The sequence below is a fragment of the Aerosakkonema sp. BLCC-F183 genome (genome assembly GCF_041929145.1).
Taxonomy (GTDB): Bacteria; Cyanobacteriota; Cyanobacteriia; order Cyanobacteriales; family Aerosakkonemataceae; genus Aerosakkonema.
Map to the genome: position 1 here is coordinate 55320 of NZ_JBHFNU010000115.1, position 56460 is coordinate 111779.

A 56460-nucleotide genomic window follows, 5' to 3' on the forward strand; every position below is an offset into this window, starting at 1 on the left:
GGAAAAACCTGGTAACTAATCTTTGGTTAAACAACGCTGTCAATATATTCACAACACGCCACCAGTTTTCCGGAAAGATGAGCTCGCTGTCAATCGAATTCCCATTTGGGCAAATTAATTAGGTTTGCTTATATCAGTATCCCCCTTAGATCCAGCTTTATAAATAGCATCCAGCCGCTCTTTTACAGCCGGAGGAATAGCCGTAAAATAGATATGAAAACTGCCATCCCCCGCCGATTTATCTAAAACCTTCGCATAAATATCTTCGCTAACTTCCTCGCTGTCCGGTGTTAATAAATTCATCTTAATATTAGTTAATGCTGGTGGCACAAAGCCCGATTCTTCCTCAGAACGTACTTCCGCACCTTTGGCCGAAAGCTTGACGAAACTTCCCTTAAACGCGGTATCGCCGATATTCTTACCATCCAAAACGGCGTATTGCATGGAAATTTCTTCAGTAAGGCGAACAAATACTTCTTCTTCTTTAGGCAAGAAAAGATTGTATTCCCCAGCAATACCCCCCACTTCATAGATAGTGATGGGCTGTTTAACTCCTTTCGGCGTTACCTGCTTTTCTCCATCGATTTTCACGATATTTTCTACATCTTTAAAAGTCGATTCGGAAATTAGAATTTGACCGACTGTTGTATAAGATTCGATGCGATAAGTTAAGTTTACCTGACTGCCAACTACACCGTACTTAGTGCGTTTGTAAGAACCGATATTTCCCACCACAACTTCCCCCGTGTTAATGCCAATACCCATTTGCAGGGGAGGTAAATCCAACTCGTTCATCTTTTTGTTAACAGCGCCCATTGCCAACTGCATATCTACCGCGCAAGCAACCGCCCTTTTCGGATCGTCTTCTCTGGTAATAGGCGCACCGAAAAGAACCAAAATTCCATCGCCCATGAACTCATCAATAGTTCCTTTGTACTTGGTAATTACATCTGCCATAGATTCCAGATAGATGTTGAGTATTTTCACCACTTCTTCTGGAGATAAACGTTCTGATAAAGCTGTAAATCCTCTTAAATCGGAAGTCAGTATAGTAATTTTTCGCCTTTCGCCACCGAGTTTCATTCCTTCCGGATTTTCTAACAAATTAGCTACGATCGCATCAGTTAAATAACGCCCAAAAGTTTCGCGAATTTCTCCAGCGGTGCGAGCGATATAAGCAGTAATAACAATAGAAGCACCAGTTAACGATAAAAACGGTGGCACCACAGGCAACCACCACGCTCCCAAAAAAGCCGCATAGGTGCTAGCCAGCAAAGCAATTACTGCGACGATATAAGCAGCAAATCCTCTCAAAAATGAGGAGGCAGACTTGGATTCACCTGCATATCGCAAACTCCAATTCAGAGTAGCACCTACTCCTGCCCAAAACAAAATCCACAGCCATTCTACAGGTTGCGGCCAACTTTTGAAAAGCGGACGCCCTTCGAGGGCAGCACTGAGAATTTGACTGATAAAATGGGCATCAATTTCTACTCCTGGCATATGATGGGGAGTGTAGTGCAAACCGCCGCTGTAAGGAGTTAAAACTAAATCTTCAAAAGCCTCGCTAACAGAACCGATTAAAACGATCCGATCCCTTCCCCATTCTGGCGGTACGCGGTTTTGTAGAACATCTGCCATCGAAACCATATTGAAATTTTTGAAATTTTTACTGATCTTTCGATAGTTCAATATAGTCTGGTATCCCATAATATCATCGGCGTCTTCATAGCCGCCGTCATTTTTATCAAATGGTGCAAATACCGCCTTACCCAAGCGAAATCTCATCTCGTCAACTTTCTGGAGATAAATACCTTCCATTTCCAAATAACGAACAGCCAAATCTAAGCTCAAACTGGGGAGAATTTCCCCAGTTTTCATAGTTACGGAGAGAAAGCCGCGCCGCACTCTCATATCCGCATCAAAGATGTGCTTACTCGCGCTCATTTGTGCTTTCGCTCTTAATTGGTCTGGCGGCACAACAGTGGGTTCCATTTCCCGCACTGACATTTTCTTGACAGCAACCATGTTGGGGGTAGATGCGATCGTCTGCCGTAATTCCTCGTTACCTTCCGCTTCGATTAAATGACGGTGAATATTCAAACCAATAGCTCGCGGCTGATGTTCTTTCAGCTTTTCTATCAACTGGAGTAAGTCGCGACTTTCTACATAACAGCAATCTTCCACATCTGTTTCATCAATAGTGACGATCGCAATCCTGTCGTCAGCAGATTCCTCCGGACGCAGACGCATATATTGATCGAAAGCTGACAGTTCGGAAGGCTGCAACAAACACAACCAGCGCATTAGCAACACCAGTCCCGTCATCGAAGGTGTAGTAACTAAAACCGCCCGCCATTCCCAAACAAACCGTTTTAAATTTGCCCACATATAAAAACCACTTCTTAGACTTTTATCTGGGTTTAATCTTGATACCGGGACTGGCAAAAGTATCGCTCAACAACCCAATCCCCGTCAGGGTAGTATTGGGACGTACTGCTGGCTGTACGGAAGGGTTGAGAGGATAACTTCTGCCATTAAATCGCATCAGCCTGTATCCCGGTGTAACACCGCCGCCACCTACCATAAACACCAAATTTTTCCAGCCAGACGTGCGTTGAGGTGTGACTAAAATTGGCGGGTTAACCAGGGTATGCTTGGATAATAACTGATAATCTTGTCCAACGGTAGTATAAATCAGTGCGTTGCAGCCTCCCGAACCGCAGACGTAAGAACCAACCAGATACACCACTACTTCTGGTTGATTGTCACCGTTAAGGTCGATTCGGTTATAGTAATAGCGCAAGTAGTTTTCCGGATCTGTCGGTGTGTAGTCTGTAAGAAAATCTCGCAAAATGGCGCGTTCCAGTTTTGCATCTGGGGCTGTTTCGGAAGTGCGATACTCGATATTGCCCACCCTCACGCCGCCGATCGAATTTAGCCGCAAAGATGGTTCGCCTGAGTTTGCCGAAATGGTAAACTGTACTAAAGCAGCAGTACATAAGGCGATCGCACCTATTCTAATTTGTCTGATTTTGTACCAATTCATCTTTGCTATCTTGTTTGCCTGTAAGAGTAGAAATCGATTGAGATTTGGCTAAATCGATCGCATCCATGACAATTGGTGACTGGCTTATGGTAACCTGGGATTCAGGCAGCTTATGTGCGAAAGGCCAACCCGATCGCTTATCGTAGTTAGATGCGATCGCCAAACACAATCCACCCACAATAAACACCGGTAATGGCAGCGATAACTGTTTCATCCATTGAAACAGTTGCGCCAACACAAACAAAAGTATAAAACTGGCCAACCATATCCTCATTTTTACACCTCAATGCTCCCACAATTCTAACAGCAGCTTAATCACAATTAATGACGCCAAATAATTTGTAACTCGACAATATGCCTTACAGTCAATTCACTACGATATCTGCGGTTAAATTTTCACCACAGATGAAAACAGATAAACACAGATAAACACAGATGTGAGCGCAATTTTTTTCGCTACCGATGCAACCGGACTTGATATTACACTCAAACGTGCTGATTTCAATCGCTATCGCTGTAGGGGTAATTCACGAATTACCCCACAGCTAAAGTCTTATGGAAGTTAAACTAGGAGTCTAAGCTTCGTCTGATTTTTTGAGGGAGATAGATTCTGTGGCAGAGGTAACGCCTGAAATCAAGCAGCGAGTTCAGCAATTGCGGCAAAAAGTCCAGGAAGCAAGTTATGCGTACTACGTCCTGGATAACCCAATTATGGAGGATGCCGTATACGATCGCCTCTACCGCGAACTGCAAGAACTGGAAAACCAGTATCCAGAAGTGATAACGGCAGATAGCCCGACTCAGCGCGTGGGAGAACGGGCTGCTACACATTTTACTGCCGTAAAACACAACGTTCCCCTCTACAGTTTGGAAAATGCCTTTAATATTCAGGAATTTGCCACTTGGCAAGAACGTTGGCGGCGTGGAATCACAGGCGGGACGCCTGCGCCACAAACCAACAATGTTGAATACGTTTGCGAACTCAAAATAGACGGTTCTGCACTCGCCCTAACCTACGAAAATGGCATACTCTTAAGAGGCGCAACCAGAGGCGACGGCATTACAGGCGAAGAAATTACCCAAAATATCAAGACAATTCGCTCAATTCCCCTGAAACTGAACTTAGAAAACTCACCACCCCGCGTGGAAGTGCGCGGCGAGGCGTTTTTGGGCTTACAAGTATTTGAACAAATCAATCGGGAACGCGAAAAAGCTGGCGAACAGTTATTTGCCAATCCCCGCAACGCCGCAGCTGGAACTTTGCGCCAATTAGATTCTCGCATTGTGGCAAAGCGGCGATTGGATTTCTTTGCCTACACCCTGCATATTCCCGGTAGAGATGATACTAAGGACGGGCAAGATGCCCATCCCACAAGAGATGATACTAAGGACGGGCAAGATGCCCATCCCACAAGAGATGATACCAAGGACGGGCAAGATGCCCATCCCACAAGAGATTTTCAAACTCAGTGGGAATCTTTGGAAAAGTTAGAAAAAATGGGTTTCCGCGTCAATCCCAATCGCAAAATCTGTCGTTCGTTAGATGAAGTTCGGCAATATTACGAGTATTGGGATACGGAACGAGTGAATTTACCCTACATGACAGATGGCGTAGTGGTAAAGCTAAATTCGCTCAAACTTCAGGAACAACTCGGTTTTACTCAGAAATTTCCCCGTTGGGCGGTGGCGTTGAAATACGCAGCAGAAGAAGCGCCGACGCGGGTGGAATATATCAGCGTGAATGTGGGAAGGACGGGGGCGCTGACACCATTGGCGGAACTTACGCCCGTACAATTGGCGGGGACGACAGTTTCGCGGGCTACCCTACACAATATTGATTATGTGCGATCGCTCGATATCCGCATTGGCGATACCGTAATTGTCCACAAAGCCGGCGAAATCATCCCAGAAGTAGTACGAGTTCTCGCGGAACTTCGCCCATCCGGTACAAAACCATTTGAAATGCCCACCCATTGCCCCGTCTGCAACCAGCCCGTGGTAAAGTTGCAAACTGAGGCAGTCACGCGCTGCGTCAATACTTCTTGTCCGGCAATTCTCAAAGGTTCCCTAGTTCATTGGGCGAGTCGCGATGCTTTGGATATCAACGGTTTAGGTGAAAAATTAGTGCAGCAGATGGTAGATAGAAACGTCGTGCAATCTGTTGCAGATTTGTACGATTTAACCACACCAAAATTGATGTCTTTAGAAAGAATGGGCAACAAATTAGCTGAAAAATTGGTGAATGCAATTGCCCAATCCAAAACCCAACCTTGGTCTAGAGTACTATACGGTTTGGGTATTCGTCACGTTGGCAGCGTCAACGCCCAAACTTTAACGCAAAAATTCACAAACGTTGACCAATTAGCGGAAGCTTCCGCAGCTTCTATTGAATCAGTTTACGGCATCGGCCCGGAAATTGCCCAATCAGTTTTTCAGTGGTTCCGAGTTCCTGCAAATCAAACATTAATTAACAGATTAAAAGCTGCTGGTTTGCAACTGGCAAATTTAATACCAAAGGACGGGCAAGATGCCCATCCCACAAGAAAATTGTCTTTAGCAGGCAAAACTTTTGTGATTACCGGAACATTGCCCACCCTAAAACGAGATGAAGCGAAAGAACTGATTCAAAATGCTGGTGGGAAAGTCACAGGTTCTGTCAGTTCCAAAACCGACTACTTAGTTGTGGGCGAAGATGCCGGTTCCAAACTACAAAAAGCTGAAGAATTAGGCATCACCCAATTGTCGGAAGCCGAACTTTTGCAAATGTTGGAAAATTAACTGTAGGGTGGGCATTGCCCACCACTTTTGGAAATTTTGAAAGATTAAACCACGAAGACGCGAAGGGCGCGAAGGAAAGATAATTTATGAGTTCCAATGTTATAGAACAATCACCCATCGCATTGATGGCAGAACAGCGGGTAGTTTTATATGGTGTCAAATTTTAGATTTACGATTCCCATAAATCCAAAATCTAAACTCTAAAATCTAAAATCTAAAATCACATAATGCGACTTCATCAAAGTTCTGGTAACTGGCGTTTAGGCTTAGCGCTATCGCTTTTAACGGTTTTTCTCTGGGGAATTCTACCCATTGCGCTTGCGGTAACGGTGCAAGCGCTTGATGCTTATACCCTCACCTGGTTTCGCTTTTTGGTGGCTTTTGCACTGCTGGGTGCGTATTTAGCTGCACGTCAGCAATTACCGCCTCTGGAAAAATTGCGAAGATTACCTCTGCAATTGCTAGGTATTGCCGTTGTTTATTTGGCAATTAATTACTTGCTTTTCTTGCAAGGTTTGGCATACACTTCGCCATCTCACGCAGAAGTTTTGATTCAACTTGCCCCTGTTTTAATGGGTTTAGGTGGCATATTTGTTTTCAAGGAACGTTACACCCCGCGTCAATGGATAGGCTTGAGTGTTTTGACTTTAGGATTGGTTCTTTTCTTCAACGAACAATTGCGAGTTTTCATCGCCGAACCGACTAAATATCTGTTGGGCAGCGGCATGGTTGTAGTTGGGGCAATAACTTGGGCTGTTTATGCTATGGCACAAAAACAATTGCTGCAAAAATTGCCTTCTTCTCACATCATGCTGCTGATTTATGGGTGCTGTGCTTTAGTGTTTACCCCTGCAACTTCGCCACCGCAGTTGTTAACTCTCAGCCCATTACATTGGGGAATGCTGATTTTTTGTGCGTTGAATACTGTTTTTGCTTACGGTGCTTTTGCTGAGTCTTTGGAACACTGGGAAGCATCAAAAGTAAGTGCGGTTTTGGCTTTAGCACCCCTGGTTACTTTAGTCTCGATGTCGGCTGTGTCGTTATTTTTTCCTAACTTAGTTGCACCGGAAAAGCTGACAGGTTTGGCGGTTTTCGGAGCGATTTTGGTAGTAGGTGGATCGATCGCGATCGCACTTGGCAAAAGTCGTAAGTAAAAGGGCAAATTAGATTCGGGGATCGACCCGAATCTTCCCTTTGCATGGCATCGCATATTATGGCTTAATCAAATATCGTTCCGATTTGCGATAGTTATCAATTACAGTTTTATTATGCAAATTGAGACGTGCGATCGCCGCAACTAACGGTAAACCCGTTCCAGCCAAAGCCAGCAGCACAAATGGATTAAATAACCCATCTATAAATTCCGTTCCAAAACTCATACCTAATCCTGCTGTGAGAATAGAAATTATGGCAGCCAATTTCATCGGGAATTTTCTCTCCAGATGATTTTTGACCACAACTCCCCCCAAACCACCCACTATTAACCCCAGAAAAAATCCACCAATCACATCAACTTCAGACCCCATTACAGGCAGGAAGCCAACTATACTTGCCAGACCGCCTATCATGCCTATTATCCTTTTTAACAGATCTGTATAAGAAAACGCCGCCGCTACTCCGCCACTGCTTCCAACTCCTAACCCAAGGATTAGTATTAACCAATTAGTTATGCCATTATGTCCTATTAAAGCCGCCGCAGCCAAACCGCCAAAGCCAGCAATTACAAACAGCATAGCTAGAGAAAGTAGGGGCAGTTTGAGAGTTCTCAGAGGAGCAGTTTGAACTTTAATGACTAAAGAGTGGGTTTCTGGTGAAGAATTCGTGTGCAATAAAAGCTGGCGTTCGTAAACTTTATCTGCAATTAATTTGCCAGTATCAACGGTAATTTTGCAATCCGATCGATTCCCATTAAAACTGGGTGGAGCGAAACTTATCCAAGGATGAGAATCTGTGCGGCGACGCGGCTCGCGACTGGAGGGTGCAACTGACCATTTACCTTGCAGAATTGTATCTAAATTCGAGTTAGTAACGGTGATTGTTTGAGTCAATTTTTCGCCTGGGTTAGCTGCTTTAAATTCCACGGTAGATGCGCTAAAGCTCACTTCTGCTATAGCTATAGCATTAATTGGCTTGAGCGCTTTTAATGCAACTGCCGCTTTCGAGTAACGGTTTTCCGGGGATGCTTCCACCATTTTTTCTAGCCACTCGATCCACCGCAGGCTAATTCCGGAAAGTAGATGCTGAAAATTAATTTGCTTCTTGTTATCGATTAAAGTATGAATTTCCGTTGATTTTCTGTTAGTCAGCAAGCAAATCAGGGTGGCTCCCAGTCCATAAATATCCCTAGCTTCTGCTCGCTTGCGATCGTCTGACTGTTCCGGAGGCAGAAACCCAGATTTACTGGCACCTATTTTAGTTAAGTTAAAATCTACTAAATAAACATTAAACCCCTCGTCAATTAAAATATTTTCTGGCTTGATGTTATCATGAATTACTGGGGGATTCTGTTGGTGCAAATATACCAAAATTTCTAAAACTGCAACGCCTATCCGCTTGATTTTATCGGGTGACAAATTGGGCGATTCAGCTAAGGATTTTGCCTGTTTATATGACTGCACCAGGCAAAACCCGTCGCCTGTCGGAAAGGAATCTAAATAACGCGGGATACTGGGATGATTGAGGCCGCGCAGCAGTTGAATTTGTGGCTGACAAGTCTGGTAATCAAAAGTTATAACCTCAGCTTTTCTTAACAAAAATCGCTTTAATATAACTAGCTGATTAGTGGCGTTATCCTTGCCCAAATACGTGATTTTAGTATTTTCTCGATTTCGTCCTAGCTCTCGGATTGGCTGATAGCGGTTGCGGGACGGACGCGGGCTAGAAGAATCTGGCGAATTATTCATGGGATTTGGTGTAGAGGTTGTTAGTGCTGAGTGTTAAATTTTATAATTCCCATCAAAGCGTTTAGAGCGATCGCCCTCTCTATCTAAATATAGGTAAAACGATATAGACCTCGACGTTTAGCCTATTTTAAGTCACTATGGAGATAGGTTGCTATTAAGATATTGCGATCGCGCAGTCCCCAGCGCTGTGCGGTGTAGCTATTCTTTTCTTTTACCCTTTCTGACAGATCATCCGGCTTTTTATGGCTGAAAATTCCGTCGTCAAACGCCCCAGTCTGCATCAGGTGATAGATTCTACCAAAAAACCGCTCAACTGGGTGGGCATCTTATTAGGATTTTGGCTGCTTCCCACTGTTGCGGCGACTCCGAGTGCTGACGCAGCAGAGCGAGTTTATCTTTCCTACGACATCTTGGAACGATCGATTTCAGTTAATTCTTTGGAAGCTTATGCCATTCAAGGCAGAATTGAGGACGATTTAGCACCATACGTTCAGTATGCCAAACCGGAACAGCAGCAGCAGTTACGCAATCTTCTGTTGAGGCGATTGGATGTTGGCCCAGTGCCTGTTTCTCAGTTTCTCTATACGCCGCAAGCAGAAGTTTTACTGCAACGTCTCGGACAAGTAATCAAAACCGATTCCGGTCAGCCAGGATACCGTGCCATTCGCGCCTCGCTGATTTTAGCATCAGCCGATCGACGCGGTTTGACTCTGCTGAATGTGCTACGCAAATTTCCTACTCCCGGCGTGAGGATCGACTTGGCACGCGGTCTAGAAATTGCCAACGAACTCTCAACAATATTCGATCGAACTGAAAGAGCGATCGCATTTGTTTCGCATAAATCTGCCGCCGCTGCTTCCTCCGATCGGGTGAATTTCTCTGCACTTCCTCCTTTAGATAGACCGGGCTCTTTAACCTGGCGAAAAGAAACTCTCAGGCTGAACGATCGCAGTCGCGGTCGCCAATTTAATGCAGATATTTACATCCCTCTTTCTCCTCAAAGAACGCCTTTAAATACTCCCGCTAAGCTAATTGTAATTTCTCACGGTGTCGGTTCCGATCGCCAAACTTTTGCCTATTTAGCCCAGCATTTAGCTTCCTATGGATTCGCCGTAGCCGTACCGGAACATCCCGGTAGCAATGCCCAACAATTGCAGGATTTACTCAGGGGTAGAGCGAATGAAGTATCCGAACCGATCGAATTTATTAATCGACCCTTGGATATCAAGTTTATGCTCGATGAATTGGAGGGTTTATCTCAAAAAGATCCGGCTTTCCAAGGTCTGATAAATATGCGAGAAGTTGGTATAATCGGTCAATCTTTTGGCGGTTATACTGCGCTAGTTTTATCAGGCGCTACGCTTAACTTTCCCAAACTGCAAAAAGATTGCGCTGCTATTAATAACTCCTGGAATACATCCCTTTTACTCCAGTGTCGCGCACTGCAATTAGGAACATCCCTGCATAATTTGCAGGATGACAGAATCAAAGCTGCGATCGCGATCAACCCAGTAACTAGCAGCATCTTGGGGCCAACCGGTCTTAGCCAGATCAAAACTCCAGTAATGATTATTTCCGGTAGCGCCGATACCGTCGCACCCGCTTTGTCAGAACAAATTCAACCTTTCACCTGGCTAACTACCCCAAACAAGTATCTCGTCGTCATGAAAAATGGCACACATTTTTCCACTCTCGCACCCACAGAGTCAGACCTACCACTTCCCGAATCTGTGCTTGGCCCAGACCTGGCTTTAGCACGTCGTTATACCAAGGTTTTGAGTTTGGCTTTTTTTCAATCTTATGTTTCCAATCTGTCAGAATATCAACCCTATTTGAGTGCATCTTATGTGGAAAAGCTGGGGCGGGAACCTCTCCCTCTCAGTTTTTTGCGATCTCTTTCTTCCGATGAGTTAACAGCGGCGCTTCAGCGTCCTACAACACAAGCAACTGGTTCGCCTAAACGTTAGTTAATCTGCTGCGAAGAGAGGTAATTGTTTTAACGCAAAGGAACGCAGAGGTAATCGCAAAGAAACGCAGAGAAAGAACTGAATTTTTCTTTCAATTCTCAAACTATAAAGAGCAAGTGGCTTTCTTATGGCAGTGCTGATATTAAAAAATATTAGGATTAAATTGTGCAAGGTTTTCTCAACTTAAACAAACCATTTGGTATTACTTCCCACGACTGCGTAGCGCGAGTGCGACGCCTTTTGCGCCTCAAGCGCGTGGGACACGGCGGCACTTTAGACCCCGCAGCTACGGGCGTTTTACCCATCGCCTTGGGTAAGGCAACTCGCCTGTTACAATATTTGCAGCCAGATAAAGCATATCAAGCAACAATTAGATTGGGATTGACTACCAATACTGATGATTTGCAGGGAGAAATTCTCACTTCTCAAGCGGTAACAGGATTGAGTTTGGCGGAAGTCAAAGCAGCACTCCAGCAATTTGAAGGAAAAATTCAACAAGTACCTCCCAATTACAGTGCAATTCAAGTTCAAGGTAAACGTTTGTACGACTTAGCGCGTGCGGGAGAAACTATTGAAGTTTCCGCTAGACCTGTGGAGGTTTATAAAATAGAAATATTGGCATGGCGAAGTGGGGAATTTCCAGAATTGGATGTGGCGATCGCTTGTGGCCCAGGTACTTATATTAGATCGATCGCACGCGATTTAGGTGCAGTTTTACAAACTGGCGGAACACTTGCTGCTTTAATTCGCACTGAAAGTTGCGGTTTAAGCTTATCCGATAGTTTGACTTTTGAACAATTGGAGAAACAGCTACAGGAAGGAACCTTTAATCCCATTCCCCCAGCAGCAGCTTTGTCACATTTAAAACCTATTATGCTATCGACAACAGATGCAAAAGCTTGGTGTCAAGGCAAACGCATTCCTTTAACAGAAGTTCCACCGGAATATTCAAAAGAGGAAGTTTTGCGGATCGATCGCGAAGACAAACACTTTTTGGGAATTGGTCGTTTGGTTTACTCAGATCCAGATCTGTTACTGATTCCCCAGATGGTATTCGAGGCGATGTAGACAAATATCAATGCAAAAAATCGTACTTTTTCTGGATATTGACGGGGTAATTAATGTGCCAGAAGTTTACTCGTCAGAATTTATTAGTTGCTATCAGAGATTCGATTTATACGGTTCTCCGGTTCCACTAGCGAGACAATTTCTGCAAGCAGTCGATCGATCTGAGTCGATTAAACCTTTCTGGATGTCTAAGGGTTGGCGCAAACACGCTACCGTCTGGAATCAGTGGGCGCAAACTCGCCCTTGGCGCGTCGCATATCCAATCTCTTTCGTGCAAATGAGAGAAGTTATGGCAAAGCATCCAGGAATTCCTCTAGATGAGGTAGAAGATGGCAAAACTCTAGCTGCCATTTGGCATAGTGGAAATGTCGATCGAGTAGTATGGATTGAAGACGGTTTCCCAGAATCCGCTATACTTTGGGCTAAGCTAGATAATCGGGTGATGCTGATTAGTACCCTGCATGAATGCGATCGAACCCAAATCGGAATTAATGCCGGAAACATCAATCAAATTTTGGCAGCGCTGAACCTAAAACTTGACTAAACTAGAACATACCACTAAATTTGCTAGCCTAGAAACATATAAAAATAGCTAACTTAGAGGCAAAAAATGAGCAGAGAAGACGCCAAAGCAATATTTAGTGAATTGAAAACCCAAGTCATCATCTTAGGCGGCATCGCCGCCTTCATGTGGTGCTTAGAAATTGTCGATCTCTTCTTTCTTAGAGGAGCGCTGAATATTTATGGTATAATGCCGCGCACCGAAATTGGTTTGCGCGGCATTTTATTCGCTCCATTTCTGCACGGAGATTTGTTTCACCTAGCAGCTAATACCCTACCTTTCCTCACCTTGGGTTGGTTGATTATGCTGCGAGAAACCAGAGATTTTTTTATAGTTTCCGGCATCACAATGCTTGTCAGCGGACTTGGTGTTTGGCTAACTGCCCCATCAAATTCTGTTCACATCGGTGCTAGCGGGTTAATTTTTGGCTACCTGGGATTTTTGTTGCTGCGAGGTTTCTTTGAACGCAGCTTTGTATCTATTGCGCTGTCGTTAATTGTGGGCTTCTTCTACGGCGGCGCAATTTGGGGGGTTTTGCCATCCCATCCGGCAATATCGTGGCAGGGACACTTATTTGGATTTATCGGCGGTGCGATCGCAGCTCGCCTCCTGTCGAAGCCCAAGCGATCGTACAACGCCTAAAATTAACCTGCTGATTGACTTGGGGACACATCCGCAGGTCGATCGTTTTCTTGAGGAGAAGGAGCAATTTCTCCAGCCACAGTTTGCACTTGAAAAAGGAAGTTAGAAGCGCGGATTTTATCAAAAGTTGCTTTGATAAAAGCAGCGATCGGTACAGCTACCAGCAGCCCCAAGGCTCCGCCAAGCTTAACTCCAATATCCAAAGAAATCAACATCCACACCGGATTTAAACCGGTCAGTTCGCCCACAATGCGCGGCCCCAAGACATTCTCGACGATCTGATTGATTATTACCGCCAACACTAAAAACTTGACTCCTAACCAAACCTTTTGCAGTGCCAGCAAAAAGCTTACCAAAACAATCACAACCGTACCGCCAAATGGGATCAAGCTGCCGGCACCAATCCCAAATCCAAATAACTGAGCTACAGGCACACCTAAAATCAATAGATTTGCCGTTTGACCGATCGCAATTATGATTGCCAGAGTAACTTGACCGGCAATGTAACGCTCGAAATTCTGCGGTAAATATTGTCGAATTTGACTGCCCCACTGGGCGGGTAACCAGCTTAAAATGCCATTCCAAAGACTGTCACCTTTTAAAACCAGAAAGATGACGAAGACCAGCGTCAAGAAAACATTAACAATACTGCCGATCGCACTGAAAACCAAGCCGATCAGTTGACCCGTCAAAGAACGCAACACGCTAGTTAATTTTTCGATCAACTGATTTAAGTTGGTATTGAGATCGATCGGCAACTGTTGTGCAATTGCCCAAGTTTGCAGGGCTTGTAGTTGCTGCTGACCAGACTTGAGCCACTCCGGCAACCGAATTGCCAATTCATTCGCCTGCCGTATAATCACAGGCACCACAAATAGTACCAGGGTGGCTAAAAACAGCACAAAAACTAGCAGTACCAATATGGCAGCCCAGCTTCGCTTTAACCCTCTCTCTTGAAGGAATCGGATTGGATAGTCTAGCAAAAAGGCAATCAAAGTGGCTGCAATTAAAGTGCTGACCAAAGGCTGTAGCTCTCTAGCTAACTTTAGCAGCAGCCAGCCATTCAGATAGATGATGGGAAAGGTTAAGCCGATAGTGAACTGACGGGGGAGTTTGTTGAGGGACTTGAGCATAGGCTTTCTGCCAACAGTTTAAGATCGGACAATTCTGTCTCTTCTCTAGATTACGGTGGCGTTGTGCCCATAATTTCACCAACCTCTCGATCCGACGCCTTCTGCCCCTATCCCCTTCTTACCCTATTCCCGACGCCCTAGTCCCTAACCCCTAGCCCCTATCCCTCATCTCTCTGGGATGATGGGGACGGCAGGGGTTACCCCAGCAAACCTGTCCTGTAGGCAAGTTGCGAAACACACTGCTGCGGGCACCCACAACAGCATTAGCGCCTATTTTCACTCCTGGCCCGATAAAGCAATCAGTCGCCACCCAAACACCGTTACCGATTTCGATACTCTTCGTTATGAGGGCAAAAGCTGGGTCTTGAATGTCGTGATTGCCGGTACAAAGATAAGTTTTTTGGGAAATAATGCTGTGGCGACCGATGCTAATGCGATCGAGACTGTAAAAAACAACGTCATCTCCAATCCAGCTGTAATCCCCAATTTCGACTTTCCACGGATAGGTAAAACGCGCTGTCGGTCGGATGACGACGCCTTTGCCAATTTTAGCGCCAAACAGCCGCAGCAAAGCCGCTCGCGGCACGTGCAGGTTGTGGGGAGTCAGGGTAAATGCGATCGCTTGCACCAACCACCAAAGCAACACATACCAACCCGGACGACCGCGATCGAATCCAGATTGGTTGTATTTGCGTAGATCGATCCAAGGCTGTCCATCCAGCAGAGGTAATTCAGTCTCACTGCTTAGATACGATCCAGAAGTAGCCCTGTCAGAACTGAAGTCAGGAGTAGCAGGCGTCATAGTTTCATCTTCAAAGCATCGCGAGCGAACAATTAACAAATAACTTTGTCGGCAATAGCGGTAATTGAATTTCTGTTTAATTACTTTTAGGGAACTGCGACACCTCTTGAGCAGAGTTAACCGACTTAGGCGAAACGTTTAAATGACCGCCAAAACGCCGTAACTCATAAAGTTTTATCCCTATTTGATACTCGTACTGACTCATTAATCTCGCATAAATGTACCCTGCTCTACCATCTAAAAATCCGAGTTGAATAATGTAAGTAATCATAAATCTCAGTGCGGGTTTAAAAGGTAACCAGACCCAAACTTTTCTGAGAAAGCGCTTGCGTTGCACCGGATTGCGGATGATTCTGATAAATCTATTTAATCGCTCGCTATCGTCATTAATCGTTTCCAAATCGTCCTTGCCCATTAAAAAATTAAGATAGAGGCGAGCTTCCCAATTGGAATAGCGATTGTGTCGTTCCAGCCATTGGTAGATATCCCGAAAATCTATATGCAGCATATCGTTTTTGAGATATCCCACCTGACCTTTGAGGATAACGTGTTCGTGAACTTCGTTATCGCCGGTATTGGGAACATCTTCTGTTTTCAGATTTTCGTAGCGGCCTTTTTCGTGTTTCAACAAACGCAAATTCCAGTCTGGATATCTGCCGCCGTAACGAATCCATTGACCTAGAAAATATACTCGCCGGTTAATGTAATAGCCGTTATAATCGGGATTTTGAATAGCTGCGGCAATCTCTGACCAAAGTTCTGGGGTAATGCGTTCGTCGCAATCAACAATTAGTACCCACTCATTATGGAAAGGTAAATTGTCCAGAGCCCAGTTTTTCTTTTTAGGCCAACGACCGTTAAAGTAGAACTGAACTACTTTAGCTCCATAGCTTTCGGCAATTTCGACGCTGCGATCGCTGCTTTGGGAATCCACTACAAAGACTTCATCTGCCAGTGCCACGCTTTCCAGACAGGCAGGCAAATTAGCTTCTTCGTTTTTGGCGGGAATCAAAACAGAAACTGGTATTTTAGATGGTGTAGCAGTCATGATACAAAGTTATAATGGTAGGTTGACCTTTAGAAGTGAGTCAGTTTCGTCGCGCTCTTTTGAAATATAAACTCTTCATCTATAACAACTTTTTATCCTCAAAAGCCAGTAATCCAAAACAAGCTATTCAAAGCACCCTGCTAGAGGGAAACGGGTTACCTGGCAGCTTGGCCCGCTAAGATCGCTTAGCCCCTGTAGGTAGTTTTAGCATTCCCTGGATAACAGCACTTAAATATCCAATCTGACCGTATGTATACACTAAATTGTCAAAGCGTTGGGCAGGATCGCCCAAATGCTTTAATGATTTGTACAAACCTCGGATCGATCGTTCCGTTCCCCGTCCCAGTTGACCCACACCAGCGCGACCTGCGATTTCTTCCCGGTAATACTCGCTGATGCCTTGCCACCAGCTGCGGTTGAGAAACCAGCTTTGGTTGAGCCGTTCGGGAGCAACGTTGTGACCTACCAAAGCGTCGGGGATATAGGCTACCTGCCAACCCAGCTTAAGAGCCTGTTCTGTCATCAGCAGTTCTTCGTTAGATAACAATTTTTTACCAACTCGACCCAGGTTAACATTGAATCCGCCGATCCGCTCCAGGAAAGTACGGCGAATAGAATAGTTCAAGCCTCTGGGAGTAAGGCCGGGGTTTTGGATATAAACAACATTATCGCCCAAGTCATAAGCTCCCAAATTTCCCGCCAAACCTTCAGAAAGCCAAGGCGGGGGTGTATAACCCAATGGCCAAATCAGAGTGACTTTACCACCGGCAATTGCCAGTTTTTCGTTATCTCGATAAGCTGCGTACAGGACGCTCAGCCAGTGGGGGCTAGCCACAGCATCATCATCGAGATAGACGAGAATTTGGCCGCTAGCTGCCTGGGCACCTGTATTGCGTGCGACGGATAAACCGGTAACGGGTTCGTATATGTATTTCACTCCCGATCGCGACTCTACAACAGCGCGGGTGCGATCGCTCGACGCATTATCCACCACCACTATTTCAAAATCCCCGAAATCCTGTGCCAGCAAGCTATCAATGGCAGCGCCCAAATAGCTATCTCGATTGTGAGTGCAAATAATGGCAGAAATTAAAGGCATAAACTCAGTCACCTATGTTTCGATCGAAAATATCCCCGTCGGCTGGATATCACAGTGTTTGGATATGACCTTGTACAACAGTGAGAACCTCAGCTAGTTCAGTCAGATGAGTTTCTAATTCCTGCTTGCGAGCGAGCAGATTTTGCAACTTTTGATACCGTGCGATCGCCAAACTAACGCTGGGCACTTCCTCTGGCGGACAGGGACGAGACAGCAGCTTGCCGTCGGCATTCCGATTTACTAGACGATATCGACCAGCGTTACGATTTTGGGATGGGGAATGAGAAACTCGCCCTCTCCCTTTTTGACTTCGCTCTAGAGTCGGCGCTGCTATCGGTATTTGAGCGGACTCCGACTCCAACCAACCTTCGATTATCGGCCCTTCCAAATAAATATCTTGAATTTGCCGCAAGATTTGTCGTAATTCACTCTGCCATCGCGCCACCACCGTTTCCATTTCCTTGAGCAGGTTCATTGCCAAGTAGGGGTTAATGCCGTTGCGGTGGCTGGTAAATCTGGGCGATTTTATTTTGGGTAGCGCGGGTGTCTTTCTCGCTTGCTTTTGTGGCAGGGATACAGATTCTACGGATCGATCGCTTGGGATGGGTTGGTGGGTAGTTAGCGACTGCGATTTCCCACTATCAGTCCGATCTCCCGACTTCAAGGGTGGCTGCTTGTCTTTTGAGACGCTTTGTGCTGCCTGCTGGTGCAATGTCGGCTCCATCTTTTGTAACTCTGGTTTCATAGTAGCCATGAGACCGATTGGGTAAAATCCAAGCTAGAGAAGTAATTTTCTCTGTTAGCCTACCTGAAAAATCCGATTGAAGGTTATATACCGCACGATAAATCAAGATCCAGATCTTTGTTCGCGTTCAATTTTTGGATCGGCTCTTAGTGTAGGGTAGGCAGTGCCGACTCTACACGATATCTATCATGACAGAAGCGCAAAAGCGAGTAATTTTGGTGACAGGCCCTGCACGGTCTGGTAAAAGTGAATGGGCGGAAACTTTGGCCCAAAAGTCCGGCAAATCCGTTATCTATGTAGCTACCGCACAGGTCGATCGCACTGACTCGGAGTGGCAGCATCGCATCCAACAACACCAGTACCGACGCCCTTCTGATTGGCTGACTCTGGAAGTGCCAGTCCAGTTGGGGACAACTATTGGCGAGGCGACGGAGACGAGTTGCCTGTTAGTAGATTCTTTGGGAACTTGGGTGGCTAACCTCCTGGATCGAGATGCCGCGTCCTGGGAGAACACCATAAAAGAGTTGCTGCAATATATAAATAATTGTACCTGCGATGCCATCTTTGTAGCGGAAGAAACTGGTTGGGGTGTGGTTCCTGCGTACTCCTCCGGTCGGGAGTTCCGCGATCGTCTCGGTGTCCTGGTGCGTAGAGTCAGTGCGATCGCCGATCCAGTTTATTTAGTCACCGGGGGTTATGTTTTGAACTTGAGCGTTTTGGGCGATCGTCTCCCATCCTAGAGATCCAACTAGATCGGTAGAGCGATCGAGCCAAAAACATCGATATTCTTCTCTAGGGGCGCGATCGTCCTCTGGCTAACCATTCCTAACTCCTAATTTATGATTGGAGATAGATGACCGATAAACGTTAACATACGTTTACCAGGGTAAAAGTAATCCTTTTGTCGCTCTCGCAATCACCCACTAGCAGGAAACCCCTGTAGGAAAACAGAGATTACATTGAGAATAAGTTCTTTTATGCAATATGGGATCGACAACTCCCTGGATGCTACCGAGGGAGCGGTTAAATTTATGGCTTCGGCAAATGAAATCAGGCAATATCTTGCTTATTGGTTTCAGTTAGGCAAGAAATTAATCATTAAGAACGGTCAGTCAGCGCTACTTCCTAAAAAGGTGATTGTAGGCGATCGCTACAGCGATGAATTTGAGGAATGTTGGCAACAAATCCTTTCTGCCGATTCAGGCGACTGCTACTTAGAAGGGACAAACGAAACGATTAGCCAACTGCTGACGGCTCAGTGGGAAATGAATAGCTGTGCTCGCTGTTCTATGCCTGTTCCCGTGCGGAAAGTTGGGATGCCGCCGCTAGCCTGTCCTTGTTTCGATCTAGCTGGCTGGCCTAATACAGACGCACCTTCACCTCGATCGCCCATTGATACTCAGGCACATCTGAGTCAAATTCGCGATCGGCTATTAAAAAACAAATAAAACTTTAAAGCACATCAGAAAATAAATTTAAAATGGCAAATTTCAAATTTTTGATTTAAAAATTTACAATTTGTTACTTTAAATTTACAATTGTTTTTATTTACGGCGAGGTACATCATAAGTTAGGAAGTCATAAGCCATTTCTGTATTCGGAAAAATCGCCCGCGCTTCCAATAACAAATCATTCAGTTGCAGATCGTTTCCAGGTGCATAGCGGGGACTAAAATGAGTCATAATCAAAAGTTTTGCACCCGCTCCCAAAGCAACTTGTGCTGCCATTGTTGATGTAGAATGCAATCTCTCAAAAGCAAGCTGAGCATCTTGGTGGGCAAAAGTAGCTTCGTGAATTAACACATCCGCATCCTGCGCTAATTCCACAGCACCATCGCAATAAACTGTGTCGGTACAATAAACAAATTTGCGCCCAATTTCGGTTGGCCCGCACAAAGATGCACCATTAATTTGACGCCCATCTGCCAGCGTAACTTGTTCTCCCCGTTTGAGCCTACCGTAAATAGGGCCTGGGGGAATCCCCAATTCAGCAGCTTTTTCCACATTAAAACTCCCTGGTCGGTCTTTTTCCATTACCCGATAACCGAAAGCTGTAACGCGATGCTTCAGAGGGCCGCAAAATACAGTAAATTCCTCATCTTCATAAATAAGTCCAGGTTGAACCGTATGTACCTTAAGGGGAAAAGAAAGATGAGTATAAGAGTAACGCTCGCAAGCTCGCAGGTATTCATTTAGACCGGGTGGCCCGTAAATATCGATTCTAGTGGGATGACCGGCCAAACCGTAAGTTGCCAAAAGACCCATCAAACCAAAAATATGGTCGCCATGCAGGTGAGTAATAAAAATGCGAGTAAGTTGGCTGATTTTGAGGTCGCTTCGCAGCAGTTGGTGCTGAGTGCCTTCACCGCAATCAAACAACCAAAATTCTGCCCGCTGAGGCAGGCGCAAGGCAACGCTAGAAACATTGCGCGATCGCGTCGGTACACCGGAGCTTGTGCCCAAAAAAGTAATCTGCACGGGCTTTTAGTTAACCTTATCCAAATTTCAATCACATCTCTATTGACATATTAGCTTTTGAAAAAACTTTTTCTTTACCAATGACCTGAATTGCGTTATGCTATTGGACTGTTCGGGCGCTGCCAGCAATACCTATACTTGTAACCTCATTTAGCAGCCGTGTGAGGAGGTTTTTAGCAAAATGATGCCTGTAAGTTTGCTCATGGAGCTTATTTCCACAAAACTAAACCAGTCCATGCCGCAAAAAAGGCCAAAGCTCTGGCTATCGGTGTTATTCTGGATCGCGCTCGTTGCTCCCGCACAAGCGGCTTTGGAACTGCGAGTCGCCATTGAAGAAAATGTCAGCCAGGTCAAAGTCGGCAGCTCCACCAAAGCAATTGTCCGCGATGCCGCCGGTCAGCCGCTGGGAGAAATTGCTCCTATGAATGCGTTCCAAGCTCAGGCAAGCGGCAACGGAGTAGCATTGGATCGGTGGCGTTCCAGCTCGGTCTGGATTGAACCCCAAAATAACGGCTACGTTTGGATAGGAGATCGCTGGTATCGTGGACGCACGCGGGTTGTGTTCGCAAATAATGGTTTGACTGCGATCAACTACGTCGATCTGGAAAAGTATCTCTACAGCGTGTTAGGTGGGGAAGTATACCCTAATTGGCCTCTAGAAGCTCTCAAAGCTCAAGCAGTCGCCGCCCGCACCTACGCACTTTACCAGCGGCAAACCAGGGGTAACAGCATCTACGATTTGGGGGATACGATCGCGTGGCAGGTTTATAAAGGTGTAGAAAGTGAAGCCCCATCCCTCTACTCCGCAGTCGATAGCACCGCAGGTCAAGTGCTGACCTATAACGGCAAGATTATTCTGGCAGCATTCCACTCCTCTTCTGGAGGACATACCGAAAACGTCGAAAATGTCTGGTCAGACAACCTGCCCTATCTGCGCGGCGTTCCGGACTTCGATGGCAATACTCCTGAAGCCCAATGGGTGAAAACTATTTCCCGCGAGGAACTCAGCCGCCGCATCGATGGTGTCGGCAACGTGCTGTCCATGACACCGGAACGCACTTCCCCAGTCGGACGCATCATCACCATGAAAATTATCGGCGATCGGGGAGCGCGAACGATCAGCGGCCCTGCTCTGCGGAGGGCATTGGATCTGAGAAGCACCTGGTTCACCGTCACCCCTGACGGCGAAAAGTCCCTACCCAGCTCTTTCCGAATACAGGGGCGCGGTTACGGTCACGGTCTCGGTTTGAGTCAGTGGGGAGCTTACAGTATGGCTCGCCAGGGTGCTAACTACCAGCAAATTGTGCGTCACTATTACCAGGGTACGACTCTAGGCAAAATTAAAGTAGTGAACTAATTAAATTGGCTAAATAATTAAAAGTTCTGCCTTTTTAAGGTTTAATTATTTAGCCGTCTCTGCCATTCGTCATCAATCTGGTCTTTACGTTCTATCTCCTGTTCGAGCAAATCTGTTTCGGTCGTATAAGCCAAATCTTGACGATCGATAATTGTTTCGGCGGCGAATTGGCGAGCGTAGGCAATTTTTTGCTGTAAATCGGCACTGGGTTGGTTCAGTTGCATAACTCTTGCTTGGCGCTGTTGATTGCGGAAGGCAATCTTGCCGTTGCGCCATTGAATCCAAAAATAGCGGATAAAAGGTACAGCCAGGAAAGCAATACCGTAACCCAGCAACAGCCAGTAAATTGATTGAACAAGGGCAACAAGTCCGCCCAATTTGGCCGCAATTGTTCCACCAGCCAACAGGTTTCCTAATACCAAAGCGCCTACCAAATTCAAGGCACCCAGTCCGGCTGAGAGGATAATTTGTCCGGAACTGGCAGCGCTGAAGCGCCAGGGTAACTCTTGCAGGTATGGCGGTACTACCTGGGGATGGTGCTGGGCTGCCGTTACCTGCAAATCGGGGAAGCGATAGACGATCTGTCCATCGGGGCTGACTTCGGGAAGCCCGTTGAATCGAGCCAGTACAGGCAACATATAATCTTCGTATTCTCGCGAATATCCCGACCCAATATTATCTAAATAGGGAGCAATTTGTTCTGCGACCACTGCTCCCCCGTTGTTGCGGATCGCTGTGGCGATTTCTTGCCAGCGGCGTTCTTCTAAATTGGCATTGGGATTGCCATCACCGAATAGGAACGAGAAAACGGCTTCCAGAAAATTCATCTGGGGTTTTTCTCGCCGCCGATATTGGTACTGGGGACTGTCGTAGTCGGGATAGAAAACCCAAAACCAATCTGGGCCAAACCAATAGTAAGGGATAAAGATTGTACCCCCGCCAGAGTCGCTGCTGCGGGAATCATTGCTGTCGCGGCTGGAATTAAGGGTAGTGAGGATAATGGCGATCGCGACAAAAATGAGTACGATCGATGTCAGCAAAACTAGCCCGAAACTAATGCGGATTAGATAAAACAATATTTTCCAGGTTTTTTGCCACCATTCTTGTAGCCGCAACCGCAAAAACTTGTTTCGCAAAATCGTCCGGAAATTTTCAGGAAACTGGTAAACAATTTCTCCCGATTCTGCCACTTGCAAATGTGCGCCGGCGTCGGACGCTAGGGCTAGCAATCCTTGCTGGGCCACATTTAAATCCTTACCTGCCTTTGCCGCCACATCCCCTACAGTCACGCGGTAATGCAGCTGTTCGACAGCTTGCATAATGCTGGGATTTGCAGCCATATTTTCCCTCGACGGAATTGAGCTTCTATTTTTAGTATAAATTTATCTAAATTTCCAGATGGGAAAGCCGGTAACACTACCCGATCTGGTCTTAAGTCGCAACAATCGATGGGTAGGGCTTATCCCAGAAAATTTTGAGATATTAGAGTGAATGTCAAATTTGACAACTGCTCCAGACGCAAAGCGTTCTGAGCGGATTTGCGATCGCTCCCTCCTCACACCCTCCTCAGAGTGTAGTTTTATATGAATTGGATGATCCAGCATGGGCGGAAAATCTTGAAAAGCTTATCCCACCTATTTACGGCTGAACTTTTGCGGGCGGGGGACAAACCTCTGTCGATCGGTTCGATCGTCACGCTGATTTTGTTAGCTTTGGCTGTCTTTTTCATTTCCAGAGCGCTAGGCGAGTGGATGAAGCGCGGACTCCTAGTGCGCTTGAAACTAGATAGGGGAAGTCGAGAAGCCATCTCTACTGTCATCAGCTATTTCCTCTCTGCTTTGGGTGGTTTGATTGTGCTGCAAACCGCAGGCATAAATCTCAGTTCTCTGGCTGTATTAGCTGGAGTTTTGGGAATTGGATTTGGTTTTGGGCTACAAAATTTAGCCAGTAATTTTATCAGCGGACTGACCCTCCTTGTGGAACAACCGATTAAAGTCGGGGATTTTGTTGAGGTGGAAGGGTTATTGGGAACTGTGGAAAACATTTCTATCCGTTCTACGATTGTCCGTACTATCGATGGAGTTTTTGTAATTGTTCCTAATATTCGTTTTGTGGAAAGTTATATTGTTAACTGGACTTATCGCGATCCCAAGTGCTGTATCCATGTCCCGGTCGGAGTTACCTACGGTAGCGATCCAGTATTGGTCACGGAGGCGCTGCTAGCTGCTGCTCGTATGGAATCTGGTGTTTTATCCTATCCATCGCCCAAAGTGTGGTTTAAATGTTTCGGGGAAAGTAGTCTAAATTTTGAATTATTGGTTTGGATAGATCAACCAGCAAATAGCGAACCGATCAAAAGCGCTTTAAACTTTCGGATCGAGCAGGAATTACGTCATCGCCACATCCATATTCCTTTCCCGCAACGGGAACTCTGGATTAGAAATATAGATGAGTTAAACACGCTGATTCATAAAACTAGCGGTACGGAAGTTTCCAATGGCAATGTAGCTTCCCAAAAGACCTCACCGTCAGAAACAACTCATCCATTGTCAAAATCGCCAAATAACTTAACCCTCCGCGAACTGTTGCGGAGGGTTACTTACTTTGAGTCTTGTAGCGATCTCGAACTGCGGCAGTTAATTGAGTATGGGTATCGACAACTTTTTCCGGCAGGACAGATTGTTTGTCAAGAAAATGAACCGGGAGATTCATTTTACATCATTTTGACAGGTTCTGTGGAAGTTTTTTCGCAGCGGGCCGAGAAATATATCGCTACGCTTCACGATGGGGAGTTTTTTGGCGAGATGTCTTTGCTGTTGGGAATTCCCCGCTCAGCGACGGTTCGCACCTTATCGGACACGATACTGTTTGTGGTAGACCGAAATGATTTACAGAAGTTATTAGTAGAGCATCAGGGTTTAGCAGATCAAATTGCCCAAACCCTTTCCGAACGTCAACAGGCGCTGCGAGACTTAGGCTTATCAACGGCAGATGCCTCGCAGGAGACGCCTTTTATCTGGATACGCAAACGCATTCAAAGCCTTTTCGGTATTTGAGCGATCGAGGAACTAGCCTCTAGCTTATCTGCAATTACCTCTGGTGTTTTAAAAATGTTTCGATACAATAAGAGTTAGGTAGGTCTGACCTACACCAAGAAACCATACACCTGTAGCGGTGGAACGATGGCCCTAGCTCTGCTATCGACTCTGAAAATCTTGGATGGTAATGTGTACTACCGTGGGATCGTACTAAACATAGGCATAATTAAAAAAATGCACAGTAACAATTGCAATGTGGTTGGTAAAGCCTATTTATGAACCCACCAAACCTGAGAAAAAGCTTATAACCAAACAGAATGCAACGATCGCAAGGATGGAAGCTGTGCAAAGACTTCAGTCTGTCCACCTGAAAGCGAGGGGGTCTTCAGTGTGATTGCTATATCAAAGCGTCCGACTGGGCGCACTTGGGCGACGATCAGCTTTGCCTCTACCCTCTACCTTTGTCCGATTCTGGATCTGCTCGTGGCCGAAATTCCCGACCAATGGCAGCTAGAAGTTCGACTGGGATTGCAAGAAGCTTTGGTGAATGCTGCCAAGCATGGAAATAAACTCGATCCCAGTAAAACAGTTGTAGTGCGATTTGCAACGATCGCAGATCACTACTGTTGGGTGATCTCCGATCAAGGATCGGGATTTAGCCCCTGTTGTAGGTGCGAGATCGATCCCGACGATCGTTTACCTCCAGATGAGTCAGAATGCGGCAGAGGCTTATATATTCTATACAAAGTGTTTGACCAAGTGAATTGGAACACGGAGGGAACAGAATTGAGCCTCTGCAAGCATATTAAGACTCGTTACAAACTACCTCTATTTCGCTAGGGGCTAGATAATTTTGGATTTTGGATTGAAATTCAATCTGCTGTGCCAAAATTTGAAATCTCTCCAGCTCACCCGATCGCTTAGTGGCGATCGCCATTGTGACCGTGGGTCGGGCATGGAGGAGCCGATATTGAGCGATCGAGCCAGCCGGATGCTTGGTTTAGCCTCAATAGCGCTTCTTCTGGGTTATCTTTGAGCAATAAGACCAGGGCGGCGGCGGCTTGCTCGCTCGCACGCGCTTTGCGGTTAGATTTGAGACGGTGCCAGTCGTTGCTAGAGATGGCAAGCCGTTCCATTAGCGTTTGAGCTAATTCCAGGGTGCTAAATTCATTTAGCCGATCGGATTTAAGAAGTTGTGTCGGTTCGGGCATACTGATAACACATTTGCAATTATCCCTACTCTACTGTTATGAAGCCCGATCGAGAACCGTCGCAGCGATCCCCAAACGAGTCGGCAGACTTTGAACGCGAATTTGTGCAAGGACTTGAGGAAGTTGAGCGATCGCTCCAAGCGCTCAAGGAACGCTACGCTCAAGTACAACAAGATAAACAGCGACAAGCTGAATTAAAACATCGCTACGAGGATGTGCGTCAACAGCAGCGCACAAACCGATCCCCGCAACTTAAAGCCGAATTGCAACAAATTCAACAGCAATTGGAAATCTTAGAAGTTAATCTGGAAAGCAGTCTGTTCTCCTGGAGTAGCCTGAAGGAGCCTTTTTGGATGGCTGTGCGCTTTGCGGGGATCGGGATCGCGATCGGTTGGTTGCTGAAATCTTGCAGCGGTTAGCATTTATGTTTTGGGGATCGCACCTGCTGCTTGCAAAGCTTTCCAACTGCTCCTCGAACAGGTATCGATGTACAAGGGTTTCAGCGATACTTCTTACCCCGTCAGTTAAAAACTAAAGCTAGTCCTAACCACCCCAACAAATACATCCGGGTTGCGTTCGTCGTGGTTAGGCGCTGTTAGCCAAAAGACACCAGGAGTAACAGCGATATTGTTATTTATTCGATGTGTGTAAAATACTTCAATATGATATCCAACATCGCGATCGCTTCTTTGTCCCGGTGGTAAACCGATCGCTTCAGCCAGCGCCCTATTGCTAGTACCCGCTAACCTGGGCTGAACTCCCACAATAAAACCAGCTACATTTCCCTTCTTTCCCAAATCGTAAAAACTCAAATTCATATCGTAATTCCACACCTGTGCATCCCCTTTAGTTCCATCTCCCAACGCCCGCGCATTAGAATAAGCAACAGAGCCACCGAAATCAATAGTAGGCGTCAGTCGATAGAAACCAGCGGCAATATAATTATTGGCTGCCACTGGTCCTGCCCCAATCACTTTCGCCGCGTTACTGCCTGCAATACTATCAATGCCAAAATTAGGCGAGTAACTGTAAATGTAAAATCCAGTAAACCTAAACCTGCCCAAATTTATCACCGGACGCACAGAAGCAGAGTAACCGCCGTTAAACAGACCCACAGTGGGGTTATTTGTTGGGCCTTCGCTGCTCACAGAAAAGTCGATATTAAGCCAAGGTGCAGTCTGCCATTGCAAAAGAATCCCTGTCTGCTGATTGATTGGGTAAGTCTGGGGATTGACTGTAGCGTAGTTCGATACCGGCCCAATGAGCGAATTGTTCAACTGGCTGATGGGTTCTGATAAAAGTCGATCGCTCCCGAACGCACCCAAAAAAACTGCCACTTTGTCACTCACTGGGAAGCGGTATGCCAATGAAGTCAGCCGAACTTCCCCATTATCAGATATAGAAGATGGCAGAAGGCGAGTTTCATCTGTAGCACCGCTCAAAGCACCTACTGGAAATTCAGTTGCTGTGTCAAATCTTCTTAAATTGATGGCTTGTAATCTGACTATCAACGAGTCTCTGCCCGTAAAGCTGCTGATAAAATTGAGGCGCGTGCGATAGCTAAATGTAGTATTGTTAACGTCTGAGGCATTTTCGCCAAACGCATTTCCAAAATAGGTTATCACCTCACCCCTAAGCTTGGTGGTGGCAGAAAACTGCTGTTTCTCTATAGTTGTTGCACGCGCTTCTAGGGAATCTAAGCGACCTCTCAAGGAATTTAGTTCGTTATTGAATTCTGCACGCAATCTTTCTATTGTCGCTAAGTCTTCTTGAGTAATGTTAGAGGGTAGTGCGGCGATTAGTTCGTTAATTCGATTTAAGCATTGGTTTAATCCGGCGGCAAATTCGTAGCGGGTCATCGCCCGATTGCCGCGATAAGTGCGATCGGGATATCCTTCGATACAACCGTATCTCTCGACTAGAGATTGCAATGCACTAAAGGCCCAATCTGTCGGCTGTACGTCTGTGAGACTGGAAACTGAGGTCACTTTCGCCATTGAGGAGTCTTCTGCCTCCGTGACGCTAAGATCGGTTACGGATTCTTCTATCGTCGCCGAATTGGGTGATACAGTCGATTCCTGGGTGATGAATTGACTTTCAGCTATTGCACTGTGCGATCGTAGTAGCCCACTACCAAGGATAGCGATCGCAAGAGCTAAAGTTTGGAAAAAAACTTTAGACATACTTGTATTAATTTATTACGCTAGTACACAGATGTATTGTATAATTGACAGCTAAAAAAAGTAAACGCTTGCCCCGCATTTTTCACAAAGGATCGCGATCGCAGTCTCTGGAAGCTTTGTATAGTAAGCATTTAAACCTGTTCAACCGAGACCCGAAAAAATAACACACTGTTGAAAGCCTTATTATGTCTAGCTTTGACGAAATAAGGGGTGTGACCTCTAACAACTATCGTGTGAGAAATGCCAGTAATGCGTAATCGAATATTTCGCTCCATAATATTAATACCTTGGATAGCTAGTAAACTAAAGAAGTTGACCCCAATAAATTTTTAAATCCTCTCATCCAAAATCCTCTCATCCAAAATCGATATGACTCGACGCATTGCTGAAGTACTCAAAAATGGCCAACCCGATGAATCCGTGAAAGTTCAAGGCTGGGTTCGCACGAAGCGGGAATTGAAAGAATTTGCCTTTGTTGAGGTAAATGATGGCTCATCTTTGGCGAACTTGCAAGTAGTGCTGAATCTAGATTTGCCAGATTATGCTAAAGTGCTGAAGCAGCTGAACACTGGCGCATCTGTGGAAGTTGAGGGAGTGCTGGTGGCGTCTCCGGCGAAGGGACAGCGGATCGAGTTGAAGGCGTCAGCAGTAACAGTATACGGTGAAGCCGATCCGGAAACTTATCCGTTGCAGAAGAAACGGCATTCGTTTGAGTTTTTGCGGGAAATTGGGCATTTGCGATCGCGCACTAATTCTTTCGGTGCGGTGTTCCGAGTTCGCAATGCTTGTGCGACGGCTATTCATCAGTTTTTTCAAGAGCGCGGTTTTATGTGGGTTCACGCTCCCATTATTACTGCTAGCGATTGCGAAGGTGCGGGGGAAATGTTCGCCGTTACGAACTTCGATTTAAACAAAGTTCCTCGCACGGAAAAACAAGATATTGATTATGGTAAAGACTTTTTCGGACGCCCTGCTTATTTAACTGTCAGCGGTCAGTTGGAAGCTGAAGTTATGGCGATGGCGTTTACTAATGTTTATACTTTTGGGCCGACTTTTAGGGCTGAGAATTCCAACACTTCCCGACACTTGGCAGAATTTTGGATGGTTGAGCCTGAGATGGCTTTCTGCGACTTGTCAGGAGATATGAATTTAGCGGAGGAGTTTCTCAAATACATATTTAAATATGTGTTGGATAACTGCGCGGAAGATATGGAGTTTTTCAATCAGCGGATCGATAATTCGGTTTTAGCTACGGCGGAGAATATCATCAATAATGAGTTTGAACGGCTGACTTATACGGATGCGATCGCACTTTTGGAAAAAGCAGACAAACAGTTTGAGTATCCCGTCAGTTGGGGATTGGATTTGCAATCGGAACACGAGCGCTACTTAGCTGAAGAGTTGTTCAAAAAGCCCGTAATTGTCACCGATTATCCAGCCAAAATCAAAGCTTTTTATATGCGGCTGAGCGACGACGAAAAAACAGTGCGAGCGATGGATATTCTGGCTCCCAAAATTGGCGAAATTATTGGCGGTTCGCAGCGGGAAGAACGCCTGGATGTTTTACAGCGACGCATTGAAAGTATGGGAATAAATGCCAACGATTTGTGGTGGTATTTAGATTTGCGTCGCTTCGGTACAGTTCCTCACGCTGGGTTTGGTTTGGGATTTGAAAGATTGGTGCAATTTATGACGGGAATGGGCAATATTCGCGATGTGATTCCCTTTCCCCGTGCGCCTCAAAGCGTGGAATTTTAGGAGTAAAAACGATGAGTATGAGCGAAATTTCTGTAGAGGAATTGGCAAAGATTTTGAATAAGGATAATGAGTGGTTAGTGGATGGTTATGATGAACTGATCCAAAATTACCCTGGCAAAATGGTCGCCGTTGAAAATGGTCAAGTTGTTGCTGTAGGAGATCGGGAAGTGGAGGAATATTGCGCTGCTAGGAAACAGGCACAGTTGGTAGGCCCATTGTTAATAAACGTACCGCATCCAGACGATTTAATACCTTTTATAATTTGATGGGAAGCAGTTAATGTTATGACGATTAACCGCTTTCCATATCAAAGGTTGAACGGAATTTTACAACCTGTAGTTGCAATTGGAATCAAGCTAGAAACAGGTTGGCAGCGTGTTGATTGCTATGTGGATTCCGGTGCGGCTTACAGCGTTTTCCAAGCTGAGATTGCCGATAAAGTTGGGTTCGACTATCGCACTGGAAATCGAATTAATCTGCAAGTGGGAACTGGGAGTTTGATGCCAATCTATTTACACGATCTGGAAGTGCAGTTAGGCACAGAACGGTTTATTTGTCCAGTCGGATTTTCGGCTAATTTGGGGGTGAAATTTAACGTTTTGGGAAAAATGGGTATATTCGATCGATTTAGGGTTTGCTTTCAAGAAGCACAGGCAGTTCTGACTTTTGAAGTTGAGAATTGAGGGGAGACAAAAGGTTATTTTTTTCTTCATTGTCGATGCGATCGCTGTCGTTGATATTGCTGTCCTTACCGATGAAAGCTTGCGGATTTGGTGCTAGCAGCTTCTCTAATTCCCGCATTCTTAATGCTTCCCCAGTTTTAGCAATTCCAAAAATGCGAGGTAATTGACCAGTTTCAAGCAATACTTTTCTAACTTCCCAGTTGGATATATCTGCCAAATTCCTATTACTTTGAATGGCAATGATAGCAGCTATACCGACACCGTGACCGACAGCAGCGTTAAATTCAACTATTCTGCCAGCAGCAGTTGCATACCCTTCAAAACCGGAAGCGGGACTGACAACTGCCAAGTTACGAATCTGGTTAATTAATGCGTGTTGAATCCCAACATTAAACACAGGCATCTGAAAATTGAGACCTTGCGACCATCCATTTTCAATAGCTCTTGGACTGATACCTGGGATACCGCCGCGCATATCAAAATGATAGGCAAATGTAGCCAATGCTTCAGCGGGAGATACGCCACCTAGAAGCATTTTTGTACCAGTGAGAGGTTCGACAACGCCAGTAACATTGCCAGCGTGTCTGATGTACACTTCAGATGCGAAAGTAACAGAAGTAGCGCCGAGACTCTTGAACCACTTTTCGACATAAGTTATTTCTTGTAACATTTTACGAGTAGGTTTAGCACCACTTCTGGCAAGAGTTTCTGCTTCTGAAGCTTTGATGTCAAACAAGAAAGCATTCCAGGAAAGGCGATCGTCAGAAATTACTCCTATATTTCCCTCATCTAAAATTACACCAGTTTCAGGTAAAAATAACTTAGTTCCTCTGAACGAGTGGTAAGCTACCGATAAAGCGGGAGAGCGGATATCGATATAATCTCGACCAGCATAAAGAGTTTTAAGATTGCCTCTAGGTTCGAGCATTTCGCTTCTGAGTTGTTCTGCAAGTTTGGCATCATAACCAGCAGCGTGCAGCAGAAACTTTTGTGCTTCTGTATCGACAATATTTGTGAAGCGTTTGAGATAGTTATATTCGATTTCTTTGAGCCTTTTGACGCTAAGTCCCTGCGTTTCAAAAATCACGCTGACGCAAAGTTCTGATTCCGGCAGACCGAATGTTTCAAACCCTTTGAGTTTCCTCACACCAGCAGCTTGTGCTAATTCGGCATTCACAGTCGCATCGATAAATTGTTTACCATAATATATAGTTCCTTTGGATGTAGTTAGACTGACTATTTTTTGACCTTGTTTATTTACAGATGAAATAGCCACATTGCTGAGGATCGCAACGCCAGCTTCGCTCAACATCTGCTTGAGAACTGTATTAGCTTTGCCGGGGTCAATCCCAACAGTAATTACACCCGCTCTCTGCAAAAATTCTTTGTATATTGCAGCAGGAGATCCAAATGTATCCAAACCTAAAGATGTTCGCAAACTTGGCTCAATTTGACTGCGATCGAGATAAGCAAGTCCTCCTCTGACTAAATGTCCGCCAATACCTTGTTGTAAATTAGCTTTGGACATTAGTAACACTCGCGGATATTTTTTTGTGCGACGGCGATATTCCCTAGCGGCAGATATAACGGCAAATATACCAGGAATTTCGTCACCAAATCCGATGACATCGTAGAAAGCTTCGTTGCTTGTCATCGTTGAATAACCTCTATTTTTAGCTCAATATTTAGTACTTACATTGCCGAAGTCATTCGATCGGGAAAATTTTTGTGCTAATCTTAGATACTGGACATTGGGTGAGCAGCAAGAGGAAATTTTGTGTTAAAGTATATGAATAGACATAGCTTTAATTTGAGGATAAAACAATGTTGGCAAAGTGCTATGTTATCAGCGATGAAGAACTAATGCAAATCAGTTCAAAAAATCGAGATATGCAGTTTGAAAGGAATGCAGATGGAAGTTTAGTAATTATGCCGCCAACAGGCGGAATTTCTGGCAATAGAGAAGCAAAAGCAGTAGCTTACCTTTTGACTTATGTAGAAAGTCAGGATTTGGGGGAAGTATTTGGCCCCAGCACTGGGTTTAAATTAGCTAATAGTGCAGTTCGTTCCCCTGATGCAGCCTTTGTCGCTAAAGGTAGATTGCCAGAAAATTGGGATGAAGGAGAGGATGGATTTATTAATATTGCGCCTGATTTTGTCATAGAAATTCGTTCTAAAACTGATAGTTTAGACACGCTCAAAGAGAAAATGAGAGAGTATATCGATAATGGCGTAAAATTGGGATGGTTGTTCGATCGCAAAAATCAGCAAGCATTTGTTTATCGAGCTGATAACTCGGTTACTGAGTATCCGGTGACAGCGATTTTGAGTGGTGAGGATATTGTACCGGGGTTTAGTTTGCCAGCAAAATCTTTGTTGTAATATTAAAGTGAACTGCTAGCTATCGCAACTACTGGTTTATCAAATAAAATAGATACAAACTGATGAAATATTGCTGAATTTACATGGAAAAATACCAGGTTTACTCCTCCAAGTCTACCTGCTTAATTACTTGCAAAGGAAGATCTAACACTTCTGCAATTTGGTCGTCGCTTAAGCCAAATTGTCGTAATTTATCAATTTTTTCTTGATTAATCTGATTATTGTTATTCTGCTGAAAGTCAGGAGTTTTAGGCTGACTTTTATCTGGAGTGGAATTGGGTTGATCGGAACCAAAGTTTATACAGCTAGAACTAATTATGTTATTAGTATTAGTAAAATTAGTAACGTTTTTATCACCAAAAACATTATTACGATTTAATTGCCTTTCCAGAACAGATTGAAGATGCTTTTTATCAACAGTTTCACCAAAAATTTCAGATAATAATTGCCACATCTCATAACCTACTTCCTTAGTATGACCAGTCGTACAATTATAATTTTTAGCAATATCGGAATACTTTTGCCGTTTTAGCGTTCCCTCAATAATTCCCCGTTGCAAGTCGTTGAGATGTTTCCCTGTTTTGGCGTAGATAAGTTCATCTACAAATTGTAATACTTCGGGACTGTCCATTGGTAGGAATGTGAGAAGACTGGCGTTATTATACCCGACTTAATCCGCCTCGATCCGCCTTAATCCGCCTTGGGTTGAAAATTTTACGAAAAATTTACAAAATATCCGCCTTAATCCGCCTTTTTCCGTCTTTTCAGGTTGGGTGCGATCGGTCTAGCATAGATTCCCAGTAGCGTAAGCCGATCTAATAGGTTCAAATACTGACCAGCTTTATTATTCCATTAACGAAGTAAACCAATGGCAACAGTAAACTCCTTTGGAAGCAATCAAAGTATCACGTTAGAAAAAAATAAAGTTATAACGGTAACAAAGAGAACACTTCGTTTTGCAAAAAATGTTTACCAAACTCACAATATTACAGGATTTAGTGAAGGAGAGGTAGATATTGGAACAATTCCTTGGGGAACAATTGTAATAGTTTTTATTTTAGCTTTGTTCCTTAGTCCTTTTAACGGTGGAGTAGGAGCAGTGTTGATGTTTGCCGCTATTGGAGGAACAGTTTGGAACTTTCTTAAGCCAAAACACTACGGGTTGTTACTAACTCTCAATTCTGGCGATCAAAAGCTATTTGTTACAACTGATAAGGAAAATTTAAAGCGAGTTCTTGAAGTAGTCTATGATTTTATTGAAACTGAAAAGGATGCTACTTACCAGATATCTGTCAATAATAGTCAGGTAAAAGGTAACTTTATTCAGGGATATGTTGGGGGTAACGTTTTGCATAGCTCTGATGATTAAGTGAAGATTAGACTAAAAGCAAATATTAGTAATTAAGGAGGCTATTAGCTATGGAAGAAAAAGCTGTAAAGATGAATAACAGTGGTTTTATGGGCAATATAGTTCAAGGAACTGCCCAAGGAAATGTAGAAGCTAACATTGAATCTGCTAACCAACACATTCATTTATCTGAGCAAAAGAAAACTCTTGAGGAAGCGGCATCTGAAATACAGAAACTCCTCAAACAATTAGAGAAAACTAATCCTACTGCTACTCAGAGTGAGCAAATTGCTTATGTTAATGACGAAACTACTCCTAGCTTTAAGCGTCGTGTTGTTGGCGCATTACAAGCTGGTGGCGAAACTGCTATTGAAGAGTTCTTGGATAACAGTTATTTCAACACTATCAAAGCCACCATTAAAGGCTGGTTAAAACCAGAATAGGCACATAAATTAAAGCCTAAACAAAGCAAGCGAGCGCACCCTCTAAAAACACTACTTGGCGATCGAATAGGATGCGATCGATCGATTCTTCGTATGTTATTGCGTTTTAGCGCTCTTCTGCTCACTCGGATAAGAGCGCTGCATCGCAACAACGTACCTAATATTAGCCTCAATTATATAACTAGCGACTTGAGTTACTAGCCACCTAAACCATCTAATTGTGCTTACATAGCTTTATCCCATTCCAACTGATGACTTAAACCATAAGTAATAAAATCTTCTTCTTTAGCTTTATCGTTTTTGCCAAAAATACCTAAGCTGTAAGGATTTTCTTCCAGGCGATCGCTAACTAATTCCTCTTCAATTTTAATTACTTCTTCTCTTGGCTTATCCGTCTTAAAGAAATCAACTACCAAAACAGTTCTTTCGTACTCGGTGTAATTATGCGGACAGTGAGGATAGCTATGATCTAAAATCATAAATTCCCCTTCGTGCCAATATAATTTATCATAGCATATTTTCATTGCTATATCTCCAGGCGGCACAATTAATCCTAGATAGCCGCGATTCATATGCGGGTTATAGTTAACATGAAGTTTCACATCCAGACCGGGCATAAATGTCCCGAAATACACATTCCTGATAACATTGTCATTGTGTAAATTTGTCTCTTCTATAATCTGAGTTAATTTAGGAAAATATCGCGCTTTTAATTCCCGTGCTTTTGACGGTACATCATCTGATTCGTACTGAGGATATTGAATTTGATGAAATTGAATATATTTTTCGATCGCCATTCCTTGAAATAACACCCCAAAAGCCTTATACTTGCTATTTCCTTTCGTCTTAATCGTTTTATTTTTTGGCCCCATGACATCATAAGCAAACTGTAACTCTGACTCAGAGACGTTTGCATTAAAGTATGTGAATTCATCTCTAATGGATTGCCAATTTTCTTGCAGCTTGTCCAGAAAAGGAAATTGCTTGGGGTCTAAATGATACTCGTTGAAAGTTGTCATTGTCTTTTCTCCTTGCTGTAGTTGAATTTAACCTGCTATAATTTCAACCTAAAAGTTTGATTTTAGACAACTCGATCGATAATTAGTTTAACCGATCTTAACAAGAGGTTCTGTGTCTGAAACTCCCGTTCTGGATAGAATTATCAAAAATGTCCGCGTAGTCCGTCCCCATTCATCATCTGTAGAGTCCCTGGATCTGGGGATCGCGGATGGGAAATTTGCCCAAATTGCGCCGCAAATCAGCCCTGAGACAGCCAAAGAGGTGTTTGACGCGCAAAACTTGCTTGGTTTTCCAGGGGTAGTTGACGCCCATACGCACATCGGTATCTATCAACCGCTCGATCGAGATGCGATCGCAGAAAGCCAAGCCGCCGCAATGGGGGGCGTAACCGCTACTCTCAATTATATCCGTACAGGTCAATATTATCTAAATAAAGGTGGTTCTTACAAGGATTTTTTCCCAGAAGTGCTGGCTTTATCAGAGGGGAACTATTTTGTTGATTATGGCTATCATATCGCGCCAATTAGTCCTCAGCATATCGATGAAATGCAGTGGTTGTTCGAGGAACATGGCGTTGCTTCGTTCAAAATTTTTATGTTTTATGGCGGTTATGGTTTGCACGGTCTTTCCGAGCAACAGAATTTATTTCTAATGATTAATAAGGACGATCGCTACGATTTAGCCCACTTTGAATTTATCATGCGGGGGTTGACTCAACTGCGGGAAAAATACCCCACTATGCAGGATACAATCAGCCTGAGTTTGCATTGTGAAATGGCTGATATTCTCAATGCTTATACCAAAATCGTGCAGCAAGATTCTACCCTCACCGGACTAACTGCTTATAGTGCTGCCCGTCCTCCCCACTCCGAAGGTTTAGCAATATGTATTGCCTCTTATTTGGCACACGAAACTAACTGTATCAACATCAATTTATTGCATCTCAGTTCCCGGAAAGCAGTCGAAGCAGCTTTGATGATGCAAACAACATTTCCGCACGTTAACTTTAAGCGAGAAGTCACAATTGGTCATCTGCTTTTAGATGTAAATGCGCCTACTGGTAAATGGGCAAAAGTTAATCCTCCCATTCGCCCTAGAGAGGATGTAGAATATTTATGGAATGCCGTATTGCAGGATAAAATAGATTGGATTGTCAGCGATCACGCCTGCTGTTCGGCAGAACAAAAAGCAAATTTGAGAGATCCAGATAACATTTGGTTAGCTAAATCTGGTTTTGGCGGTACGGAATATTTGCTTTCCGGTATTATTAGTGAAGGAAGCAAACGCGGGCTGTCTTACAATCAAATTGCCAAGCTACTTTGTTGGAATCCCGCCCAACGATTTGGCGTGTTGCAAAAGGGTGATATTGCGATTGGATATGATGCCGATTTAGTGTTAGTAGATCCCCATGAAACATTTGTTGTTCGTGCTGCTGAATCGCTATCGCAACAAGGCTATACTCCCTTTGAAGGTATGGAGTTAACCGGAAGAGTTAAAAGCACGTTCTTGCGGGGGGATTTGATTTTCGATCGCGGACAGATATTAGGTTCGCCGCAAGGTCGTTATTTGAAGCGAAATCAACCTATTTAAGGTTCTCTCTTATTATCTCGCGAACCTTTCTTTTTAGAACCATCAATTCGCCAAAACCAAAATTACCAAAACCAACACCGAACTAAAGTGTATTTTGATATTTCTGACATGAGTGACTATCTCGTCTTGTTGGAGAAATGCTTCCAGTGGAACCGCATCCAATGCTTAACCATTCCCCTCGATCGCAGCCAGTATCTTGGCAAAAAGTTAAATCAAGTTCTATAATAAACGTACATAATTCTGTACATTAGCTGATGCTGTCTTACAAAATAACATCTCCAACAGATGCGAAAAATGACTTGTTTAAGTTGTTAGACCTGGTAGTAGAAAATCATCAGGTCTATATCATTAACCGTCGGGAAGGCGAAAATGTAGCTTTAATCGCTGAGTCAGATTTGCTAAGTTTAGTTGAGACGGTTTACCTTTTGCGATCGCCTGCAAATGCGCGTCGGTTAATCGATGCGATCGAAGAGTCTAAAACAGGAAAGATCGAACCGCAAACTATCGCAGAACTTCAACAGGAGTTGGGGATTGACAAAGAAGAAAAAAAAGAAAGCTGAACCCGATGAAGTTAAGCCAGTTGTAGTTAATCGCAGTCCGGGTTTTAGTTCTCAATTTAAGGAAGATTTAGCCTGGTGGTTCAAGCAAGATTTTCAGAAAGCCTCGAAAATTTTAGATTTAGTTACGGCTGTGATGCAAGATCCTTTTGATGGTATTGGTAAACCAGAACCATTAAAATATATGGATGCTGATATTTGGTCACGGCGGATTGATTTAGAACATCGGCTTGTTTATCGAGTGGGAAATACTCAGATTGACTTTCTCTCTTGTCGGTATCACTATGAATAATAGTCATTGTAAATATCTTCCTCTGGATCGTTCCACTCCTCAAAACCTGTTTCTGCTAACTGCATCATCGTCAAATTTTCCACTCTTTCTTCAATATCTGCCATCAGTGCGATAATTTCTGCAACAGGTAGCCGGAAAATCATTTCTTTGATTTCTTCTTTATCAGCAGCAACCAAACCAATTTCAAACAGTAACTTGCCTTCCTCATCAAATCTCCCTTCAATCATATACTGCCGCAAGTTCCTGTTTCATTCAAACGCCGGATAACAGCTTCTTCTTTGGGAGGGTTTTCGATCAGTTTTTGGATCGCAACTAATTCATCTTCTTCAATGAAATAGTCTCCACTATTAGGATCTATAACAATGTACCAGTTGTAGTGAGTTGACATGAATTCATCACGCACTCGCTCAAATATAGGACGACAACGCTGCCAACGTGCTTCGTTTTCTGCTTCCTGTTTGGCTTTTTCTTGAGGAGAGAGAGGATGTTTTTTATACTTTTCAGGAATGCGGCGTGGTTTCCAAGCTAAAGGTGTTTTTACCATATTTTTATTTTTACAGGCTATAATATGTAAATTTTAAATTTTAGCATATCGCCAGCAGACTAGAAACCCGGTTTCTTCAAGAAACCGGGTTTCTGTGTCCGCATCACCAAACTTTCTCGCTTTCTCGGTTTCTTTCCCAACGCTATTTCTTGCTTGAGTTGGGCTGTTTTTTCAGCAATTCTAGCTTTTCTTTCCGGTGAAATATTTTTGATGAGTTGGTTGAATTTATGATGTCCTGTCATAATAAGCCTTCCTGCCGTTGGTTTTTCAATTAGTCAAAACCGAAATTACCAAAACATACACCAAACTAAAGTATATTTTGATATTCTTGACATTCTTAATCTTCCTCATCGGATAATGTTTCAATTTCATCCGCAATTAAATCCGGTAAATCTTCCGTATGTACGTGCAAGTGAGAGACAGGGCCAGTTAGTTCCGCGAGAATATCGCCTTTTTGGTCATCTGTTAGATTAGGTAATTTTAGCTGCGTTAATAGAAACAGCACTGTTTCGCATTCTTCTGCTAATTCCTTTAACAAAACTGAGAGAGTAGAATTTACGTTTAATAGTGTCTCAATTTTTGCAACCATCATCATGCCTCGCCAACCGCGTCAGCTACAATCAGGATACTCCTACCACGTTACTACTCGCTGCAATAACCGCGAGTTTCGCCTCACTCGCTTGGAATGTCGGGAAGTATTTCTCTACGCAATCAAAAAAGCACAGCAGAAGTATGGCTTTAAACTCTATGCTCTCTGTATTATGAGCAATCATGTCCATTATTTGCTAGAACCTGCAAAACCAGAAGATTTACCCAAAATCATGCACTGGTTGAATTGGTATACCGCCATGTGCTTTAATCGAATGCTGAACCGCACGGGGCATTTTTGGGAAAAACGCTATCACTCTACGGGTTTTGCGAATACCGATAAACGTCGCGCTTTGAATACTTTACGCTATATTCACGCCAATCCGAAAGCGGCGGGAATTCAGCCTGGTTTTTTCTACGATTTCAGCAATTATGGCATTCACGACAGGTTAGGTAATGATGGTATCACCCAATGGCATCCCGCTTTTTTGTCTCTGGGTAAAACATTAGATGAATGCGCCGCAAAATATCGCGGTTTTTGTCAAAAATATCGCCCTCTACCAAAATCAGACAAGAAAAATCATTGGGGTAGTCGTTTGTTAGCGGGAATGAAAATTAAAGCCAAATCGAAAAAATCCTCCCCCGGACAGATGTGCTTTCCTTGGGGTGAGTGGGAAGCAACTGACCCGGAAATTGCTGCTGTTGCAGAAACGTTCGTGAAGGCTAATTCCTATTATCCTACCTCAGTGCCAGGTATCGGAAAGCCAGAATCCTCATAGCTTCGTGGAAATTCCCTCTGTTGTAATTCTTAATAATTTTCCGAAAGCCTTATAGGTTACAATTTACAAGTCTCGACGCGAGAGAAGAGACCCCACATAACCACACCACAGGGAGATGCCCCACAGGGGCATTTAGGGCAAAGGTGAGGTCACGCCAATATTTCCATTCCCAGTTGTCTTTCTCTTTCACATACCAACCTACTTTCTCGCCAAACTTCTTGAAAGTTTCGTAATCGTACTCACCGGGTTTACCCCCGACACTTTCCCAGATGCGCTTCTGCACCGAAAAGCCAAAGCGCCCTTTGCTGTATTTTACCCAAAGTCGGTCGATAGTACGCAAATCCGTGCAAGGAAAGTTTTCGATGTCCTCGACAATTAAGTAACCTTCTTTTTCCCTTCCCGCCACCTTCAGCATTACCCTCCCCGTTTCCTCATCCGCCTCTTTCCAGTTTCCCGCCTTCAATAAATCTCGCAATTTCCGATAATCTACCCCTTTATCCGATCTTAAATCATCCGCCTCAATTTCACTCAATAACTTCAACCAAATTTGCACCGACTGAGGACGGTTTTCGGGTAACAATTCCATTCCCCAAACAATAGCATCATGCAATTCATCGCTCAAACTCGGTACAATCTGCTTGATTGGTTTTAAAGGCGTATTTATTAACCTAGAAGTAGCAGTAGTTGGCACTTTACCCGTTACCAAATAATACAGCGTTGCTGCCATTGCATAAACATCAGTATATTCTCCCCGCGTTGCATCTGGGTCATACTGTTCTATAGGCGCAAATCCCGGCGTGACAAATTCAGTATGCCTCAGCGTGCGATCGCCTGTAAACTCTCGCGCAATGCCAAAATCAATTAACACCGCTTCCGAATTACTAGCCCGTAAAATTATATTACTCGGTTTCACATCTCGATGCAGCAAACCTTCGCCATGTATCGCCGTCAAAGCATTACCAATTTGCTGAATATAGCGCAAAGCGTCTAATTCTGGCAAAGCACCTCGACCAAGTACCCACTCTTCTAAATTAGTTCCCTCAATATATTCCATCAAAATGCAGCATAAGGAAATACTAGCTGGTTTTGCCCCAAAGAAAAATAAGCGATTACCGGAATTATTGACAGTGAGATTTTCTTGCAGTAACTTATAAACTTTAACAATATGAGGATGATTTTTAAATTGCGCCAACCGTAGCGCCTCATTCATAAAATCTTCATGCAGTTTAGCAAAATTTGGTTCGGCAATTGCATTATCGTTGAGAGTTTTCAGCGCGAATTGTCGCCCATTTTCATCTCTGACGCGATAGGTGATGCCAAAACCCCCTTGTCCCAAGGTTTGCCGGATGGTGTATTTACCATCTTTTAATGTATCCCCTCTGTTCCAAGCCATTGCGCGTAAGGTCGAGATTGCTAAATTTAATTATGGCATAAACTCAGAAACCCGGTTTCTCCAAGAAACCGGGTTTCTATGCCTACCCGAAGTTAGAAACCCGGTTTTTTGGAAAAACCGGGTTTCTGTAACTATTATCCAATCACAAAACTTCAAATTCTTCTGGACTTAACCCCGCTTGTCGTAAAATACTCCTAACAGTGCCAACAGTTACTTCTCTATGACATGGCACAATTGTTGTTATAGTTCCATCAGGCAAGTATTTAGCAAATTTGACATGGCTTCCCTTTTGACTGACTTCGGTAAAACCAGCCGCTTCTAATTTTCTTTTCACTTCACGGTAAGGTAAAGGTTTAAGCGGCATCAATTTCTACCTCTATCTTCCTTACTTGTGGCAATACAGTAGCAGAAGGCGGCTCAAAATGTAATTCCAAAGCTTCACTTAAATTAGCCAACGCCTCTGCTTCTGTTTCTCCCTGACTGGCAATGTCAACTTCTAAACATTGCGCCACAAACCAGTTATCTTCCTGCCAAACACTTGCATTAAAGTTTCGTTTCATAACCGATGTTTCTGGAATAGAATATTAATTTTATTATCTCACGATTTTTTATTTTTAGAACCAGCATCACCCTTTGATTTTATCTCCCCAAAAGTCGGCGACCACCAATGTTTTTGCGAAGTCCACCAAAACGCTACTTCTTTACAACCTTGTTTCCGATTCTCAGCATTAGAACACCTCAACATGGTTTTAGTTTCCCCCGTTTTCTTATCAGCATAATTATGCTTTTCCATAGGTAAACTACAAACGGGACAAGGAAACTCACTTAAATCTTTTGTCTCAGGTGTTTTAGCTGCGCGTTCCCCATAAGGTAACTCGTATTGCTTAGTTTTGTCGTTCAAAAACATTACCGCACCGCATCCATCTTTGCGTTTGTCGCAACTGAGGAAATGTCCGGCTTTTACTTTCTCGGATTTTGTTGGTACTTTGACCATTAGTTTATTGCATTTCGGACATAAAATCTCTGTACTTTCAGTAAATGATTTCTTACTTTCATTTCCAGTATTAGCAGTTGTTTTCCGTCGCCTTCCCGTTGCTTTTTTTGGTGCAATATCGGAAGTTGCGCGACTCTTCATTTGCTTGACTACTTCATTCTCATTTCCCAATATTTCTGCTAAAGCATCAGCAGTTGTTTTGCGTTGCTTTCCTGTCCCCTTTGTTGGTACAATATCGTCAGTCGATCGAGTCCTTTTTTGCTTTACCACTTCATTCTCATTTCCCAATATTTCAGCTAAACGATCGGATTTAGCTTTGCGTCCCTTTCCAGTCGTCTTTGCTGGTGCAAAATTATGGGAATTAGCGGTAGCAGTATACCCCTTTACCTGCTGAATTGCTTGCTTTAAAGCCGGATCGAAATATTCTCGATTCCAATTGGTAAGCCATTTTTCCCAATTCTGTTTCCCATCAGCAATAGCATCTAATTGCGATTCCATCTGCGCGGTGAATTCCGCTGCAATTAAATCCGGCAAAACTTTGGCTAAAAAATCATCTAACTCCATCCCCAGCGGAGTTGGCTGCAACTTACTCTTAGTTAATTGCACATATTCCCGCTCTTTCAAAGTTTTAATCGTCGGCGAATAAGTACTCGGTCTACCTATTCCCTTCTTTTCCATCAATTGCACTAACTTTGGTTCTGTATAACGTGGCGGCGGTTGAGTTTGTTTCTTCTCGGATTTAGCATCTTTTAAATTAACTTTTTGTCCTTCCACCACATTTGGTAATTGCACATCTTCGCTGATATTATTCCAATAGCGGGTATAACCGGGAAAAATCAGCACTTGTCCTCGCGCTTCCCAAAAAATATCGGCAGATTGAGTAATAATTCGAGTTTTGGCTATTTGTGCGGGACGACATTGGGATGCAACGGCGCGATTCCAAATTAACTCGTAAAGGTTCGCTTCATCAGCACTTAATTGAGTTTGCAATTGTGCGGGAATTCGGTTAACATCAGTAGGACGAATTGCTTCGTGCGCTTCTTGCGCTCCCTGCTTGGAACGGTGTCTAGTTGTTTTATCCGGTACGTTTTCCGGGTCATTTGCTTGTAAATACTTTTGCACCGCATCACAAAATTGCTCGGATAATACTACCGAGTCCGTTCGCATATAAGTGATATGACCAGCTTCGTAAAGTGACTGGGCAATTTTCATCGTTTGCTCTGGACTTTTATGCAGTTTCGCACCAGCAGCCTGTTGCAAGGAAGATGTAATAAATGGTGGGGGAGGCGATTGATTTACGGTTTTCTTTTCAATTTTAATTATACTATGAGGATTGGCTTTGGCAATGGCTACTAATCTATCTGCTTCTGCTTGCGTTTTTACGCGATCGGATTCTGGTTTAGTGTCATTTTTCCCAGCATCATCAGGTTCGGAATTATCATCTTTAGCTGCTTTCAAACTAGCGCGATAAAATGCTTTGAATCCTTCTTTATATTCTACCCAAACTGACCAGTAATCTTCGGGAACAAAGGCAATTATTTCTTTTTCTCTTTGACAGATGAGATGGAGAGTGGCGCTTTGCACTCTTCCCATCGATTTAGCGCCGTTTTTGAGTTGCCAAACTAAATGTTTGCTACCTTTATATCCGACTAATTTATCGAGACAATCTCTCGCTCTCCCGGCGGCGATTAAGTTTTGGTCGAGGGTGCGCGGTTTTGCGATCGCACTCATCACCGCCGCTTTTGTAATTTCGGTATAAGTAACTCTTTTTGGCTGTTTTAATCGCAATTCTTGCGCTAAATGCCAACCAATTGTTTCCCCTTCTCGATCGGGATCTGTGGCGATATAAATATCTGTTGCTTGCTTAACAGCTTGACGCAAATCGCTGATGACTTTCTTACTGCGATCGCCTCTGATTTCGTAGCGGCAATTTATGCGATCGTCTTCCAAATCAAATCCTAGCGAATCTTCCCCATCTTGCGCTAGTTCTCGGATATGACCCATACTAGCTTTGACTATCCAACCCGCACCCAGAATTTGACTTAATTTTTTTGATTTTCCCGGTGATTCTATGAGTAATAGCTTTGTCATGGGAGCATCTATTACTTTGGCTTATTTTATTTTACTATAATTTTTTTTGGGTGGGCTGGGTTTTAGATTTTTTTTACCGCAGATGAACGCAGATGAACGCAGATGTATATTTAGATTGATGTGAGGTATACGAGGATAAGAGAAACTGGAGTTTTAGGCGCTAGGCTTTCCGGATAGGTTTTTGGTTAGTCGCAAACATCCCAAATTTTCATCTGTGTTCATCTGTGTTTATCTGTGGTTCAAAATAAATTAAAATCAGCTTTCCCATCGATTGCTAACTAGCCTAATTATCTATAATAGCTCTAAAATATCCTATATTGCGATATTATTTCTTCCGAGCTACAATATGAAAAATATGCCAGTGTTTCGGTTCCTGCAAAGCCGTTTTGCCATCTTCTTCTTCGATATTAAAAACCTCTATCTCAAAAGGTTCTAAAAACTTTTCCACCTGTGCTTGTGTGAAATGGGAATGCGTAGGAATCTTCGCCCAATCATCTCGATCGCCAAACAATTGACCGCTGAATCGACCGCCAACACGAATACTTTGCACAATTTTATCCCACAATTGCGAAAAATATTCGGGCGGACAAAATGGCAGACAAAAACTAGCATTAACTAAATCTGTTTCCGGCCAAATAGTATCCTGAAATTTACCTATTTTAGTTTCCAATAATTCCACATTTTGCAAATCGGGACGCGCCAACATTCGCTCAAACGCTTCCGCATTTCCGTCAATTGCCAAAACTCGCCAACCCCGCCGCAGCAGTTCCACCGTATCGCGACCTTCCCCGCAACCCAAGTCTACCGCGAAGCTTCCCTTTCGATCGGGCTCCTCATTATCGAAGCGTTCCAAAGCTGCTAGCAGGGTGTTGCGCGGAACTCTACCCGCCACAGCTTGGTAGTACCGGGGCCATTTTTCGTCAAAATTCTGGGATTTAGGTAGTTCTGACATATAAAAGCGAGGATTTACAACTGCCAGCCTCGTTTAGCAGAGTTTAAGCATCGACCCCAAGAAGAAAAATCTTGGGGTCGCGCCTTAGCAAATTGCCTGAAACGTAAGCTGGTGAAGGGATTTGAACCCACGGCCTACGCATTACAAGTGCGTTGCTCTACCAGCTGAGCTACACCAGCGACCTTTATTAATATAGCAAACTTTGGGCTACTGTGGCTACTATGGGTAAAGATTTTCCGGATTTGGCTGAAATGCACGATTGTGGCGATCGCATTTACTCCTCCAGCATGACTGACTCCTGCTTGGACATCGCATACAACTCCCGACGCCAACTTCTACCTTTTCCCTTATTTCGTGCTTTATAGGTAGGTGTCAGAGAATGACAATTGGGACACAAAAGTCGCAGGTTTTCCGGTGAGTTGTTTTGCCAATCTCCATCAATGTGGTCTACTTCCAGAGGAACTTTACCCGTATATGGATTTACTTCGCACCAACCGCATAAAGAACACTTTTCGCCAAAGTTCCTAATCAAGAATTTTCTGATGTGATTGGATACAGTACCTGATTTCCTCCCACCGTTTACTTTTCCATTCAGCCAGGAAAGGATATACAATGTGTACTTATGTTCGCTCTGACAATAATTATCGCAATACTTATCCACTGCTCTTTTTGTTTCTTTTTCACAGTTTAAGCATCGCCGTCTGGGTTTCTTCGGCATTGGCATATATAGCACCCTAATAAAAAATATAATATTATTCAATCAAGTTATTATTTACTTGGCAACAAAGCGAACTTTACCATACCCGAAGCAACTCTCGATCGCACTCAACACCTCCTATCTGATATTATTAAAGACTGCGGTAATTCTTAAATATCGTTGAAATGCAACCGTAAAGTAGAAACGCTAGGTAGCATAGTTTATAGCCAGCCGATCGAAAAATAGCAATCGCAGCAGCACCAAAGCAGGAGAACACACTATGGGGATGACCCTCACTGAGAAAATTTTGGCACGCGCCGCCCAGCGGTCTGTCGTCGAACCGGGAGAAAATATCTGGGTTGACGTGGACGTGCTGATGACGCACGATGTATGTGGCCCCGGAACGATCGGCGTCTTCAAACGCGAATTCGGTGCGGACGCCAAAGTCTGGGACAAAGAAAAAATCGTCCTCATTCCCGACCACTACATCTTCACCGCCGACGAACGCGCTAACCGCAATGTGGATATCCTGCGTGAATTTGCCAAAGAACAGGGTATCAAATATTTCTACGATATTACCGATCGATCCAACTTCAAAGCCAACCCAGATTACAAAGGCGTCTGCCACATCGCCCTCGCGCAAGAAGGTCACACCCGACCGGGCGAAGTGCTATTCGGCACAGACTCCCACACCTGCAACGCCGGTGCCTTCGGTCAGTTTGCCACAGGGATCGGCAACACCGACGCCGCCTTCATCATGGGAACTGGTAAACTGCTGATAAAAGTGCCAGCTACCATGCAATTTGTCTTCGATGGCGAAATGCCGGATTATTTGCTCGCAAAAGACCTAATTTTGCAAATTATCGGCGATATTACTGTTTCTGGCGCTAACTATCGCACATTAGAATTTAGCGGCAGTACCGTCGAAGCCATGTCGATGGAAGACAGGATGACGCTGTGCAATATGGCGATCGAAGCTGGCGGTAAAAATGGTACAGTTGCGCCAGACGAAACCACCTTCGAGTATGTCCGCGCCCGTAGCGACAAACCCTTCCAGTCATTTTACACCGACGCCGACGCCAAGTTCTACAGCCAACACCACTACGATGTCAGCAAACTAGAACCCGTCGTCGCCAAACCCCACTCCCCAGACAACCGCGCTTTAGCACGAGAATGTCGCGATGTCAAGATCGATCGCGTTTATATCGGTTCCTGCACTGGCGGCAAAACCTCCGATTTTGTCAGCGCCGCTCGTATAATCAAAGGTCATAAGGTGAAAGTTCCCACCTATATAGTGCCTGCAACTCAGAAAGTTTACGAAGATTTGTTTACCCTCAAACACGAAGGACAAACTTTATCTGAAATTTTCTTAGAAGCTGGTTGTATCGAACCTGCTGCACCTTCCTGCGCCGCTTGTTTGGGTGGCCCAAAAGATACCTTTGGACGCATGAACGAACCGGAAGTTTGCGTTTCTACAACTAATCGTAACTTCCCCGGTCGTATGGGTAACAAACAAGCACAAATTTATCTCGCTTCGCCATATACAGCAGGTGCTTCCGCGCTGACTGGATATGTCACCGATCCGAGAGAATTTATTTAAACGCAGAGGTACGCAAAGGTAAACGCAGAGGTACGCAGAGATAGTTTTGAGTTAATCGAATTTATCCTAATTCCAAAATAAAATCTTCCTTTGCGTTACTCTGCGTTTACCTTTGCGTTCTCTGCGTTAAAAATTTCAGCATTCAAATATTAAACTGTTATGACTCAATCTAAAACTCCCGCAAGTATTCATGTACTAGGTAAACCTACAGGCGCAATTTGCAATCTAGATTGTTCCTATTGTTTCTTTTTAGATAAAGAATTATTTTATCCTAATAGTAAATTTAGGATGAGCGATGAAGTATTAGAGAATTATATCCGTCAATTAATCGAATTTCATCGCACGCCACAGGTATCGGTAGCATGGCAAGGGGGAGAACCGACCCTGATGGGGGTTGATTTTTTCAGGAAAGCGATCGCATTTCAAGAAAAATACAAAAAACCCGGCATGACTTTTGAAAATTCCATGCAAACAAACGCCACATTGCTAAACGATGAATGGTGCGAATTCTTTAAGGAAAATAACTTTTTGCTGGGAGTCAGTATTGATGGCCCTCGCGAACTCCACGATGCTAACCGAGTAGACAAGGGAGGTAGACCAACCTTCGATAAGGTAATGCGAGGTTTGCGACTATTGCAAAAGCATGGTGTTGAATTTAACGTACTAACCACCGTCAACAGAGTTAATGGCGATTATCCTCTCGAAGTTTATCGCTTTTTGCGAGATGAAGTAGGCGCAACCTGGATGCAATTTATACCCATAGTAGAGCGCATAAACGAAGATGGTCTTACCCTCTACCAAAAAGGAAATACTGTATCCGATCGATCTGTCAAAGCCGAACAGTACGGTCAATTTCTCATTGCTATTTATGACGAATGGGTTCGTAATGATGTAGGCAAAGTTTACGTGCAGGGTTTTGAAGCTGCATTAAGCAATTGGTTAGGTCTTGGTTTTTCAGGAGTTTGCTTATTCGATGCTACCTGCGGTAAAGCTTTAGCATTTGAACATAATGGCGATCTTTATTCTTGCGATCACTTTGTCGAACCTGATTATTTGCTGGGTAATATTCAAAAAGATTCGATGCGGGATTTAGTTGTTTCCCCGCAGCAACAAAAGTTTGGCAAAGATAAGTCAGATAGCCTACCAAACTATTGCCGTAACTGCGATGTGCGTTTTGCTTGTCATGGCGAATGTCCCAAAAACCGATTTATTAATACACCCGATGGCGAACCGGGATTAAATTATCTCTGCGCGGGATATAAAGCCTTTTTCCGCCATATTAATCACTCCATGCAAATTATGGCAGAGCTGGTGCGTCGCAAATATCCAGTCAAGTTGGTAATGTCTATTTTGGCAGAAGAAGAAGCCAAATTTGCGAAAGCGCGTCCTAACGATGCCTGTCCTTGCGGTAGTGGGTTAAAGTTTAAGAAATGTCATGGTAGCCAAGAAATTGGCAGTAAGGAGAAGGCTAAACGGCGATAAAGTTCTGTTTTTCTTGACCATTTGAAAAGTGTAAGCTAGAACTAGGTAAAATCTCTCCTAATACTGTGATATATGGAACCTTTATCGTTGACAGCGGGTGCGATCGCAACTCTGGTTTTAACCAAAGCGCTGGAGAAAACAGGCGAAAAACTGGGAGAAAAGGCAATTGAGCAAAGTGGCAAGTTGATGCAACTGCTCAAGCATAAGTCTCCAGAAACGGCAAGCGCTATAGAAGTGGTGGCACAACGCCCAGAATTAGCTGAACAACAGCCATTGGATTACGGTGAAGCAGTTTTAGTGGAAAAGGTAGAAATAGCGGCAAAGGCAGATCCAGAAATTGCTGCAGCTATTCGAGATTTAGCAAATACAGTCAAATCTCAACCGCAGTATATGCAGCAGATTAACAAGATAGCAGAAACGGTAGAGAAAATTGGTAATGTTAACCAGAATAGTACCATTGAAAATCAAACCTTTAACCAAACCTTCTGACTACAGTCGCCCGAACGGGAACGGGTAAAGTCAAATCCCTACAAAAATATACCTTACACCGGAACTGCCAACTTTGTCGGACGACAAGCGGAACTGCAAACACTGCATCAAGAATTGCAGAAATCCGATCGCGTAGTCATTTCTGCCGTTGCTGGGATGGGTGGCGTTGGTAAAACCGAACTGGCGATTAAATACGCACGGGAACACGATAAAGATTATGCTGGTGGAATTTGCTGGTTAACAGCCAGAGATGAGAGTTTAGCCCCCAATATTTTGCTGTTTGCCCAGCTTTACCTGAAATTGGAAGTGCCGCAGGAGTTTGGTGGCAAACCCCTGACGCTGAAGGAACAGGTAAACTGGTGTTGGCAGAATTGGCAACCACCAGAAGAATCGGTTTTGCTGGTGTTGGATGATGTCACGAATTGGAAAAGCTGTCGAGATTTTCTGCCCAAAATTAATCGCTTCCGCATCTTAATTACTACCAGGTTGCGAAATCTAGATAGCAATTTTGTGGAGTTACCTTTAGATATCCTTTCAGCCGATGAAGCCTTAGAATTGCTGACTGCTTTGGTGGGTAAAAAACGGGTGGATAGGGAACTGCAAACGGCAACAGAATTGTGTAAATGGTTGGGTTATCTGCCTTTGGGGTTGGAATTGGTGGGACGGTATTTGTTGGAAGACCCGGATTTGTCCTTGGCAGAAATGTGGGAGAAGCTGAAAAAAAAGCGATTGGAAGATGAGGCAATTAACCTCTCCGATGAGCAATTGCAGGATACGGAAATGACTGCCAAGCGAGGGGTAAAAGCCGCATTGGAATTAAGCTGGCAAGAACTCGATTTGATGGCGCAAAATGTGGGTGAGTTATTGAGTTTATTTGCGCCAGATATCATTCCTTGGGAATTGGTTAAGTCTGTGACTGAGTTGCTGAATTGGGGAGAGTCGGAGGTTAACGAAGGGAAAAAGCAACTTTATAAGCGACATTTGATTCAGCGAGTGGAAGAAAGAGATGCTTGCTACGAAATTCATCCCTTGATTCGGGAGTTTTTGCAAGCAAAGTTGGCGGTGTTAGAACAAGCTAACAACCTCAAACAAGCTTTTGTACAAATCATAGTCAAAATTTCCCAAGAAATTCCCGAATCTCCCACCTTGGATTTAATTGAGTCGCTGAAAGTAAAAATTCCGCATCTGGCAGAAGTTGCCCAAAATTTAACCAATGTACTGAGTGATGAAGATTTAATCTGGCCTTTTGTTGGGTTAGGTAGATTTTATAATGGTCAGGGGTTTTATGCCTTAGCAGAACCTTGGCAAAAGCAGTGTTTAGCAGTAGTAAAAGCCAAGTTGGGAGAGTTTCATCCCGATGTTGCTCAAAGTTTAAATAATCTGGCAAATCTCTACTACTCCCAAGGACGGTATCAGGAAGCCGAACCTTTGTACCAGGAAGCTTTGGCCATGAGAAAACGCCTGTTGGGAGAGTTTCATCCCAATGTTGCTCAAAGTTTAAATGATCTGGCATTACTCTACAACTCCCAAGGACGGTATCAGGAAGCCGAACCTTTGTACCAGGAAGCTTTGGCCATGTACAAACGCCTGTTGGGAGAGTTTCATCCCTATGTTGCTACCAGTTTAAATAATCTGGCATATCTCTACTATTCCCAAGGACGGTATCAGGAAGCCGAACCTTTATTGCAGGAAGAGTTACAAATCAGGGAACAAGTGTTAGGTGTCAATCATCCCCAGACTGTTACTATTCGCCAAAATCTAGCAACTCTCCAGTCTAAGATGAAATCTAGTAGTTCATAGCTAAAAAATTCACTTAAAATAATGCGCTTATTATGGCAATAATATGGCTATATTTTTAAATTTGAGAATTGAGTGTGTTGGCGTAGCCTGCCGTAGGCATATCGCGCTTTTGATGGCAAATGCGATCGCCCTCTCACTGCCCAAAAAATATCGGTTTGCGAAATGCGATTCGCTAATTAATGAAAAGTGCGTTGTCGTAGCCTACCATAGGCATATCGCACCTTATTAGCCTACTCAATTTCCGCTTTTTACTGGACGTGCAACACTTCTCCCTTCCAGTCGAACTCGCCATTTTTCATCTATTTCTGTCGCCAAATCGCAGAGTTCTTTAGCTTTCTTTTCAGCATCTTTAGCAAGTTCTAGCAGTTCCAACAAAGTTTTTTCATCTGGTAGTTGTTTCATGGTAATTCCTGTAATCGATTGATAATTCTTCTCACGCCTAATTTAGCTTCCAGCACTCTACCCAGTTCTGTTCCTAAATCTTCCCCAGCTTCCTGAATTTCTTCAGCATTTACATCAACTGGCGAAATGCGATTAATAGTAATTTGAATCCGTCTTTTCGATATTTCTACAAAGAGTAGAGTATTACTGAGAGCAGCAAAGAACTGCATCATTATAGCATTTTCTGGAAAAAGAGACAGCACTTGCCTAACTATATTCAGCCCTTCTGTTGCTTCTTGCTCAGTCTCAACGAGTTCCTGGTTCAGTCGGTTAATGAGAACCTGAATTTCTGGTGGAATAGGCATCTTTATCTTAATCTTACCGTAAATCTGCACCCTGATTAAACTTAATCATTATATCTCAATTAATCTATCAATATCTACTAATTTATCAAATGCGATCGCACCTTTCTAAATTCTACTCTCTACCACCAACATTCTCTTTTACTACTTGTCTGCCTTTTAGCCGCCGTTCCCACTTTTGAGAAAATGCTTCGATCGCATCCCCCGCTTCTCTCATTCTTTGTTCAGCTTCTTTAGCTAATCCAAGAAGTTCAGCTAGTTTTTTCTCATCCGGTAATTCTTTCATGGTAAATCTTCCAAGCTAGTTAGAATAGCTCAAGTTGCTAGTTACTTGCTTTCTAAGTATGTTATTGCGCTTTAGCGCTTTAGAGTTGTTTGATTACAACTGGGATCGAACCGCTCAAGCGCAACAACGTACCTTTTAACTCGCTGTAGCTTCCGCTTTCACAGTCGCATAAGCCCAATCTAGCCAAGGAAGTAGTGCTTCCAAATCAGCGGTTTCTACCGTTGCGCCTCCCCAAATCCGCAATCCAGGGGGTGCAGCGCGATAGGCTGCGATATCATAAGCAACTTTCTGCTTTTCTAGCAGTTTCGCCAACTTTTTGGTGTATTTGGCTTGGTCTTCCTCACTCAGGCTGGTAAACCAAGAATCGATAATTTTCAAGCAAATGGAAGTGCAAGAGCGAATTTCCGGTTTTTCGGCTAGAAAATCAGCCCAATCGCTTTTTTCGATCCATTTAGCGATCGCACTCAAATTCCCCTCACTCCGACTAATTAAACCAGACAGACCGCCCACACTTTCTGCCCAATTTAAACCATCGATCGCATCTTCCACGCACAACATCGAAGGCGTATTGATCGTATCTCCCTTAAAAATACCTTCGATTAACTTCCCTTTTTGGGACATCCGAAAGATTTTGGGTATGGGCCAAGCCGGTTCGTAGCTTTGCAGTCTTTCTACGGCGCGAGGCGAGAGAACAATTATACCATGTTGTGCTTCTCCACCTAACACTTTTTGCCAAGAATAGGTGACGACATCCAATTTGTGCCAGGGGATATCCATCGCAAAAACAGCGGATGTCGCATCGCAAATCGTCAATCCTTGGCGATCGTCTGCGATCCAATCTCCGTTAGGAACTCTGACGCCAGAGGTCGTACCGTTCCACAAAAACACCACATCATTGTTAAAATCAACCTGACTCAAATCCGGCAAACTGCCATAGGGCGCTTTCATCAGGCGTAGATCGGCGATTTTCAACTCATCTACCACATCTTTCACCCATTCCTGACCAAAACTTTCCCATGCCAGGATATCGACGGGTCTTTGTCCCAGTAGCGACCATAATGCCATTTCGACTGCGCCAGTATCGGAAGCCGGAACGATACCTAGACGATAATCGCTGGGAACACCTAAAATTTTCTTGGAGCGATCGATCACTTCTGCTAATTTGGCTTTGCCATCTTCAGAACGATGGGAACGACCGACACAGGCATTTTGCAGCGCAGAAACAGACCAGCCAGGACGTTTGGCACAAGGCCCAGAGGAGAAATGGGGAACGCTAGGCTTGGTTGTTGGAGGATTAAGAGATTCTGACATTTCTCAATTTAGTTCAATAGTTACAGGCGTTACAGACAAATATCTTACTTGTCTGGTACAAGCTTCTGTTAAAAAGTTACTGTACTACTACGCCCTGTATTTCCTTAGCAAAAGCGGCAAGGAAATACGATCGTTCTCATGTTAGCACTAACATTGTCGTTCGCATTAATCGGTTTACTCGGATCGTCAGACAATTTTGGATGAGAGGATTTTGGATTTGGGATTGACTCCGCAATTAGCGGACGGATCTGGAAATTGGGAAAAATTTTTTGATGATTACCCTAGAAATGGAAGGCTTGTAACCCTTTTTTTTCGATCGTTAAAACAAAATGCGATCGCCTTTAGTGACAGAGCAATTTTAGATTTAGATTGAGAATCGATAAGTTTGGTTAAGATATTAGATTATTTATGAAATAAATCCAAAATCTAAAATCCAAAATTCTCTGACAAACAAGCTAAAACGCGAGCTTTCGTAACTCTGAAGCTACCATTTTTTGTAAGGCAAGAACTTGCCATTCATAATTACTTTCACCCGATCGCCCTTGGGATCTTCTTCTTTCTCCACATCTAAAGTAAAGTCGATCGCACTCATAATTCCATCGCCAAACTTCTCGTGAATCACCTCTTTCAGAGGCATTCCATAAACTTGCATAATTTCGTAAAAGCGATAAATTAATGGATCTGTAGGCACAACTGGGCCCAATCCCTTCACGGGATATTCTGTCAGTTCTTTAGCATAAATCGCGCCAAGTCCCAAAGCTTCAACTAATTTATTTGCTTCTTCTTCAGAAGCACTTGCCTGACGATAAATTACGGCGGCGATCCATACTTCATCTCGACCCAAAATTTTTTCTAAATCGGCAAAGCTGAGCTTCATTTCTTTTTTGGCAGCCAAAAGCCGTTGGGTAATTTCTGGAATCATCGCGTTCCTCTACAAGTAAGGTGGGCATTGCCCACCCTACTGCTTTGTGCGTTAATATTTTTGTGTTCAAACAGACAAATTTTGATGCGATCGCAAGAAATCTTCTACTTCAGCGGCGGTGGGTTGAGCTGCGATCGCACCCGGTTTCGTAGCCGTCAACGCACCCACAGCAGTAGCATAAGTGACAATGCGTTTAGCCGTATCCGGATCGCTTAGAGATTTAATCCCATTCTGACAGAGTTGATGCACAAACCCAGCCACAAAACTATCGCCCGCACCGGTAGTATCGACAACATCCACCGAAAAAGCCGGCAACTGGCCTTGGTTTTCTGCCAAATAGTAAGCACATCCCTTTTCCCCAGCAGTCACTAAAACACCTTCACAGTGATTTAATAGATGAGCGATCGCACCTGGATCGGTAGTATTAAACAACCATTCCGCCTCTTCCTCAGAAACCTTGAGAAAATCAACGCGCTTGAGTAAATCTTGGATAACGTGAGGAGCGAGGTCAGGATGAGGCCAAAATACCGAACGCCAATTGATATCTACCAGAATTTTCACAAAATGCTGTTCTGCGATGTGAAGCGCTTGGGAGATTGCCACCCGACTTTGGGGATAAGCCAGTTCCAGAGTGCCCAAAACCAAAAACTCTGCCTCTTCCAATAACTTAACTGGCAGATCGGCAGCTTGTAAGCGAGTATCGGCAAACTCTGTAGTATTGTAATTTCCAAAACCTGCAAAAGCGCGATCGCCGGTTTGCGATCGCAAAACATAAACTTGCCGCGTTGGGGCAGTAGAATGGCGTTGGACTCCAGCTACATCCACCCCAACATTTTGTAACAGCTGCACCAGCGCCTTCCCAGCTTCATCCTCACCAACACAACCGATAAACCCAGATTTTGTCCCCAACTTTACCAAACCGCAAGCAACATTGGCCGGAGCGCCCCCTGGATAGGGAGTCCAAGATTCAACCTCCTCAAGTGCGCGTCCCGCTCGATCGGCCAAACAGTCGAACAAAATTTCACCCAGACAGAGAACACGGATTTGACTCACAGTTACATTCCTTGACGTGCCTTATGGCAAGAATATAAACCTTTAGCTGAAGCAGCAGAAGCCTCACACTGTACCTGAAACGTCCGTGTGAGATGAATGCGAATGAGTTGAAGAGTGCAGGTTGACCGATGCCAAACGTAGTGAGCAAGGGAAATCTGCAACGACGAAACGAACAAATCTCTCATAAACGAAGCAAGTTTTCTGAGCTTGGCAACTTCCCGTCAGTCTTTGTTATCATGGTTATCAAAGCGTGATAAAGGTCGAATCATGTTGAAGGCAGTCAAGGTCAGAATTTACCCAACCGATGAACAAAAAACTCATCTTGCACAAGCTTTCGGGTGTGTGCGATGGGTATGGAATCAGTCTCTACAGGTCATGTCTGCAACCTACAAACAGACGGGTAAAGGGATCTCTGCCCTCGCCATGAAAAAACAGATTCCGGTCTGGAAGACTGAGCATAAATGGCTCAAAGAGTGTTATTCCCAATGCTTGCAGCAATCCGTCTTGAATCTGTCTCAGGCGTTTATCAATTTCTTTGACGGCAGAGCAAAATATCCAACCTTCAAATCTCGCAACGGTCGCCAGTCGATTCAGTATCCTC

Annotated in this window: 60 protein-coding genes and 1 tRNA gene (1 of these 61 cut by a window edge); 28 read left to right on the forward strand and 33 right to left on the reverse strand. The window is 44.1% G+C overall.

Features of this window, described 5'->3' with window-relative positions; all coding sequences use genetic code 11:
* Positions 1-114: 114 nt before the first annotated feature.
* Genes ACE1CD_RS34090 through ACE1CD_RS34100 form a run of 3 tightly spaced genes read right to left on the reverse strand, consistent with a single transcriptional unit; the run spans position 115 to position 3323 of the window.
* Positions 115-2391, reverse strand: a complete 2277-nt coding sequence (locus tag ACE1CD_RS34090; RefSeq protein ID WP_374827594.1) for a CHASE2 domain-containing protein — start codon at positions 2389-2391, stop codon at positions 115-117.
* Between the two features lie 22 nt (positions 2392-2413).
* Positions 2414-3049 (reverse strand): hypothetical protein, encoded by a 636-nt coding sequence (locus ACE1CD_RS34095; RefSeq protein ID WP_374827595.1) that lies wholly within the window; start codon positions 3047-3049, stop codon positions 2414-2416.
* The gene (locus ACE1CD_RS34100; protein ID WP_374827596.1) at positions 3021-3323 is read right to left on the reverse strand and encodes a hypothetical protein; all 303 of its coding nucleotides are present in this window, start codon (positions 3321-3323) and stop codon (positions 3021-3023) included. Before ACE1CD_RS34100 ends, ACE1CD_RS34095 begins: the two co-directional genes overlap by 29 nt.
* Positions 3324-3661: 338 nt before the next feature.
* On the opposite strand from ACE1CD_RS34100, the gene ligA reads away from it, so the two are divergent.
* Together ligA and ACE1CD_RS34110 are read left to right on the forward strand one after the other, a co-directional pair.
* On the forward strand, positions 3662-5827 hold the full coding sequence (gene ligA, locus ACE1CD_RS34105) for an NAD-dependent DNA ligase LigA (protein WP_374827597.1): 2166 nt from the start codon (positions 3662-3664) through the stop codon (positions 5825-5827).
* 227 nt (positions 5828-6054) lie between these two features.
* Positions 6055-6981, forward strand: a complete 927-nt coding sequence (locus ACE1CD_RS34110) for a DMT family transporter (protein WP_374827598.1) — start codon at positions 6055-6057, stop codon at positions 6979-6981.
* Positions 6982-7038: 57 nt separating this feature from the next.
* On the opposite strand, the gene ACE1CD_RS34115 is transcribed toward ACE1CD_RS34110, so the two are convergent.
* A complete protein-coding gene (locus ACE1CD_RS34115; protein ID WP_374827599.1) occupies positions 7039-8730 on the reverse strand; it encodes a serine/threonine protein kinase in 1692 nt (563 codons plus the stop codon).
* A 242-nt stretch (positions 8731-8972) separates the two neighbouring features.
* Here ACE1CD_RS34115 and ACE1CD_RS34120 point away from each other — a divergent pair, with 242 nt between their 5' ends.
* The 4 genes from ACE1CD_RS34120 to ACE1CD_RS34135 all read left to right on the forward strand — a co-directional run bounded on the left by ACE1CD_RS34120 (position 8973) and on the right by ACE1CD_RS34135 (position 12969).
* Entirely contained in the window at positions 8973-10697 is a 1725-nt protein-coding gene (locus ACE1CD_RS34120) for an alpha/beta hydrolase (RefSeq protein WP_374827600.1), read from the forward strand.
* Between the two features lie 165 nt (positions 10698-10862).
* Entirely contained in the window at positions 10863-11765 is a 903-nt protein-coding gene (gene truB / locus ACE1CD_RS34125; RefSeq protein ID WP_374827601.1) for a tRNA pseudouridine(55) synthase TruB, read from the forward strand.
* A gap of 10 nt (positions 11766-11775) precedes the next feature.
* Complete coding sequence (locus ACE1CD_RS34130) at positions 11776-12309, forward strand: hypothetical protein (RefSeq protein ID WP_374827602.1); 534 nt, start codon at positions 11776-11778, stop codon at positions 12307-12309.
* A 66-nt stretch (positions 12310-12375) separates the two neighbouring features.
* Complete coding sequence (locus ACE1CD_RS34135) at positions 12376-12969, forward strand: rhomboid family intramembrane serine protease (protein ID WP_374827603.1); 594 nt, start codon at positions 12376-12378, stop codon at positions 12967-12969.
* A 2-nt stretch (positions 12970-12971) separates the two neighbouring features.
* On the opposite strand, the gene ACE1CD_RS34140 is transcribed toward ACE1CD_RS34135, so the two are convergent.
* From ACE1CD_RS34140 to ACE1CD_RS34160, 5 genes are all read right to left on the reverse strand, one after another.
* Positions 12972-14102, reverse strand: a complete 1131-nt coding sequence (locus tag ACE1CD_RS34140; RefSeq protein WP_374827604.1) for an AI-2E family transporter — start codon at positions 14100-14102, stop codon at positions 12972-12974.
* A gap of 151 nt (positions 14103-14253) precedes the next feature.
* The gene (gene hpsU, locus ACE1CD_RS34145) at positions 14254-14904 is read right to left on the reverse strand and encodes a hormogonium polysaccharide biosynthesis acetyltransferase HpsU (RefSeq protein ID WP_374827605.1); all 651 of its coding nucleotides are present in this window, start codon (positions 14902-14904) and stop codon (positions 14254-14256) included.
* A 76-nt stretch (positions 14905-14980) separates the two neighbouring features.
* On the reverse strand, positions 14981-15952 hold the full coding sequence (locus ACE1CD_RS34150) for a glycosyltransferase family 2 protein (protein ID WP_374827606.1): 972 nt from the start codon (positions 15950-15952) through the stop codon (positions 14981-14983).
* A 175-nt stretch (positions 15953-16127) separates the two neighbouring features.
* Positions 16128-17051: a glycosyltransferase family 2 protein gene (locus ACE1CD_RS34155; RefSeq protein WP_374827607.1), complete on the reverse strand. Its 924-nt coding sequence runs from the start codon at positions 17049-17051 to the stop codon at positions 16128-16130.
* Positions 17052-17100: 49 nt separating this feature from the next.
* Positions 17101-17805, reverse strand: coding sequence for a hypothetical protein (locus ACE1CD_RS34160; protein ID WP_374797721.1), 705 nt, complete (start codon positions 17803-17805; stop codon positions 17101-17103).
* A gap of 179 nt (positions 17806-17984) precedes the next feature.
* Between ACE1CD_RS34160 and cobU the strand changes: the two genes are divergently transcribed.
* Positions 17985-18536, forward strand: a complete 552-nt coding sequence (gene cobU, locus ACE1CD_RS34165) for a bifunctional adenosylcobinamide kinase/adenosylcobinamide-phosphate guanylyltransferase (protein WP_374797723.1) — start codon at positions 17985-17987, stop codon at positions 18534-18536.
* Positions 18537-18827: 291 nt separating this feature from the next.
* Positions 18828-19244, forward strand: coding sequence for a hypothetical protein (locus ACE1CD_RS34170; RefSeq protein WP_374797725.1), 417 nt, complete (start codon positions 18828-18830; stop codon positions 19242-19244).
* Between the two features lie 96 nt (positions 19245-19340).
* Here ACE1CD_RS34170 and ACE1CD_RS34175 read toward each other — a convergent pair whose 3' ends face one another.
* Positions 19341-20273, reverse strand: coding sequence for a ribonuclease Z (locus tag ACE1CD_RS34175; RefSeq protein ID WP_374797727.1), 933 nt, complete (start codon positions 20271-20273; stop codon positions 19341-19343).
* Positions 20274-20508: 235 nt separating this feature from the next.
* Between ACE1CD_RS34175 and ACE1CD_RS34180 the strand changes: the two genes are divergently transcribed.
* The gene (locus ACE1CD_RS34180; RefSeq protein WP_374797729.1) at positions 20509-21630 is read left to right on the forward strand and encodes a SpoIID/LytB domain-containing protein; all 1122 of its coding nucleotides are present in this window, start codon (positions 20509-20511) and stop codon (positions 21628-21630) included.
* A 41-nt stretch (positions 21631-21671) separates the two neighbouring features.
* Here the strand turns inward: ACE1CD_RS34180 and ACE1CD_RS34185 are convergent, their stop codons facing one another.
* Positions 21672-22970, reverse strand: a complete 1299-nt coding sequence (locus tag ACE1CD_RS34185) for a hypothetical protein (RefSeq protein WP_374797731.1) — start codon at positions 22968-22970, stop codon at positions 21672-21674.
* Between the two features lie 243 nt (positions 22971-23213).
* On the opposite strand from ACE1CD_RS34185, the gene ACE1CD_RS34190 reads away from it, so the two are divergent.
* Together ACE1CD_RS34190 and ACE1CD_RS34195 are read left to right on the forward strand one after the other, a co-directional pair.
* Positions 23214-24686, forward strand: a complete 1473-nt coding sequence (locus ACE1CD_RS34190; protein ID WP_374827608.1) for a cyclic nucleotide-binding domain-containing protein — start codon at positions 23214-23216, stop codon at positions 24684-24686.
* Between the two features lie 372 nt (positions 24687-25058).
* The gene (locus ACE1CD_RS34195) at positions 25059-25508 is read left to right on the forward strand and encodes an ATP-binding protein (protein WP_374797735.1); all 450 of its coding nucleotides are present in this window, start codon (positions 25059-25061) and stop codon (positions 25506-25508) included.
* 80 nt (positions 25509-25588) lie between these two features.
* Here the strand turns inward: ACE1CD_RS34195 and ACE1CD_RS34200 are convergent, their stop codons facing one another.
* Positions 25589-25879 carry a DUF6439 family protein gene (locus ACE1CD_RS34200; protein ID WP_374797737.1) on the reverse strand — a complete coding sequence of 97 codons (291 nt, stop codon included), beginning with the start codon at positions 25877-25879 and terminating at the stop codon, positions 25589-25591.
* Between the two features lie 38 nt (positions 25880-25917).
* Here ACE1CD_RS34200 and ACE1CD_RS34205 point away from each other — a divergent pair, with 38 nt between their 5' ends.
* Entirely contained in the window at positions 25918-26298 is a 381-nt protein-coding gene (locus tag ACE1CD_RS34205; RefSeq protein ID WP_374797739.1) for a DUF2203 domain-containing protein, read from the forward strand.
* Between the two features lie 105 nt (positions 26299-26403).
* Here ACE1CD_RS34205 and ACE1CD_RS34210 read toward each other — a convergent pair whose 3' ends face one another.
* Complete coding sequence (locus tag ACE1CD_RS34210) at positions 26404-28062, reverse strand: iron uptake porin (protein ID WP_374797741.1); 1659 nt, start codon at positions 28060-28062, stop codon at positions 26404-26406.
* A 369-nt stretch (positions 28063-28431) separates the two neighbouring features.
* Between ACE1CD_RS34210 and asnS the strand changes: the two genes are divergently transcribed.
* From asnS to ACE1CD_RS34225, 3 genes are read left to right on the forward strand one after another with little or no spacing between them, the layout of a single operon-like run.
* The gene (gene asnS, locus ACE1CD_RS34215; protein WP_374797743.1) at positions 28432-29820 is read left to right on the forward strand and encodes an asparagine--tRNA ligase; all 1389 of its coding nucleotides are present in this window, start codon (positions 28432-28434) and stop codon (positions 29818-29820) included.
* 11 nt (positions 29821-29831) lie between these two features.
* Positions 29832-30086 (forward strand): DUF5678 domain-containing protein, encoded by a 255-nt coding sequence (locus ACE1CD_RS34220; protein ID WP_374797745.1) that lies wholly within the window; start codon positions 29832-29834, stop codon positions 30084-30086.
* An 18-nt stretch (positions 30087-30104) separates the two neighbouring features.
* Positions 30105-30503 (forward strand): hypothetical protein, encoded by a 399-nt coding sequence (locus tag ACE1CD_RS34225; RefSeq protein ID WP_374797747.1) that lies wholly within the window; start codon positions 30105-30107, stop codon positions 30501-30503.
* Here ACE1CD_RS34225 and ACE1CD_RS34230 read toward each other — a convergent pair.
* Complete coding sequence (locus ACE1CD_RS34230; RefSeq protein ID WP_374827609.1) at positions 30448-32157, reverse strand: FAD-dependent oxidoreductase; 1710 nt, start codon at positions 32155-32157, stop codon at positions 30448-30450. The genes ACE1CD_RS34225 and ACE1CD_RS34230 overlap by 56 nt on opposite strands.
* 170 nt (positions 32158-32327) lie before the next feature.
* Between ACE1CD_RS34230 and ACE1CD_RS34235 the strand changes: the two genes are divergently transcribed.
* Entirely contained in the window at positions 32328-32885 is a 558-nt protein-coding gene (locus tag ACE1CD_RS34235; RefSeq protein ID WP_374797751.1) for a Uma2 family endonuclease, read from the forward strand.
* A gap of 100 nt (positions 32886-32985) precedes the next feature.
* Here ACE1CD_RS34235 and ACE1CD_RS34240 read toward each other — a convergent pair whose 3' ends face one another.
* Positions 32986-33516 carry a hypothetical protein gene (locus ACE1CD_RS34240; RefSeq protein ID WP_374827610.1) on the reverse strand — a complete coding sequence of 177 codons (531 nt, stop codon included), beginning with the start codon at positions 33514-33516 and terminating at the stop codon, positions 32986-32988.
* Positions 33517-33753: 237 nt separating this feature from the next.
* Between ACE1CD_RS34240 and ACE1CD_RS34245 the strand changes: the two genes are divergently transcribed.
* Positions 33754-34254, forward strand: coding sequence for a DUF6232 family protein (locus ACE1CD_RS34245; protein ID WP_374797755.1), 501 nt, complete (start codon positions 33754-33756; stop codon positions 34252-34254).
* 50 nt (positions 34255-34304) lie between these two features.
* Positions 34305-34676, forward strand: a complete 372-nt coding sequence (locus ACE1CD_RS34250; protein ID WP_374797757.1) for a hypothetical protein — start codon at positions 34305-34307, stop codon at positions 34674-34676.
* Between the two features lie 224 nt (positions 34677-34900).
* Here ACE1CD_RS34250 and ACE1CD_RS34255 read toward each other — a convergent pair whose 3' ends face one another.
* The gene (locus ACE1CD_RS34255; protein ID WP_374827611.1) at positions 34901-35695 is read right to left on the reverse strand and encodes an aspartyl/asparaginyl beta-hydroxylase domain-containing protein; all 795 of its coding nucleotides are present in this window, start codon (positions 35693-35695) and stop codon (positions 34901-34903) included.
* Positions 35696-35807: 112 nt separating this feature from the next.
* On the opposite strand from ACE1CD_RS34255, the gene ACE1CD_RS34260 reads away from it, so the two are divergent.
* The 3 genes from ACE1CD_RS34260 (at position 35808) to ACE1CD_RS34270 (ending at position 38135) form a co-directional block, all read left to right on the forward strand.
* Entirely contained in the window at positions 35808-37286 is a 1479-nt protein-coding gene (locus tag ACE1CD_RS34260; protein ID WP_374827612.1) for a dihydroorotase family protein, read from the forward strand.
* Positions 37287-37540: 254 nt separating this feature from the next.
* The gene (locus ACE1CD_RS34265) at positions 37541-37846 is read left to right on the forward strand and encodes a type II toxin-antitoxin system Phd/YefM family antitoxin (protein WP_374827614.1); all 306 of its coding nucleotides are present in this window, start codon (positions 37541-37543) and stop codon (positions 37844-37846) included.
* Positions 37818-38135: a Txe/YoeB family addiction module toxin gene (locus ACE1CD_RS34270; protein ID WP_374797765.1), complete on the forward strand. Its 318-nt coding sequence runs from the start codon at positions 37818-37820 to the stop codon at positions 38133-38135. The genes ACE1CD_RS34265 and ACE1CD_RS34270 overlap by 29 nt, the downstream gene beginning before the upstream one ends.
* Here the strand turns inward: ACE1CD_RS34270 and ACE1CD_RS34275 are convergent.
* The 4 genes from ACE1CD_RS34275 to ACE1CD_RS34290 form a co-directional block, all read right to left on the reverse strand.
* Complete coding sequence (locus tag ACE1CD_RS34275) at positions 38126-38362, reverse strand: hypothetical protein (protein ID WP_374797767.1); 237 nt, start codon at positions 38360-38362, stop codon at positions 38126-38128. The two genes, ACE1CD_RS34270 and ACE1CD_RS34275, sit on opposite strands and share 10 nt — an antisense overlap.
* Positions 38359-38679 carry a hypothetical protein gene (locus ACE1CD_RS34280; RefSeq protein WP_374827615.1) on the reverse strand — a complete coding sequence of 107 codons (321 nt, stop codon included), beginning with the start codon at positions 38677-38679 and terminating at the stop codon, positions 38359-38361. The genes ACE1CD_RS34275 and ACE1CD_RS34280 overlap by 4 nt, the downstream gene beginning before the upstream one ends.
* Before the next feature lie 59 nt (positions 38680-38738).
* Positions 38739-38921: a hypothetical protein gene (locus ACE1CD_RS34285; RefSeq protein ID WP_374797771.1), complete on the reverse strand. Its 183-nt coding sequence runs from the start codon at positions 38919-38921 to the stop codon at positions 38739-38741.
* A gap of 95 nt (positions 38922-39016) precedes the next feature.
* Positions 39017-39274, reverse strand: a complete 258-nt coding sequence (locus ACE1CD_RS34290; protein WP_374827616.1) for a hypothetical protein — start codon at positions 39272-39274, stop codon at positions 39017-39019.
* Between ACE1CD_RS34290 and ACE1CD_RS34295 the strand changes: the two genes are divergently transcribed.
* Positions 39273-40046 (forward strand): transposase, encoded by a 774-nt coding sequence (locus ACE1CD_RS34295; RefSeq protein WP_374827617.1) that lies wholly within the window; start codon positions 39273-39275, stop codon positions 40044-40046. The genes ACE1CD_RS34290 and ACE1CD_RS34295 overlap by 2 nt on opposite strands.
* A gap of 49 nt (positions 40047-40095) precedes the next feature.
* Here ACE1CD_RS34295 and ACE1CD_RS34300 read toward each other — a convergent pair whose 3' ends face one another.
* The 7 genes from ACE1CD_RS34300 to ACE1CD_RS34330 all read right to left on the reverse strand — a co-directional run bounded on the left by ACE1CD_RS34300 (position 40096) and on the right by ACE1CD_RS34330 (position 46137).
* Positions 40096-41439, reverse strand: coding sequence for a GUN4 domain-containing protein (locus ACE1CD_RS34300; RefSeq protein WP_374827618.1), 1344 nt, complete (start codon positions 41437-41439; stop codon positions 40096-40098).
* 142 nt (positions 41440-41581) lie between these two features.
* Positions 41582-41803, reverse strand: a complete 222-nt coding sequence (locus ACE1CD_RS34305) for a type II toxin-antitoxin system HicA family toxin (protein WP_374827620.1) — start codon at positions 41801-41803, stop codon at positions 41582-41584.
* Positions 41793-41999 (reverse strand): type II toxin-antitoxin system HicB family antitoxin, encoded by a 207-nt coding sequence (locus ACE1CD_RS34310; RefSeq protein WP_374827621.1) that lies wholly within the window; start codon positions 41997-41999, stop codon positions 41793-41795. The genes ACE1CD_RS34305 and ACE1CD_RS34310 overlap by 11 nt, the downstream gene beginning before the upstream one ends.
* 38 nt (positions 42000-42037) lie before the next feature.
* Positions 42038-44524: a type I DNA topoisomerase gene (gene topA / locus ACE1CD_RS34315; protein ID WP_374827622.1), complete on the reverse strand. Its 2487-nt coding sequence runs from the start codon at positions 44522-44524 to the stop codon at positions 42038-42040.
* A gap of 325 nt (positions 44525-44849) precedes the next feature.
* Positions 44850-45476, reverse strand: coding sequence for a class I SAM-dependent methyltransferase (locus tag ACE1CD_RS34320; RefSeq protein ID WP_374827623.1), 627 nt, complete (start codon positions 45474-45476; stop codon positions 44850-44852).
* A gap of 106 nt (positions 45477-45582) precedes the next feature.
* Positions 45583-45655 (reverse strand) — tRNA-Thr (locus tag ACE1CD_RS34325).
* A 95-nt stretch (positions 45656-45750) separates the two neighbouring features.
* Positions 45751-46137, reverse strand: coding sequence for an HNH endonuclease (locus tag ACE1CD_RS34330; RefSeq protein WP_374827624.1), 387 nt, complete (start codon positions 46135-46137; stop codon positions 45751-45753).
* A gap of 316 nt (positions 46138-46453) precedes the next feature.
* Here ACE1CD_RS34330 and ACE1CD_RS34335 point away from each other — a divergent pair, with 316 nt between their 5' ends.
* The 5 genes from ACE1CD_RS34335 (at position 46454) to ACE1CD_RS34355 (ending at position 51773) form a co-directional block, all read left to right on the forward strand.
* Positions 46454-47773 carry an aconitase/3-isopropylmalate dehydratase large subunit family protein gene (locus ACE1CD_RS34335; RefSeq protein ID WP_374827626.1) on the forward strand — a complete coding sequence of 440 codons (1320 nt, stop codon included), beginning with the start codon at positions 46454-46456 and terminating at the stop codon, positions 47771-47773.
* Positions 47774-47932: 159 nt separating this feature from the next.
* Positions 47933-49255, forward strand: a complete 1323-nt coding sequence (locus ACE1CD_RS34340) for an anaerobic sulfatase maturase (RefSeq protein WP_374827627.1) — start codon at positions 47933-47935, stop codon at positions 49253-49255.
* Positions 49256-49327: 72 nt separating this feature from the next.
* Entirely contained in the window at positions 49328-49744 is a 417-nt protein-coding gene (locus ACE1CD_RS34345; protein WP_374797793.1) for a hypothetical protein, read from the forward strand.
* A 93-nt stretch (positions 49745-49837) separates the two neighbouring features.
* A complete protein-coding gene (locus ACE1CD_RS34350) occupies positions 49838-51544 on the forward strand; it encodes a tetratricopeptide repeat protein (protein WP_374827642.1) in 1707 nt (568 codons plus the stop codon).
* A 43-nt stretch (positions 51545-51587) separates the two neighbouring features.
* Positions 51588-51773 (forward strand): hypothetical protein, encoded by a 186-nt coding sequence (locus tag ACE1CD_RS34355; RefSeq protein ID WP_374827628.1) that lies wholly within the window; start codon positions 51588-51590, stop codon positions 51771-51773.
* Between the two features lie 5 nt (positions 51774-51778).
* Here the strand turns inward: ACE1CD_RS34355 and ACE1CD_RS34360 are convergent, their stop codons facing one another.
* From ACE1CD_RS34360 to ACE1CD_RS34385, 6 genes are all read right to left on the reverse strand, one after another.
* On the reverse strand, positions 51779-51946 hold the full coding sequence (locus tag ACE1CD_RS34360) for a hypothetical protein (RefSeq protein WP_374797795.1): 168 nt from the start codon (positions 51944-51946) through the stop codon (positions 51779-51781).
* Positions 51943-52290, reverse strand: a complete 348-nt coding sequence (locus ACE1CD_RS34365) for a hypothetical protein (RefSeq protein ID WP_374827630.1) — start codon at positions 52288-52290, stop codon at positions 51943-51945. The genes ACE1CD_RS34360 and ACE1CD_RS34365 overlap by 4 nt, the downstream gene beginning before the upstream one ends.
* Before the next feature lie 112 nt (positions 52291-52402).
* Positions 52403-52573, reverse strand: coding sequence for a hypothetical protein (locus tag ACE1CD_RS34370; protein ID WP_374827631.1), 171 nt, complete (start codon positions 52571-52573; stop codon positions 52403-52405).
* Positions 52574-52708: 135 nt separating this feature from the next.
* Positions 52709-53884: a phosphoserine transaminase gene (locus tag ACE1CD_RS34375; RefSeq protein WP_374827632.1), complete on the reverse strand. Its 1176-nt coding sequence runs from the start codon at positions 53882-53884 to the stop codon at positions 52709-52711.
* 484 nt (positions 53885-54368) lie between these two features.
* Positions 54369-54806: a cyanase gene (gene cynS / locus ACE1CD_RS34380; RefSeq protein WP_374827633.1), complete on the reverse strand. Its 438-nt coding sequence runs from the start codon at positions 54804-54806 to the stop codon at positions 54369-54371.
* Between the two features lie 66 nt (positions 54807-54872).
* Positions 54873-55859: a carbohydrate kinase gene (locus ACE1CD_RS34385; protein ID WP_374827634.1), complete on the reverse strand. Its 987-nt coding sequence runs from the start codon at positions 55857-55859 to the stop codon at positions 54873-54875.
* Between the two features lie 267 nt (positions 55860-56126).
* Here ACE1CD_RS34385 and ACE1CD_RS34390 point away from each other — a divergent pair, with 267 nt between their 5' ends.
* A protein-coding gene (locus ACE1CD_RS34390; protein ID WP_374827635.1) for an RNA-guided endonuclease InsQ/TnpB family protein crosses the window boundary here: on the forward strand, positions 56127-56460 show its 5' portion. 875 nt of this gene lie beyond the right edge of the window; 334 of the gene's 1209 nt are visible here — the first part of the coding sequence; its start codon is at positions 56127-56129; its stop codon lies off the right edge, out of view.

Excerpts from the sequence above, each read along its gene's own strand:
- ACE1CD_RS34090 (WP_374827594.1), bottom strand. The coding sequence starts at position 2,391 with ATGTGGGCAAATTTAAAACGGTTTGTTTGGGAATGGCGGGCGGTTTTA.
- ACE1CD_RS34095 (WP_374827595.1), bottom strand. The coding sequence starts at position 3,049 with ATGAATTGGTACAAAATCAGACAAATTAGAATAGGTGCGATCGCCTTA.
- ACE1CD_RS34100 (WP_374827596.1), bottom strand. The coding sequence starts at position 3,323 with ATGAGGATATGGTTGGCCAGTTTTATACTTTTGTTTGTGTTGGCGCAA.
- ACE1CD_RS34110 (WP_374827598.1), top strand. The coding sequence starts at position 6,055 with ATGCGACTTCATCAAAGTTCTGGTAACTGGCGTTTAGGCTTAGCGCTA.
- ACE1CD_RS34115 (WP_374827599.1), bottom strand. The coding sequence starts at position 8,730 with ATGAATAATTCGCCAGATTCTTCTAGCCCGCGTCCGTCCCGCAACCGC.
- ACE1CD_RS34120 (WP_374827600.1), top strand. The coding sequence starts at position 8,973 with ATGGCTGAAAATTCCGTCGTCAAACGCCCCAGTCTGCATCAGGTGATA.
- ACE1CD_RS34130 (WP_374827602.1), top strand. The coding sequence starts at position 11,776 with ATGCAAAAAATCGTACTTTTTCTGGATATTGACGGGGTAATTAATGTG.
- ACE1CD_RS34135 (WP_374827603.1), top strand. The coding sequence starts at position 12,376 with ATGAGCAGAGAAGACGCCAAAGCAATATTTAGTGAATTGAAAACCCAA.
- ACE1CD_RS34140 (WP_374827604.1), bottom strand. The coding sequence starts at position 14,102 with ATGCTCAAGTCCCTCAACAAACTCCCCCGTCAGTTCACTATCGGCTTA.
- hpsU (WP_374827605.1), bottom strand. The coding sequence starts at position 14,904 with ATGACGCCTGCTACTCCTGACTTCAGTTCTGACAGGGCTACTTCTGGA.
- ACE1CD_RS34150 (WP_374827606.1), bottom strand. The coding sequence starts at position 15,952 with ATGACTGCTACACCATCTAAAATACCAGTTTCTGTTTTGATTCCCGCC.
- ACE1CD_RS34155 (WP_374827607.1), bottom strand. The coding sequence starts at position 17,051 with ATGCCTTTAATTTCTGCCATTATTTGCACTCACAATCGAGATAGCTAT.
- ACE1CD_RS34160 (WP_374797721.1), bottom strand. The coding sequence starts at position 17,805 with ATGGCTACTATGAAACCAGAGTTACAAAAGATGGAGCCGACATTGCAC.
- cobU (WP_374797723.1), top strand. The coding sequence starts at position 17,985 with ATGACAGAAGCGCAAAAGCGAGTAATTTTGGTGACAGGCCCTGCACGG.
- ACE1CD_RS34170 (WP_374797725.1), top strand. The coding sequence starts at position 18,828 with ATGGCTTCGGCAAATGAAATCAGGCAATATCTTGCTTATTGGTTTCAG.
- ACE1CD_RS34180 (WP_374797729.1), top strand. The coding sequence starts at position 20,509 with ATGCCGCAAAAAAGGCCAAAGCTCTGGCTATCGGTGTTATTCTGGATC.
- ACE1CD_RS34185 (WP_374797731.1), bottom strand. The coding sequence starts at position 22,970 with ATGGCTGCAAATCCCAGCATTATGCAAGCTGTCGAACAGCTGCATTAC.
- ACE1CD_RS34190 (WP_374827608.1), top strand. The coding sequence starts at position 23,214 with ATGAATTGGATGATCCAGCATGGGCGGAAAATCTTGAAAAGCTTATCC.
- ACE1CD_RS34200 (WP_374797737.1), bottom strand. The coding sequence starts at position 25,879 with ATGCCCGAACCGACACAACTTCTTAAATCCGATCGGCTAAATGAATTT.
- ACE1CD_RS34205 (WP_374797739.1), top strand. The coding sequence starts at position 25,918 with ATGAAGCCCGATCGAGAACCGTCGCAGCGATCCCCAAACGAGTCGGCA.
- ACE1CD_RS34210 (WP_374797741.1), bottom strand. The coding sequence starts at position 28,062 with ATGTCTAAAGTTTTTTTCCAAACTTTAGCTCTTGCGATCGCTATCCTT.
- asnS (WP_374797743.1), top strand. The coding sequence starts at position 28,432 with ATGACTCGACGCATTGCTGAAGTACTCAAAAATGGCCAACCCGATGAA.
- ACE1CD_RS34220 (WP_374797745.1), top strand. The coding sequence starts at position 29,832 with ATGAGTATGAGCGAAATTTCTGTAGAGGAATTGGCAAAGATTTTGAAT.
- ACE1CD_RS34225 (WP_374797747.1), top strand. The coding sequence starts at position 30,105 with ATGACGATTAACCGCTTTCCATATCAAAGGTTGAACGGAATTTTACAA.
- ACE1CD_RS34230 (WP_374827609.1), bottom strand. The coding sequence starts at position 32,157 with ATGACAAGCAACGAAGCTTTCTACGATGTCATCGGATTTGGTGACGAA.
- ACE1CD_RS34235 (WP_374797751.1), top strand. The coding sequence starts at position 32,328 with ATGTTGGCAAAGTGCTATGTTATCAGCGATGAAGAACTAATGCAAATC.
- ACE1CD_RS34240 (WP_374827610.1), bottom strand. The coding sequence starts at position 33,516 with ATGGACAGTCCCGAAGTATTACAATTTGTAGATGAACTTATCTACGCC.
- ACE1CD_RS34245 (WP_374797755.1), top strand. The coding sequence starts at position 33,754 with ATGGCAACAGTAAACTCCTTTGGAAGCAATCAAAGTATCACGTTAGAA.
- ACE1CD_RS34250 (WP_374797757.1), top strand. The coding sequence starts at position 34,305 with ATGGAAGAAAAAGCTGTAAAGATGAATAACAGTGGTTTTATGGGCAAT.
- ACE1CD_RS34255 (WP_374827611.1), bottom strand. The coding sequence starts at position 35,695 with ATGACAACTTTCAACGAGTATCATTTAGACCCCAAGCAATTTCCTTTT.
- ACE1CD_RS34265 (WP_374827614.1), top strand. The coding sequence starts at position 37,541 with ATGCTGTCTTACAAAATAACATCTCCAACAGATGCGAAAAATGACTTG.
- ACE1CD_RS34275 (WP_374797767.1), bottom strand. The coding sequence starts at position 38,362 with ATGATTGAAGGGAGATTTGATGAGGAAGGCAAGTTACTGTTTGAAATT.
- ACE1CD_RS34280 (WP_374827615.1), bottom strand. The coding sequence starts at position 38,679 with ATGGTAAAAACACCTTTAGCTTGGAAACCACGCCGCATTCCTGAAAAG.
- ACE1CD_RS34285 (WP_374797771.1), bottom strand. The coding sequence starts at position 38,921 with ATGACAGGACATCATAAATTCAACCAACTCATCAAAAATATTTCACCG.
- ACE1CD_RS34295 (WP_374827617.1), top strand. The coding sequence starts at position 39,273 with ATGCCTCGCCAACCGCGTCAGCTACAATCAGGATACTCCTACCACGTT.
- ACE1CD_RS34290 (WP_374827616.1), bottom strand. The coding sequence starts at position 39,274 with ATGATGATGGTTGCAAAAATTGAGACACTATTAAACGTAAATTCTACT.
- ACE1CD_RS34300 (WP_374827618.1), bottom strand. The coding sequence starts at position 41,439 with ATGGCTTGGAACAGAGGGGATACATTAAAAGATGGTAAATACACCATC.
- ACE1CD_RS34305 (WP_374827620.1), bottom strand. The coding sequence starts at position 41,803 with ATGCCGCTTAAACCTTTACCTTACCGTGAAGTGAAAAGAAAATTAGAA.
- ACE1CD_RS34310 (WP_374827621.1), bottom strand. The coding sequence starts at position 41,999 with ATGAAACGAAACTTTAATGCAAGTGTTTGGCAGGAAGATAACTGGTTT.
- topA (WP_374827622.1), bottom strand. The coding sequence starts at position 44,524 with ATGACAAAGCTATTACTCATAGAATCACCGGGAAAATCAAAAAAATTA.
- ACE1CD_RS34320 (WP_374827623.1), bottom strand. The coding sequence starts at position 45,476 with ATGTCAGAACTACCTAAATCCCAGAATTTTGACGAAAAATGGCCCCGG.
- ACE1CD_RS34335 (WP_374827626.1), top strand. The coding sequence starts at position 46,454 with ATGGGGATGACCCTCACTGAGAAAATTTTGGCACGCGCCGCCCAGCGG.
- ACE1CD_RS34340 (WP_374827627.1), top strand. The coding sequence starts at position 47,933 with ATGACTCAATCTAAAACTCCCGCAAGTATTCATGTACTAGGTAAACCT.
- ACE1CD_RS34345 (WP_374797793.1), top strand. The coding sequence starts at position 49,328 with ATGGAACCTTTATCGTTGACAGCGGGTGCGATCGCAACTCTGGTTTTA.
- ACE1CD_RS34355 (WP_374827628.1), top strand. The coding sequence starts at position 51,588 with ATGGCTATATTTTTAAATTTGAGAATTGAGTGTGTTGGCGTAGCCTGC.
- ACE1CD_RS34360 (WP_374797795.1), bottom strand. The coding sequence starts at position 51,946 with ATGAAACAACTACCAGATGAAAAAACTTTGTTGGAACTGCTAGAACTT.
- ACE1CD_RS34365 (WP_374827630.1), bottom strand. The coding sequence starts at position 52,290 with ATGCCTATTCCACCAGAAATTCAGGTTCTCATTAACCGACTGAACCAG.
- ACE1CD_RS34370 (WP_374827631.1), bottom strand. The coding sequence starts at position 52,573 with ATGAAAGAATTACCGGATGAGAAAAAACTAGCTGAACTTCTTGGATTA.
- ACE1CD_RS34375 (WP_374827632.1), bottom strand. The coding sequence starts at position 53,884 with ATGTCAGAATCTCTTAATCCTCCAACAACCAAGCCTAGCGTTCCCCAT.
- cynS (WP_374827633.1), bottom strand. The coding sequence starts at position 54,806 with ATGATTCCAGAAATTACCCAACGGCTTTTGGCTGCCAAAAAAGAAATG.